The sequence below is a fragment of the Flavobacterium gelatinilyticum genome (assembly GCF_027111295.1).
GTDB classification, from domain to species: Bacteria; Bacteroidota; Bacteroidia; order Flavobacteriales; family Flavobacteriaceae; genus Flavobacterium; species Flavobacterium gelatinilyticum.
Window position 1 is genome coordinate 5,016,193 of record NZ_CP114287.1, and the last position, 57,671, is coordinate 5,073,863.

General features: G+C 35.9%; 56 protein-coding genes and 1 pseudogene (1 of these 57 running past the window's edge). 37 read left to right on the top strand and 20 right to left on the bottom strand.

Annotated elements, in window-relative coordinates:
- Positions 1-66 precede the first annotated feature (66 nt).
- Positions 67-561 carry a metallophosphoesterase family protein gene (locus tag OZP11_RS21760; RefSeq protein WP_281232590.1) on the top strand — a complete coding sequence of 165 codons (495 nt, stop codon included), beginning with the start codon at positions 67-69 and terminating at the stop codon, positions 559-561.
- 3 nt (positions 562-564) lie between these two features.
- Here OZP11_RS21760 and OZP11_RS21765 read toward each other — a convergent pair whose 3' ends face one another.
- From OZP11_RS21765 to OZP11_RS21775, 3 genes are all read right to left on the bottom strand, one after another.
- Entirely contained in the window at positions 565-1,479 is a 915-nt protein-coding gene (locus OZP11_RS21765) for a sensor histidine kinase (RefSeq protein ID WP_281232591.1), read from the bottom strand.
- A gap of 20 nt (positions 1,480-1,499) precedes the next feature.
- Positions 1,500-2,162, bottom strand: a complete 663-nt coding sequence (locus OZP11_RS21770) for a response regulator (RefSeq protein WP_281232592.1) — start codon at positions 2,160-2,162, stop codon at positions 1,500-1,502.
- 162 nt (positions 2,163-2,324) lie between these two features.
- Positions 2,325-2,741 (bottom strand): DUF4293 domain-containing protein, encoded by a 417-nt coding sequence (locus OZP11_RS21775; protein WP_281232593.1) that lies wholly within the window; start codon positions 2,739-2,741, stop codon positions 2,325-2,327.
- A 185-nt stretch (positions 2,742-2,926) separates the two neighbouring features.
- Between OZP11_RS21775 and rho the strand changes: the two genes are divergently transcribed.
- The gene (gene rho, locus OZP11_RS21780) at positions 2,927-4,741 is read left to right on the top strand and encodes a transcription termination factor Rho (protein ID WP_281232594.1); all 1,815 of its coding nucleotides are present in this window, start codon (positions 2,927-2,929) and stop codon (positions 4,739-4,741) included.
- A 140-nt stretch (positions 4,742-4,881) separates the two neighbouring features.
- On the opposite strand, the gene OZP11_RS21785 is transcribed toward rho, so the two are convergent.
- The 4 genes from OZP11_RS21785 to OZP11_RS21800 form a co-directional block, all read right to left on the bottom strand.
- Positions 4,882-5,898 (bottom strand): M28 family peptidase, encoded by a 1,017-nt coding sequence (locus OZP11_RS21785; protein WP_281232595.1) that lies wholly within the window; start codon positions 5,896-5,898, stop codon positions 4,882-4,884.
- A gap of 8 nt (positions 5,899-5,906) precedes the next feature.
- Positions 5,907-6,878 carry a DUF3667 domain-containing protein gene (locus OZP11_RS21790; RefSeq protein WP_281232596.1) on the bottom strand — a complete coding sequence of 324 codons (972 nt, stop codon included), beginning with the start codon at positions 6,876-6,878 and terminating at the stop codon, positions 5,907-5,909.
- A gap of 39 nt (positions 6,879-6,917) precedes the next feature.
- Entirely contained in the window at positions 6,918-7,691 is a 774-nt protein-coding gene (locus OZP11_RS21795; RefSeq protein WP_281232597.1) for a dienelactone hydrolase family protein, read from the bottom strand.
- A 107-nt stretch (positions 7,692-7,798) separates the two neighbouring features.
- Complete coding sequence (locus OZP11_RS21800; RefSeq protein WP_281232598.1) at positions 7,799-8,251, bottom strand: Lrp/AsnC family transcriptional regulator; 453 nt, start codon at positions 8,249-8,251, stop codon at positions 7,799-7,801.
- Between the two features lie 194 nt (positions 8,252-8,445).
- Between OZP11_RS21800 and rocD the strand changes: the two genes are divergently transcribed.
- The gene (gene rocD / locus OZP11_RS21805) at positions 8,446-9,696 is read left to right on the top strand and encodes an ornithine--oxo-acid transaminase (RefSeq protein ID WP_281232599.1); all 1,251 of its coding nucleotides are present in this window, start codon (positions 8,446-8,448) and stop codon (positions 9,694-9,696) included.
- A 237-nt stretch (positions 9,697-9,933) separates the two neighbouring features.
- Positions 9,934-10,386, top strand: coding sequence for a DUF1810 domain-containing protein (locus OZP11_RS21810; protein WP_281232600.1), 453 nt, complete (start codon positions 9,934-9,936; stop codon positions 10,384-10,386).
- Between the two features lie 123 nt (positions 10,387-10,509).
- On the opposite strand, the gene OZP11_RS21815 is transcribed toward OZP11_RS21810, so the two are convergent.
- From OZP11_RS21815 to nrfH, 8 genes are all read right to left on the bottom strand, one after another.
- Complete coding sequence (locus OZP11_RS21815; RefSeq protein WP_281232601.1) at positions 10,510-11,571, bottom strand: sterol desaturase family protein; 1,062 nt, start codon at positions 11,569-11,571, stop codon at positions 10,510-10,512.
- A 180-nt stretch (positions 11,572-11,751) separates the two neighbouring features.
- Entirely contained in the window at positions 11,752-13,668 is a 1,917-nt protein-coding gene (locus OZP11_RS21820; RefSeq protein WP_281232602.1) for an arylsulfatase, read from the bottom strand.
- A 24-nt stretch (positions 13,669-13,692) separates the two neighbouring features.
- Positions 13,693-15,165 (bottom strand): RagB/SusD family nutrient uptake outer membrane protein, encoded by a 1,473-nt coding sequence (locus OZP11_RS21825; protein ID WP_281232603.1) that lies wholly within the window; start codon positions 15,163-15,165, stop codon positions 13,693-13,695.
- Between the two features lie 16 nt (positions 15,166-15,181).
- Complete coding sequence (locus OZP11_RS21830; protein ID WP_281232604.1) at positions 15,182-18,307, bottom strand: SusC/RagA family TonB-linked outer membrane protein; 3,126 nt, start codon at positions 18,305-18,307, stop codon at positions 15,182-15,184.
- A gap of 900 nt (positions 18,308-19,207) precedes the next feature.
- Positions 19,208-20,011 (bottom strand): cytochrome c biogenesis protein, encoded by an 804-nt coding sequence (locus OZP11_RS21835; protein WP_281232605.1) that lies wholly within the window; start codon positions 20,009-20,011, stop codon positions 19,208-19,210.
- Between the two features lie 47 nt (positions 20,012-20,058).
- On the bottom strand, positions 20,059-21,300 hold the full coding sequence (locus OZP11_RS21840; RefSeq protein WP_281232606.1) for a cytochrome c biogenesis ResB family protein: 1,242 nt from the start codon (positions 21,298-21,300) through the stop codon (positions 20,059-20,061).
- 96 nt (positions 21,301-21,396) lie between these two features.
- A complete protein-coding gene (nrfA, locus tag OZP11_RS21845; RefSeq protein ID WP_432419646.1) occupies positions 21,397-22,884 on the bottom strand; it encodes an ammonia-forming cytochrome c nitrite reductase in 1,488 nt (495 codons plus the stop codon).
- Positions 22,885-22,923: 39 nt separating this feature from the next.
- The gene (gene nrfH / locus OZP11_RS21850; protein ID WP_281232607.1) at positions 22,924-23,544 is read right to left on the bottom strand and encodes a cytochrome c nitrite reductase small subunit; all 621 of its coding nucleotides are present in this window, start codon (positions 23,542-23,544) and stop codon (positions 22,924-22,926) included.
- A 348-nt stretch (positions 23,545-23,892) separates the two neighbouring features.
- Here nrfH and OZP11_RS21855 point away from each other — a divergent pair, with 348 nt between their 5' ends.
- From OZP11_RS21855 to OZP11_RS21955, 21 genes and pseudogenes are all read left to right on the top strand, one after another.
- The gene (locus OZP11_RS21855; protein ID WP_281232608.1) at positions 23,893-24,312 is read left to right on the top strand and encodes a hypothetical protein; all 420 of its coding nucleotides are present in this window, start codon (positions 23,893-23,895) and stop codon (positions 24,310-24,312) included.
- Positions 24,313-24,460: 148 nt separating this feature from the next.
- Positions 24,461-25,946, top strand: a pseudogene (locus tag OZP11_RS21860) (MFS transporter).
- An 11-nt stretch (positions 25,947-25,957) separates the two neighbouring features.
- Positions 25,958-27,550: a magnesium transporter MgtE N-terminal domain-containing protein gene (locus OZP11_RS21865; RefSeq protein WP_281232609.1), complete on the top strand. Its 1,593-nt coding sequence runs from the start codon at positions 25,958-25,960 to the stop codon at positions 27,548-27,550.
- A gap of 30 nt (positions 27,551-27,580) precedes the next feature.
- The gene (locus tag OZP11_RS21870) at positions 27,581-28,630 is read left to right on the top strand and encodes an MFS transporter (protein ID WP_281232610.1); all 1,050 of its coding nucleotides are present in this window, start codon (positions 27,581-27,583) and stop codon (positions 28,628-28,630) included.
- A 133-nt stretch (positions 28,631-28,763) separates the two neighbouring features.
- Positions 28,764-30,980: a molybdopterin oxidoreductase family protein gene (locus tag OZP11_RS21875; protein ID WP_281232611.1), complete on the top strand. Its 2,217-nt coding sequence runs from the start codon at positions 28,764-28,766 to the stop codon at positions 30,978-30,980.
- Positions 30,981-30,998: 18 nt separating this feature from the next.
- Positions 30,999-31,568, top strand: a complete 570-nt coding sequence (locus OZP11_RS21880; RefSeq protein ID WP_281232612.1) for a 4Fe-4S dicluster domain-containing protein — start codon at positions 30,999-31,001, stop codon at positions 31,566-31,568.
- A gap of 10 nt (positions 31,569-31,578) precedes the next feature.
- Positions 31,579-32,091 (top strand): Rieske (2Fe-2S) protein, encoded by a 513-nt coding sequence (locus OZP11_RS21885; protein ID WP_281232613.1) that lies wholly within the window; start codon positions 31,579-31,581, stop codon positions 32,089-32,091.
- 16 nt (positions 32,092-32,107) lie between these two features.
- Positions 32,108-32,356 carry a DUF6755 family protein gene (locus OZP11_RS21890; RefSeq protein ID WP_281232614.1) on the top strand — a complete coding sequence of 83 codons (249 nt, stop codon included), beginning with the start codon at positions 32,108-32,110 and terminating at the stop codon, positions 32,354-32,356.
- 162 nt (positions 32,357-32,518) lie between these two features.
- Positions 32,519-33,691, top strand: a complete 1,173-nt coding sequence (locus OZP11_RS21895) for a molybdopterin molybdotransferase MoeA (protein WP_281232615.1) — start codon at positions 32,519-32,521, stop codon at positions 33,689-33,691.
- A 195-nt stretch (positions 33,692-33,886) separates the two neighbouring features.
- Positions 33,887-34,456 carry a molybdenum cofactor guanylyltransferase gene (locus OZP11_RS21900; RefSeq protein ID WP_281232616.1) on the top strand — a complete coding sequence of 190 codons (570 nt, stop codon included), beginning with the start codon at positions 33,887-33,889 and terminating at the stop codon, positions 34,454-34,456.
- Positions 34,457-34,461: 5 nt separating this feature from the next.
- Positions 34,462-35,250 (top strand): uroporphyrinogen-III C-methyltransferase, encoded by a 789-nt coding sequence (gene cobA, locus OZP11_RS21905; protein WP_281232617.1) that lies wholly within the window; start codon positions 34,462-34,464, stop codon positions 35,248-35,250.
- A 2-nt stretch (positions 35,251-35,252) separates the two neighbouring features.
- Positions 35,253-35,492, top strand: a complete 240-nt coding sequence (locus OZP11_RS21910; RefSeq protein ID WP_281232618.1) for a MoaD/ThiS family protein — start codon at positions 35,253-35,255, stop codon at positions 35,490-35,492.
- A gap of 9 nt (positions 35,493-35,501) precedes the next feature.
- Positions 35,502-36,578 carry a HesA/MoeB/ThiF family protein gene (moeB, locus tag OZP11_RS21915; RefSeq protein WP_281232619.1) on the top strand — a complete coding sequence of 359 codons (1,077 nt, stop codon included), beginning with the start codon at positions 35,502-35,504 and terminating at the stop codon, positions 36,576-36,578.
- Between the two features lie 19 nt (positions 36,579-36,597).
- Positions 36,598-36,942 (top strand): lysozyme inhibitor LprI family protein, encoded by a 345-nt coding sequence (locus OZP11_RS21920; RefSeq protein WP_281232620.1) that lies wholly within the window; start codon positions 36,598-36,600, stop codon positions 36,940-36,942.
- An 86-nt stretch (positions 36,943-37,028) separates the two neighbouring features.
- Positions 37,029-37,658 carry a DUF3592 domain-containing protein gene (locus OZP11_RS21925; RefSeq protein WP_281232621.1) on the top strand — a complete coding sequence of 210 codons (630 nt, stop codon included), beginning with the start codon at positions 37,029-37,031 and terminating at the stop codon, positions 37,656-37,658.
- 25 nt (positions 37,659-37,683) lie between these two features.
- Positions 37,684-38,115, top strand: a complete 432-nt coding sequence (locus tag OZP11_RS21930; protein ID WP_066034044.1) for a molybdenum cofactor biosynthesis protein MoaE — start codon at positions 37,684-37,686, stop codon at positions 38,113-38,115.
- 9 nt (positions 38,116-38,124) lie between these two features.
- Positions 38,125-39,039, top strand: a complete 915-nt coding sequence (gene moaCB / locus OZP11_RS21935) for a bifunctional molybdenum cofactor biosynthesis protein MoaC/MoaB (protein ID WP_281232622.1) — start codon at positions 38,125-38,127, stop codon at positions 39,037-39,039.
- Positions 39,026-40,033: a GTP 3',8-cyclase MoaA gene (moaA, locus tag OZP11_RS21940; RefSeq protein WP_281232623.1), complete on the top strand. Its 1,008-nt coding sequence runs from the start codon at positions 39,026-39,028 to the stop codon at positions 40,031-40,033. The genes moaCB and moaA overlap by 14 nt, the downstream gene beginning before the upstream one ends.
- Before the next feature lie 55 nt (positions 40,034-40,088).
- Positions 40,089-40,892 (top strand): TlpA family protein disulfide reductase, encoded by an 804-nt coding sequence (locus OZP11_RS21945; RefSeq protein WP_281232624.1) that lies wholly within the window; start codon positions 40,089-40,091, stop codon positions 40,890-40,892.
- Between the two features lie 222 nt (positions 40,893-41,114).
- A complete protein-coding gene (locus tag OZP11_RS21950) occupies positions 41,115-42,734 on the top strand; it encodes an ABC-F family ATP-binding cassette domain-containing protein (RefSeq protein WP_281232625.1) in 1,620 nt (539 codons plus the stop codon).
- 108 nt (positions 42,735-42,842) lie between these two features.
- Complete coding sequence (locus tag OZP11_RS21955; protein ID WP_281232626.1) at positions 42,843-43,073, top strand: hypothetical protein; 231 nt, start codon at positions 42,843-42,845, stop codon at positions 43,071-43,073.
- 232 nt (positions 43,074-43,305) lie between these two features.
- Here the strand turns inward: OZP11_RS21955 and OZP11_RS21960 are convergent, their stop codons facing one another.
- On the bottom strand, positions 43,306-44,022 hold the full coding sequence (locus OZP11_RS21960) for a hypothetical protein (protein ID WP_281232627.1): 717 nt from the start codon (positions 44,020-44,022) through the stop codon (positions 43,306-43,308).
- 165 nt (positions 44,023-44,187) lie between these two features.
- On the opposite strand from OZP11_RS21960, the gene pyrR reads away from it, so the two are divergent.
- The 12 genes from pyrR to OZP11_RS22020 all read left to right on the top strand — a co-directional run bounded on the left by pyrR (position 44,188) and on the right by OZP11_RS22020 (position 54,790).
- The gene (gene pyrR, locus OZP11_RS21965; RefSeq protein ID WP_144219125.1) at positions 44,188-44,727 is read left to right on the top strand and encodes a bifunctional pyr operon transcriptional regulator/uracil phosphoribosyltransferase PyrR; all 540 of its coding nucleotides are present in this window, start codon (positions 44,188-44,190) and stop codon (positions 44,725-44,727) included.
- 82 nt (positions 44,728-44,809) lie between these two features.
- Positions 44,810-45,451: a DUF6891 domain-containing protein gene (locus tag OZP11_RS21970; RefSeq protein WP_281232628.1), complete on the top strand. Its 642-nt coding sequence runs from the start codon at positions 44,810-44,812 to the stop codon at positions 45,449-45,451.
- A gap of 80 nt (positions 45,452-45,531) precedes the next feature.
- On the top strand, positions 45,532-46,458 hold the full coding sequence (locus OZP11_RS21975; protein WP_029273654.1) for an aspartate carbamoyltransferase catalytic subunit: 927 nt from the start codon (positions 45,532-45,534) through the stop codon (positions 46,456-46,458).
- A gap of 270 nt (positions 46,459-46,728) precedes the next feature.
- Complete coding sequence (locus OZP11_RS21980) at positions 46,729-47,061, top strand: ribonuclease Z (RefSeq protein ID WP_281232629.1); 333 nt, start codon at positions 46,729-46,731, stop codon at positions 47,059-47,061.
- Between the two features lie 95 nt (positions 47,062-47,156).
- A complete protein-coding gene (locus OZP11_RS21985; RefSeq protein ID WP_281232630.1) occupies positions 47,157-48,065 on the top strand; it encodes a ribonuclease Z in 909 nt (302 codons plus the stop codon).
- Positions 48,066-48,134: 69 nt separating this feature from the next.
- Positions 48,135-48,779, top strand: coding sequence for a pyridoxamine 5'-phosphate oxidase (gene pdxH / locus OZP11_RS21990; RefSeq protein WP_281232631.1), 645 nt, complete (start codon positions 48,135-48,137; stop codon positions 48,777-48,779).
- Between the two features lie 167 nt (positions 48,780-48,946).
- Positions 48,947-49,462 (top strand): CAP domain-containing protein, encoded by a 516-nt coding sequence (locus OZP11_RS21995; protein ID WP_281232632.1) that lies wholly within the window; start codon positions 48,947-48,949, stop codon positions 49,460-49,462.
- Positions 49,463-49,956: 494 nt separating this feature from the next.
- Positions 49,957-50,442: a SixA phosphatase family protein gene (locus OZP11_RS22000; protein WP_281232633.1), complete on the top strand. Its 486-nt coding sequence runs from the start codon at positions 49,957-49,959 to the stop codon at positions 50,440-50,442.
- 5 nt (positions 50,443-50,447) lie between these two features.
- The gene (gene ppk1, locus OZP11_RS22005) at positions 50,448-52,526 is read left to right on the top strand and encodes a polyphosphate kinase 1 (protein ID WP_281232634.1); all 2,079 of its coding nucleotides are present in this window, start codon (positions 50,448-50,450) and stop codon (positions 52,524-52,526) included.
- Between the two features lie 36 nt (positions 52,527-52,562).
- Positions 52,563-53,453, top strand: a complete 891-nt coding sequence (locus tag OZP11_RS22010) for a Ppx/GppA phosphatase family protein (RefSeq protein ID WP_281232635.1) — start codon at positions 52,563-52,565, stop codon at positions 53,451-53,453.
- 62 nt (positions 53,454-53,515) lie between these two features.
- The gene (locus tag OZP11_RS22015) at positions 53,516-54,076 is read left to right on the top strand and encodes a Crp/Fnr family transcriptional regulator (protein ID WP_281232636.1); all 561 of its coding nucleotides are present in this window, start codon (positions 53,516-53,518) and stop codon (positions 54,074-54,076) included.
- A 135-nt stretch (positions 54,077-54,211) separates the two neighbouring features.
- Entirely contained in the window at positions 54,212-54,790 is a 579-nt protein-coding gene (locus tag OZP11_RS22020) for an NAD(P)H-dependent oxidoreductase (RefSeq protein WP_281232637.1), read from the top strand.
- 75 nt (positions 54,791-54,865) lie between these two features.
- Here the strand turns inward: OZP11_RS22020 and OZP11_RS22025 are convergent, their stop codons facing one another.
- The 4 genes from OZP11_RS22025 to OZP11_RS22040 form a co-directional block, all read right to left on the bottom strand.
- Positions 54,866-55,423, bottom strand: a complete 558-nt coding sequence (locus OZP11_RS22025; RefSeq protein WP_281232638.1) for an acetate uptake transporter — start codon at positions 55,421-55,423, stop codon at positions 54,866-54,868.
- Positions 55,424-55,544: 121 nt separating this feature from the next.
- Positions 55,545-55,961 carry a DNA polymerase III subunit gamma/tau gene (locus OZP11_RS22030; RefSeq protein WP_281232639.1) on the bottom strand — a complete coding sequence of 139 codons (417 nt, stop codon included), beginning with the start codon at positions 55,959-55,961 and terminating at the stop codon, positions 55,545-55,547.
- Positions 55,962-56,257: 296 nt separating this feature from the next.
- Positions 56,258-57,343, bottom strand: coding sequence for a DNA polymerase III subunit gamma/tau (gene dnaX, locus OZP11_RS22035; protein WP_281232640.1), 1,086 nt, complete (start codon positions 57,341-57,343; stop codon positions 56,258-56,260).
- 45 nt (positions 57,344-57,388) lie between these two features.
- Positions 57,389-57,671, bottom strand: partial view of a hypothetical protein gene (locus OZP11_RS22040; protein WP_281232641.1) — the 3' end only. 386 nt of this gene lie beyond the right edge of the window; only the last 283 of its 669 coding nucleotides appear in the window; its start codon lies off the right edge, out of view; it ends in the stop codon at positions 57,389-57,391.

A 57,671-nucleotide genomic window follows, 5' to 3' on the forward strand; every position in this document is an offset into this window, starting at 1 on the left:
GATGCGCGGCAGGGTGTTTCTACAAAGAAAACCTTAGCGCCTTAACCTTAGACCTTTAAAGAAAAAATGCTCAAAATCCTTCTTCTTTCCGATACCCATAGTCATATTGATGATACTATTTTAAAATACGTTAATCAGGCAGATGAAGTGTGGCATGCCGGTGATATTGGCGATTTACACGTCACTGATACGATTAAAAAACTCAAACCGCTGCGTTGTGTTTACGGGAATATAGACGATGCAAAAGCCAGATTAGAATTTCCGCTTCACAATCGCTTTATGTGCGAAGATGTCTCAGTTTGGATTACGCACATTGGAGGTTATCCCGGAAAATACAATCCGGCTCTAAGGGATGAAATGACTTTAAATCCGCCCAAATTATTTATCTGCGGACATTCACATATTTTGAAGGTGATGTTTGATAAGAAAAACAATCTGCTTCATATGAATCCCGGTGCGGCAGGAAAAAGCGGTTTTCATCAAATGCGTACAATGCTGCGTTTTGTAATTGATGGGGATAAAATAAAAGACCTTGAAATTATAGAAATAGGCAAGAAGTAACTTCTAAGCAATTGGGACTTTAATTTTTACCGAAGTTCCGGTGTTTTCATCAGGCCTTGAAATGATCGAAAAAGTACCTTTGAGTTTTTTTATTCTAACCCTGATCCTGTTAAGTCCGAAACCTTCGATTTCATCTATTTTTTCAGCATTAAAACCTTTTCCATTGTCATGAATAATGATAATAAGTCTGTTATGATGTTCGTGTATCGAAATTTGCGCCTTATGAGCTCTGCTGTGTTTAATGATATTGTTGAATAATTCTGAAACTATAAAATAAAGTTTCATTTCGAATTTTTCAGAATACCTTGTTTCTGTAGAAACAGAACTGGAAAACTTAAAATAAATATCTGAATTAGAATTTCTTTCGCATAAATCTTCGAGCGCATAAATTAGCCCAAAACGAACCAGAAGAGTAGGAACGAGTTCGTGAGATATATCACGTAAAAGATCGTGTGCTTCCTGAAGAATTGCTTTTGCTTTTTTAATTTCTTCTGACTGAATATCATGTTTGGCTGTAAATACATTTAAATGAAGTCCTGCCGAGGATAAAAGGGAATTTACATTGTCGTGTAAAAACGAAGCAATTTTTTTCTGTTCAATTTCCTGAGTGTCAATTCCGGCATCAATAGCATTGAGGAGTATTTTTTGCTTGGTATCTTTTCGCTTTATTTTTTGCTTTAACATACTGTTCTGATAGACATAGTAAAAGAGAAAAAACAGCATGATAACCAGTATGACAGATAAACTGACTATTTTTTTATTTTCTAATTGTACATTATTAGATTGCCTTAAATCTGTTTCTTTTCCTGCATTTTGCTGTACGGCATTGCTTGCAGAAGCTGTGTTCTGTGCAGCAAAGACTGAAGTGCTGCTTAAAACGATAAATAGAAAAGAAATAAAAAATCGGATAAAAGCCATAACTGAATTTTGATTTGTTTTTACGGATTAATCAAATTGTTTTTTAAAGCATATTTTACAAGCCCGATTGTGTTTTTGATATTGAGTTTTTTTAAGATGTTTTTGCGGTGTGTTTCAACCGTATTCGGACTAATGAATAATTGTTCGCTTATCTCTTTTCCGCTGTATTCCAGGGAGATTAAAGTGATGATTTCGATTTCCCGCGGACTCAAAATCGGATTTTCGATTAAAACATTTTTGTTTAGTTTGGGATTGTTTTGAGAAAATATATTGAAAATTTTTTCCCTTACAGCATCAGAAAAATATTCCTGTCCCTGATATACCGCTTTTATGGCTTCGATAATATTTTCGCCTGCACATTTTTTGGTTAAATAGCCTTTGGCACCCAGTTTCATGACTTCTTTAATGATTTTGAGATCATCATAACTGGACAGGATAATAACTTTGCAGGGAAATTGTTTCTGACTGAATTCTTTTAAAACTTCAATGCCGTCTTTCTCCGGCATACTGATATCTAAAACCAAAACATCAGCTTTATCTTCGATCACATCATCGTATATAGAGATGCCGTTCAATGAACTGCCTGCCACTTCAAATTCAGGAACAGTCTGCAGTAAATTGCTCAATCCATCAATAAGAACCTGATGATCATCAGCAAGATGTATTTTGATTTTATCTGTCATAACTATTTTAGAAGCAAAAAATGCAAATTTATGAAAAAATTATCTTACAAATGAAATTTAAGCTGATTATGTCAGTTTTAACCGGTCTGGCAGATTTATGGCCACAAAAAAACCCGAATAAAAATTCGGGTTTTCTTCGCACAAAAAATTAAGTTTATAGGTTTATCTCAAACGGTCTACAGATTTTACAAGATCTTCATCCTTTTTGATGGCCTTATTAGCTAAAACTAATAACACGATAGAAACAATCGGCATGAACATCCCAATACCTTTCTCAGAAACAGCATCTGCCGTTTCTCCAGATAAATTTAGAGAGCGATATACAAATAATCCTAACAAAATTAAGTTTAATATTATGTTCAGTCTGCCCATTACAAACTGATTTTGTCTTTTTTTGAATGATATGATACTGATTATAGTCAGCATAGTGCTTAATCCTAGTAATACCGTGTAAAGCTGGCTCTGCATAAAGTAGAACGGCTTGCCTGTATTTAATGTCCAAAGCGGTACAAAAAATAGTATAACCCCGCTTACAATGAAGGTAAGAATTAAATATACGGTTTGAATTCGTTGTAACATAACTTGAAATTGTTTTACAAAAATATATTTTCTTTTTTTAAAATACTATTGTATGATTAAATTTTATTCGTATTATTGCATCAAAATACCGTAAGCACTTCATACTGCGGTCAATTGAAAAAAAATATCTACCTATTCTTTTTACAGTATTTCCTTTTAAAAATAATTAAACTCATAGAACATTCATGTTTGATATTTCTGCATTAAAAGAAATGAAGCTTGCTGAGCTTCAAGAAATAGCTAAGTTAGCTAAAACTATAAAGATCAACGGCGTTAAAAAAGATACTCTGATTACTCAGATATTAGCCCATCAGGAGGCGGCTTCGGCACCCCCGGCAGAAACTATTGCAGAAAAGGAAACAAACAATGAAAAGCCAAAAAGAGCCCGAATTGCTCCGGCTAAAAAAGCAGTCAGCAAAAATGCACCTGTTCTTGAATTTGATACTGTAGAAGAAACGCCAAAGGAAACCGAAACTCCTGTGGCAGCAGAAGATAAACAAACCGAACAGCCCCTGGAAACTGCCGAAAATAAGCCTGCAGCAGAGAAAAAAGGAGCTAAAGCAGTAAAATTTAATAAGTCAGCTTACGAGAAAAAGGTGGCGCAGCAAAAGGAAAAAGAAGCTGTAAAAGACGTAGTTTCTAAAGAAGAAGTTACAACAGAGAATACCACTACAGAACCAGTCGCTGAAAAGACTGAAAATCCTGCTCCGGTTAAAAAGATTAATCCTAATCAGAATAAAAACCAAAATTCCAGCCAAAACCAGAATCAAAATCCAAATCAGAACCAGAATCAAAATGGTAATGGAAATAACGGAAATCAAAACCCGAACCAAAATCACAAAAACAAGAAAAACAACAATAATTTCAGGGATTCAGACTTTGAGTTTGACGGAATTATCGAAAGTGAGGGTGTTCTTGAAATGATGCCGGATGGTTACGGATTTTTACGTTCTTCAGATTATAATTATTTAGCTTCTCCTGACGATATTTATTTATCGACTTCTCAAATCAGGTTATTTGGTTTAAAAACCGGAGACACCGTAAAAGGAGTGGTTCGTCCGCCAAAAGAAGGTGAGAAGTTTTTTCCTCTTGTTCGCGTATTAAAAATCAACGGACATGATCCTCAGGTAGTTCGCGACAGAGTTTCGTTTGAACACTTAACACCGGTTTTCCCTTCAGAAAAATTTAAATTAGCCGAAAAAGGCAGTTCTATATCAACCCGTATTATCGATTTGTTTTCTCCTATAGGAAAAGGACAGAGAGGTATGATCGTTGCTCAGCCAAAAACGGGTAAAACCATGCTTTTAAAAGATATTGCAAATGCAATTGCGGCAAATCACCCAGAAGTTTATTTGATCGTTCTTTTGATCGATGAGCGTCCTGAAGAGGTTACCGATATGCAGCGAAGTGTAAGAGGCGAAGTTATCGCGTCAACTTTTGACAGAGAACCGCAGGAACACGTTAAAATTGCCAATATCGTTCTTGAAAAATCAAAACGTTTAGTAGAGTGCGGACACGATGTAGTCATTCTTTTAGATTCTATTACACGTTTGGCAAGAGCTTACAACACCGTTCAGCCGGCATCTGGTAAAGTATTAAGCGGTGGTGTAGATGCCAATGCGTTACAAAAACCAAAACGTTTCTTTGGAGCGGCAAGAAATGTTGAAAACGGAGGATCATTAAGTATCATTGCAACGGCATTGACAGAAACAGGTTCTAAAATGGATGAGGTGATCTTTGAAGAATTTAAAGGAACCGGTAACATGGAACTTCAGTTAGACCGTAAAATTGCCAATAAACGTATTTTCCCTGCTATCGATCTTACATCGTCAAGTACACGCCGCGACGATTTATTATTAGACGAAAAAACACTGCAAAGAATGTGGATCATGCGTAAATATCTTTCAGATATGAATCCGGTAGAATCTATGGATTTTGTAAACGATCGTTTCAAGAAAACCAAAAACAACGAAGAGTTTTTGATTTCTATGAATGACTAAAAGGGAGGTTCTGAGGAACTAAGGTTCAAAGGCTTTCTTTAATTAATATATAAATAAAAAAGGGATGAGTAAAACTCATCCCTTTTTTATTGTTTGCAGAGGAAAAACCTTTGCGCCTTTGCCTCTCAGAACCTTAGAACCTATTTCTTATCAACTACAGGTCTGTTTTCTCTGTTTGCTAAATCCCAGGCAAGTACAAAAGCCAGTTTTGTTCTTTGAGTTAAAGCATCATATTCAATTTTTTCTGCAGTATCATCTTTTCCGTGGTAATCTTCGTGAACTCCATTGAAGAAGAAAATTGACGGAATACCGTGTTTTGCAAAGTTATAGTGGTCAGAACGCTCATAAAAATGATTTGGATCTTTTGGGTCATTAAATTTAAAATCTAAGTCCATTTTGATGTATTTTTCATTTTGAGCAACCACAGCGTTATGAAGGTCAGATGATAACCTGTCGGCACCAATTACATAAACATAATTGTTTGTATTAGCATGTTCAGCATCACGGCGTCCGATCATGTCAATATTGATGTCAGCAATTGTATTGGCAATTGGAAACAGAGGGTTTTCAGAATAGTAGCGTGAACCATGTAAACCATGCTCTTCGCCTGTTACGTGCAGGAATAAAATAGAACGTTTTGGACCGTAACCTTGTTTTTTAGCTTTTGCAAAAGCTTTTGCCATTTCGATAACCGCTACAGTTCCTGAACCGTCATCGTCAGCTCCGTTGTACACTTCACCGCCTTTAACTCCAACGTGGTCATAATGAGCTGAAATTACCAGTACTTCATCCGGTTTTTCGGTACCTTCAATATAAGCCCAGATATTTTCTGAATCCGGTAAATTTTCGTTGCGTCTTGCGTTCAAAAACGCAGCAGGAACAGGCTGATAGAAATCTTTTGCACCTTTTGGAAAAGAAATACCGCTTTTTTTGTATTGCTCGATCATATAAAGACCTGCTTTTTTTTGTCCGGCAGAACCTGTTTCACGACCCTCCATTTCATCAGAAGCAATTACATAAAGCATTTCTTTAAGATCTTTTTCTGAAATCTGTTTCAGATATTTAGTTGGATCTGAGTTATCTTTTGATACCGTCGACTGTGTATTTTTGCACGAAAAGGCCGAGGCAATTAATAAAAGAATTACAATTTTTTTCATTTTTTGTATTAGTGTAAATTGATAAAGGTGTATAAAACGTATAAGATCAGTAAAAATAGGATAAAAAGTGCATTGATAATGAATAATAAAACACTTTTTAGAAAAGATACTATTCGGGACTCGCCGTAAAATCGATGATGGGCGGGGTAGAAATAATAACACATCCAGATTGTTCCTGCAATACTGATAAGCGACGACACATAGGTGAGGGGATTATCCTCGCCGAAAAGCCCGGCTATTTTGTTTATAATAAACATAATCAGGAAGATCAGGAGTAAAAAAGAGAAATAATGCAGGGTGAAAATCCCGTGGTCAAAATAATACCATTTCTTTTTGTTGTGAAACAGCCACAAGAAAAACGCAAAAAAAGGCATAATGATAAATAGAATTTTAGGGAGATTGTGAAAGAAAGCTTCTGCAAACTTTGTATAAATTTCTTTTTTTGTGTATTTCTCAGTAACGTGACTTGCTTTTTCAATAAACCAATAACTGCTGGCATTAAGCTTTTCTTCTTCTTTTCCATATTTCTGGATAGAATCAAATTTCTTCATATTTAAAAAAGTAAAGTACTTCTTGTCTTCCTTTTTGATATTCAGTTCTTTAGTGGTTTTAGCAATTGCTTCATCTAAGTCCTTTTCGCTTTTATTGCTGTTTTCGTTGACTTTTCCCGGAAACATTGCAATCAGTAAAAAAGTAATGAAACTGATAAAAATATACAATCGCACCGGAGCTAAATACGAGAGACGTTTTCCTGAAAGATATTCTTTCGTCAGCGTTGAAGGTTTAAAAAGAAGGTTTTTAATCGTTTTCCAGAAAGCATTTTCATAATGCGTTAAATCTTCAAAAAAGTGAACAAATAAATGATGAAAAGTCTTTCGGCTATCGCTGTTTTCCTGTCCGCAGTTAGGACAAAACTTTTGTTCTACGACATGGCGGCAGTTCAGACAGGTTTTGTCTTCTCTGATTTTGTTATGTGACATTGGTTTATTTGGTTGGTTTAGTTTTGGTCAGTTTTTAGGTTATTTCTTAAGCACTTCGTTCAGGAAAACTTGTAAATGTTCAAAAGATCTTTTGGCAGCCACGGCATTATAAGCGGCGCCTTTTGAGTTGTCATTTCCTGCTTCCGGATTTGTAAATGAATGTACTGAATTGGCATAGTAGATCATCTGCCAGTCTGCTTTTGTATCACGCATTTCCTGTTGGAATGAAGCAATTTCTTCTTTTGAAACAAATGGATCGTCAGCACCATGACAGATTAAAACTTTGGTGGTAATTGGTTCTGCAGGTCTCGAAGCCTCTTTACCCAAGCCGCCATGAAACGAAGCCACACCTTTTACATTCAAATGACCGCGTGCTGCTTCCAGAACTCCGGTTCCTCCAAAACAATATCCAATAATTACGATATTATCGGCATTTGCTCCGGATTTAATTAGTTCCTGCAAAGCGGCTTCAATGCGTTTTTGATAGGCCTGATAATTGGTTTTGTAAAAACCGGCTTGTTTTCCTGCTTCAGAAGTGTTTTTCGGATAATTCCCCTCACCATAAATATCAGCGATAAAGACATGATAGCCCAATTTTGATAAATCTTCTGCAATTCCTTTAGAAGCGTTGTCGATTCCAAGCCAGGCAGGAAGCATTAAAATTCCGGGATTCTGACTGCTTTTCTTAGCCGATTTTGCAAACAAACCATTTAAAGTCTGGTTTCCCTCAGAATATTTTACAGATTTTAGCTGCGCATTAATTGTAGTAGAAAACAATATAGTTGCGAAGATTAGTGTAGCTGAATTTTTCATTTTTTACAATTTTTAACAAATATCAGAAATAAAATGTTACAAAAAAACCTCAGTAAGTAATTCTTATGAGGTTGATATTGTTAAAATTGAATAAAAAAATAATCAGATTATAAAGACACATTGCGTTTAAAGGCGCAGCCCAATTCGACCATCGAATCGGTCTTGGCAATGCCGGGAATATTATCGATTTTTTCATATAAAATTTTACGCATGTGCTCGTGATTTCTGGCAGTAATTTTTAGATACAAAGTAAAAGAACCCGTTACAAAATAACATTCGGTGATTTCAGGAATTTCTTTTAAAGCTTCGATAATGCGTTCTGAATCTGAATCTTTATTGAGTGTGATTCCGGTAAAAGAAGCCCAGTCGTAGCCAATTTGTTTTTCGTTCAAAATGGGTTTTATACCTGTAATCACACCTTGTTCAAACATGCGGTTAATGCGCTGGTGAACCATAGTATTTGAAATTTTAAGATTAGATGCAATTGTCGAATAGGCAATGCGGCCATCTTTTTCTAATTCTTTGATGATCTTAATATCAAATTCATCTAAAATATCCATACTATATTTTTTAATTTCTGTAAAGATAAAAAAAGTCTGGATTGAATGTTGGAAATCAATTTTAAAAATGACTTTTATATTGGTGAAAATAAGTTAATTTGATTTTAATTTTGGTTTTTTTGAGTTAAATATATCTTTATTTAGTTGATAAATAAATAATTTTTATATTTTTGTTTTTATAAAAAGAAATTATCATGGCAAATACACAAGAGATACTTTCGTCAAAATCAGAGGTTTTGATTGAAAAAGAGAATAAATACGGAGCTCACAATTATCATCCGCTTCCTGTGGTTTTAGAAAAAGGAGAAGGTGTTTATGTATGGGATGTTGACGGTAAAAAGTATTTTGATTTTTTATCTGCTTATTCGGCAGTAAATCAAGGACACTGCCACCCAAAAATTGTTCAGGCAATGATCGATCAGGCGCAAAAACTTACGCTTACTTCGCGTGCTTTTTACAATGATAAATTAGGAAATTACGAAGAATACATCACAAAGTATTTTGGTTTTGATAAAGTACTGCCAATGAATACCGGAGCAGAAGCGGTTGAAACAGCGCTTAAAGTATGCAGAAAATGGGCGTATGAAGTAAAAGGAATTCCTGAAAATCAGGCGCAGATTATTGTGTGTGAAAACAATTTTCACGGAAGAACGACTACTATTATTTCTTTTTCTAATGATGAAACGGCGCGTAAAAACTTCGGACCGTTTACTGACGGATTTATAAAAATTGAATACGATAATCTTGAAGCTCTTGAAAAAGCTTTGGAATCATCCAGAACGATTGCCGGATTTTTAGTAGAACCTATTCAGGGTGAAGCAGGTGTTTATGTTCCGTCAGAAGGATATCTGGCGAAAGCAAAAGCACTTTGCGAAAAACATAATGTTTTATTTATTGCCGATGAAGTTCAGACAGGAATTGCACGTACCGGAAAATTATTAGCTGTTCATCATGAAAATGTACAGCCGGATATTTTGATTCTGGGTAAAGCTATTTCAGGAGGTGTTTATCCTGTTTCGGCGGTTTTGGCAAATGATGAAATTATGAATGTCATAAAACCGGGACAGCACGGATCTACTTTTGGAGGAAACCCTGTTGCGGCAGCTGTTGCAGTTGCAGCGCTTGAGGTAATTAAAGAAGAAAAACTGGCTGAAAATGCTGAGCGCCTTGGAATTATTTTAAGAAAAGGACTTAACGAAATTGCAGAACGAAACAATCTAATTACACTGGTTCGCGGAAAAGGACTTTTGAATGCGATTGTAATTAACAGTGATGAAGATTCGGATCTGGCCTGGGAAATCTGCCTGAAATTCAGGGACAACGGATTATTGGCGAAACCAACTCACGGTAATAAAATCAGACTGGCACCGCCTTTGGTAATGACTGAAGGACAAATACATGAATGTCTTGAAATCATCGAGAAATCACTGAACGATTTTAGATAATCGATCTTAGCATAAAGTTATGAAAACGCTGCCGGAATTTTTGGCAGCGTTTTTTTTGTGAGATAAGAATTGTATAACAACTGATGTAAATTATATAATTTTTAAAACGGGATCAGAACTAGTTTTGGATATCCATTTTAAGGATGGAATTTAAAATCTCATAAAAAGCTTTGGGGGGCTTTTTAGAGATTTTTAACCCAAAACAAATCAATGCTGTATAATTTAAAATAATTACAAATGGCCTACGGAACTACTGATTTAACTCGTTTTTTAGATGCGCAGAATAAACTTTATCTTACTGCTGTTTCAGAAATTAAAAGAGGAAAAAAAGAAACCCACTGGATGTGGTTTATTTTCCCGCAGATAAAAGGATTAGGGAAAAGTGACCTTGCAAGATATTATGCCATTGAAAACCTTGAAGAAGCCGCGGAATTTTTAAATCATCCTATACTGGCTAAACATTTAATTGAGGTTTGTGAACTTCTTTTAAACTTTAGAAAAAAATCTGCCGAAGCTATTTTGGGTGATTTAGGGGCGAGAAAATTACGTTCTTCCATGAGTCTTTTTTCTCAGGTCGAAAATGCGAATCCTATATTTCAGGAAATGCTCGACACCTTCTTTTCAGGACATTTAGATCCTGCTACTTTATCAATTGCTAATGCATCAAAAGAGGTTGTCCTTCAGGCATAATCTTCGATATATTAATTTCAATCCTAACTTAAAATAAAAAAGCGATAGTCGTAAAACTATCGCTTTTTGTTCATAATTACTAAAATATCAAAAAAAGTAATTATCTCTTAATGCAATTGACTGCTAATGAGCTTGTTCTAATACCGGAGCCGGAGCTGTTTCAACTAAAGCTTCTTTTGGTTTCAATGGTACAGATAAAACACCTTCTGCCAAAGCACTTCCTTCTTTTTTAGATTTAAATATCGGCCATAAAAATTGAGCATACCATTCTTCCTGTTTATATGATTTCATTCCATATGATTCAGGGAATTTACGAGTAATTAATCCTGTCCCGAAGATGACATCCCAGATAAAAAACATGTTTCCGAAATTTCCTTTGAAATGACCTACACCGTCTCCGCTTGTATCTGCGTGGTGCGCATGATGTGTTGCCGGGGTAGAAATTAATCTTTCTAAAACCCATGCAATTGGATGTAAAATTCTGTATTTGTAAAATGGTTTATCCCAGGCAATGCTTGAATGTGCTCCAAGAGTGATAAAACTTTTAATTACAAGAACAAACAAGGCGGGTAATCCTAATCCTAAATATGTTAAAGCAGCCGTTAAATAAATCTGAGAAAAGAAAATCGTATAGATAAAATTTTGTCTGGAAGCCATTGCCATCCCCATATACGGAGCTGAGTGATGTGTTCTGTGAAAACGCCATAAAAACGGAACCTGATGGTGTAATCTATGATACCAGTATTGCGTTAAATCATCGGCAATGGCAATTAGGAAAAAACCTCCCCAAAACGGAACCCACGATAAGGAGCCGGCCAAATTTGGGAATAAATACGGTAAAGCTGTTAAACTGAAAAAAGCAATAACCGGAGGTAAAATTAATTTTGGAGCAAGAAAAGACACAATATCAATTTTGCGTTCTTCACCTGTCCATTGATCGTCGTATAAACCTGCTCCAAATTCTATAAGTCCCAGTACAATCATAAATACGGTTAATCCCCATGTTCTGATGTTTGCAAAAACGGGCTGTACGAATTCTAAAAAGGAAGGCAGTGTAATGTGAGATTCGCTCACTGCGGCACCGCCCAGTTTAAAATAAAGATAGATTGCCGCGACTGGCAATGAATAGATAAAAAGACTTATGGTCAAGTCTCTTGTCAATTTTGAATTTTGAACTGCTGCCATGATTTCTTATTTTAAAAATTGATTAATAATGGTTAATCCTCCGGCTAAAATGGCCAGCGGTACTAAAAACAAGATTACCCCAACGACAATCTTTTTTCCTATAATTTCATAATCTACTCGTTTCATATTGTTCGTTTTATTACCTGCAAGGTTTTCAAAACCTTGCAGGTTGTGTAAAAGTTAATTAGAACTTTCTCCAGATTTTGTAACCTGTTTGATTAATTCAGAAACTGTTTTTCCTTTGTCGGCTCCTGTGTTGTGGATTCTTCTGTTGTAAACATCCTGCCAGTCAATCAACGGATATACATTGTTTTCTTTGGCCTGTTCGTCAAATAATTTTTTAAGTTCGGCCAGTTTTTCCGGATATTTTTTTGCCAGATTATTACGTTCGTTAAAGTCTTCGTTTAAGTTGTATAACTCCCAAACATCTGTATCAAAATTACTTGGAGCTGGTTTTTCATTATTTCCCAACGATTTTTTCACGGCAAATGAATCCGGTAAATGTGCAGCCGAAGCTTTCCATCCGTCTTTATAAATGGCTCGGTTTCCAAAAATATAGTAATACTGAACCGTATGCAGGGATGGCGCTTTTGGATTGTCTAAAGAAGCTTTGAATGTCGAGCCCTGAATAATGTCCTGTTTAATGTTTTTGATATATTCCGGTGCTTTGATTCCGGCGATATCCAGAGTTGTAGGCAAAAGATCGGTAACGTGGCTGTATTGGTTTCTGATACCGCCTTTGTCTTTAATTCCGTTTGGATAAAAAACAATCAGCGGATTACGCGTTCCGCCTTCAGAATGTGCGTCTTGTTTCCAGTTTTTGAAAGGAACGTTTGTTGCCTGAGCCCATCCTAAAGGATAATTAGTATTTAAACCTTTTGCAGTTCCAATTTCTCCAATATTATTTAAATTGCTTTGGAAGTTTTCTTCATCTGTTTTTCCCTGAGAAAACAAACTCTGGCTGATGGTTCCCTGTAAAGTTCCTTCTTTACTTGCTCCGTTATCACCAATGGCAACAAAAATCAGCGTATTATCAAGTTGTCCGCTTTCTTTTAAATAATTTACCACTCGTCCAATTTCATAATCGGTATACGTAAGGAATCCGGCGTAAACTTCCATGAATCTGGCGTATACTTTCTTTTGGTCCGGAGTTAGTTTTTTCCATTCGGTAATTAAAGCATTGCGTTCTGGTAAAACGGCATTGGCAGGAACAGTACCTAATTTCTTTTGGTTAGCCAATACTTTTTCTCGATATACATCCCAGCCTTCGTCAAATTTTCCTTTGTACGGTTCAACCCATTTTTCGGCAACCTGATGAGGTGCATGAACGGCTCCCGGTGCATAGTACAAAAAGAATGGTTTTCCCGGTGCTGCTTTTTGTTGTTTTTGGATATAGCTGATGGCTTTATCTGTAATTAATTCATTTAAATGGCGTCCGTCCGGTTTAATATGAGTCTGATCTTCTACTAAATCAGGATTGTACTGATCAGTTTGCGAACCTAAGAATCCGTAGAAATGATCGAAACCTTTTCCGGTAGGCCATCTGTCAAACGGACCCGCATCTGAGGCTTCTTCATCCGGAGTTACGCCATATTTTCCAACGGCAAAGGTGTTATAACCATTGTCACGAAGGATTTCTGCAATAGTTCCTTTGTCAGATGGGATTCGCCCATCCCAGCCTGGAAAGCCTGCTGACAAAATCGTGTGAGAGAAACCGCTAACATGAACCCTTCCCGAATTTCTTCCAGTTAATAAAGCTGCACGTGTAGGGGCACAGATTGCTGTTGTATGAAAGTTGGTATAGCGTAAGCCATTGTCTGCCAGATTGTCGAATGTAGGTGTGTTGATTAAACCTCCAAAAGTACTTGAAGCTCCAAAACCAACATCATCTAATAAAATCCAGACAATGTTTGGAGCGCCTTTTGGTGCTGTTACAGGATCCGGCCAGTATTCTTTTGAATCGGCGAGAGTTTTTCCAATAGTTCCTTTAAATTCTTGTTTTTCCTGTGCAAGTCCTAATTGAGCTATTAGGACAACTGTAATCAAAAGCCCTTTTTTAGGACCTTTGAATGCAGTATTGATTTTTAAATTTTTCATGTGTACTCGTTTTTTGGTTTTTAATTAATAGCCTGGGTTTTGCGGTAACCCGACAGGGTCAATATTTCTTTCGCTTTGTGGAATCGGATAAAGATTATTTTTTTCTGAAACCGAGTTTTTAGCGGTAACTTTTTTTACTTCGGTAACCAATGTTCCCCAGCGTACCAGATCGAACCAGCGTTGTCCTTCCTGAACAAACTCTTTTTTGCGTTCTTCCTGAATCGCTGCTCTAAAGCCTGCCTGATCAAGAGCGGTTAGATCTATCCCTGCATCGGGTGTTGCGATGGGTTTTCCGTACGCTCTTCTTCGTACCTGATTAAGCAGTTCAAAAGCTTCCGGTGTTGGCGTTCCCTGTTCGTTAATGGCTTCTGCCAAAGACAATAAAATGTCGGCATAACGAATAAGCGGAAAGTTGATCGCCACGTTCCCGGGAGTTGCCAGATTGGTTAAATCCAGATATTTTTTAAAAATTGGTTTTGGGAATGTATAAAGTGTTCCGGTCGCCGGATTAAGAAGCTGCTTGGCATAGCTGACATCTCTTCTTGTATCTCCGTCTTCGTAAATATCATAAAACAAAGCAACATCTGAGATAATATCAGCAGGCTCTGTTGCTGTAAATCCGGTAAATGATGTTGCCTGAAAGGTACTTCCGCTTGAACCGTTTCCTGCCTGATTCGGCTCAAACTGGACAGAGAAAATATGTTCTTTTCCGTTCTTTTTCGATTTGGTAAAGATATCCTGAAAGTTTTCGAACAAAGCATATCCGTAACCTCCGTTTATTACTTCTCTTGCTTTTAAAACAGCATTAGGCCAGTCTTTTCTGGTCAGGTATACTTTTGTCAGAATTGCTTTTGCCGCTCCGGATGTGGCACGACCTGCGTCGGCAGCAGTATACGCAGCCGGTAAAGCTTCAGCATCTGTCAGATCTTTTATGATCTGCGTATATACTTCGTCAACTGTTTTTCTTTGTGTTTTTAGTTTTTCCAGTTCGATTGTTGTAGGTTCGTGTAAAACAATCGGCACACCGCCCCAAAGGCGAACTGCCTGAAAATAAAGTAATCCTCTAATGAATTTTGCTTCGTTGATCAGCCTTGTTTTAACAACTTCAGAACCCGACACTTTTGGGATATTGTCAATAGAAACATTAGCTCTGTTGATGCCTGCATAAATTTGTCTCCACGCTACCTGAACACGGTCTGAAGTAGCATCGTGTGTTAAACTGCTTAAAGCTCTAACCTGCGGATTTGTAGCAGAAACTCCTGCTGCAGCATAATCTGAGGCCATATCTGTAAGGAAATACAAGTTTCTTCCAAATAAACTCTGCTCTCCTGGATCAAGGCTCAGTGAAGCATACACGGCAGTGACGCTGGCCACGGCATCATCCTGAGTTACAAAATAGTTATCTTCGGTGGTAAATGAGGTTGGTGTTACCTCAAGGTCGGTGCACGATACGAATAAACCGGCACTTAAAAGGAATATTACGATAATCTTTTTCATTTTATATTTTTTTTACTTAGAAAGTTACGTTCAGACCTGAAATGAAAGTTTTGGAGTTTGGATAAGAACCAAAGTCAATTCCCGGATATAAGTTGTTTTGTTCGTATGAACTTACTTCCGGATCATATCCGGTGTATTTTGTCCATGTAATTAAGTTTTCGGCAGAAACATAAAATTTTACGCTTTTGGTTCCCAGTTTTTTCGAAACGCTTTTTGGCAGCGTATAACCAAGAGTGATTAATTTTAATCGTAAGAAAGAAGCATCTTCTACATATCTTTCAGAAACAATTCCAAGCGGAGAACTTGTAGCTCTCGGAATTTCGTTACTAGGATTTGCAGGCGTCCAGCGGTCTTCGAGAGCAGCGGCGGCATTGGTTCCAAGAGTAGAAATTTCTAACTGCTGGTTTAAAGCATTGAAGATTTTTCCGCCGTATGATCCCTGAAAAGAGAAGTTCAGATCAAAATCTTTATACGAAACCGTGTTGCTGAAACTTCCTGTGAATTTTGGCTGTGATGAACCCAGATCACCTTTGTCAAGTGCTGTAATTACACCGTCACCGTTCGTATCGACATATCTTCTGTCGCCTACTTTTGTATTGGCTAAACTGTTGATTTTGGGCTGTGTATTAACTTCTTCCTGAGTCTGGAAAATTCCGTTTGTTCTATACCCCCAGAAAGTTCCCAAAGGCAGACCTACTTTTACAATAACCGGCTGCTGCTGTAATAACGAACCGTTTGGCACAACAGGAAAAAATTGATTAACGCCGTTTCCTATTGCAGTAACTTTGTTTCGGTTGGCAGCAAATACGAAATTAGAATTCCATGAAAAGTTTTCTGTTTTGAGGTTTTCGGTTGTCAGACCAATCTCGATACCTTTGTTTTCAACTCCTCCAATATTTTGAAGAACCGTTGCGTAACCGGAAGTTAAAGGTACAGGAACATTAATCAATAGATCTTTGGTTTGTTTGTAATACACATCAAAAACAAAATTGATTTTTCGGTCTAATAATGATAAGTCCAGTCCAACATTATACTGATTTGTTTTTTCCCATTTCAAATCTGGATTTGCCAGTCGGGTAGGAGCGAGACCTGTGTAAAGTGTTCCTCCAAAAGAATAATTTACAGAACCCATTGAAGCCAGCGAAAGATAATTTCCAATTTCCTGATTTCCTGTTGTTCCGGCTGTAAGTCTAAGTTTAGCTTCGGTTACGCCTTTGATGTTGTTGGCAAATTCTTCATCGGTAATGTTCCAAGAAAATCCGGCAGATGGGAAATATCCCCAAAGCGACTCGGCACCAAATCTTGAAGAACCATCGGCACGTCCGGAAAGAGTAAAGTTGTATTTGCCTTTATACGAATAGTTGACCCTTGCCAGCCATGATTTTAAGACACTTTCAAAAGCATCACTGTATGGTTTTGTAGGTACACCATCCTGAATAGAATTGTAAGTCGTATTGTCATTGATGAAAGTATTAGCTCCTGCTGTCACCACTTCTCCCTGCGTGTATTGAAGGGTGTATCCTGCTAAAGCTGAAAATTTATGGTTTTCACCAAAGCTGGTATTGTAATTAAGTGTGTTTTCATTTAATACAGAGCTAACCAATCGGTCGCCTACAGAAGCCAGACCCTTTGTTCCTGCTCCGGTTGTAGTGTGCGATGGTGCGTAATAGTTTTGCTTTGTATTTAAAACGTCACCGCTTACGGCAACTTTGGCAGTCAGCTTTTTAGTGATTTTGTATTCACCAAACAAACTGGTTAAGATTCGGTTGATTTTAGTTTCATTGATTGTATTTTCCAAATCGTTAATTGGATTTGGGACATAACCGTTTACAGAAGTTGCATACGGATTATTAGTTACATTGTAAGTTCCATCGTCATTTTTAATAGGAACTACTGGCGCAGTGAGTACAACACTTACTAAAGGATTTGGCGTTCTGCCACTGTTTCCGTTAGTTCCAACTCCGTTAGAAACGGAATTACTGTAATTGGCATTGACACCAAATTTAAAATTCTGAGAATAGTTTCTTTCATAGTTTGCGCGCAATGAAATACGTTTAAAATCAGATCCCAGTACAATTCCTTCCTGATCGAAATAGCCAGCTGAAATGGCATAACGGGATCTTTCATCTCCGCCTGAAAATGACAGCTGATGATTTTGAAGTGGTGCCGCTTTTACAAAAGCCGCCGACTGCCAGTCGTAATTTCCGGAAGTTTTAAAAGCTTCGATCTGGGCAGGAGTAAAAGAAGGCGCCTGACCAATACTTGCCTGAACATCATTTCGTAAACTGGCCCATTGGCTGGCATTCATTAAATCCAGCTTTTTGGATATGTTTTGAAATCCAAAATATCCCTGGTATGAAATATTGTCCTGACCCTTTGTTCCCTTTTTAGTGGTAATAATGACAACACCGTTGGCACCTCTGGAACCATAAATCGCTGTTGCAGAAGCATCTTTTAGAACTTCCATAGACTCAATATCGGCCGGATTTATGGTTGATAAAACGTTAAGGCTCGCTCCGGCATTGGCTACTCCGGCAGAACTGTTTCCGTTGTCGTTGTAAATCAGGATTCCATCTACTACATACAAAGGTTCATTTCCAGCTGTAATTGAATTTCCCCCGCGAATACGAACGCTTGAAGAAGCACCCGGACGTCCCGAACTTTGTGTAACTACCACCCCGGCAACAGCGCCTCGCAGTAAGTTATCTGCCGATGAGGTTACCTGAGATAAATTAGCTTTTGGCACCGATGCAACAGAACCTGTAATGTCTTTTCGTTTTTGAGTTCCGTAACCTACAACTACTAATTCATCCAGTTCTTGTCTTTCTTCTTTTAAGTGAATAATTACCGGATTTTTCTCTACAATAATCTCCAGTTTTTTATATCCTATGTAACTTACGATTAAGGTATAAGGAAATTTCTGACCGGTCTGAAAATAAAATTTTCCTTCAACATCTGTCACTACACCGTGCGTTGTGCCTTTAATATTAACGGATGCGCCTATAATAGGCTGATTTGTAATGTCATCGACTACAGTTCCGTCGAGTTTAGACTGGATAAGAGGTATGGTATTTTGTGCCTGAAATTGCAGGGATGCCAACAAAATTGTAACCCATAAAATGAGTTTTATATTTTTTTTCATTTCTTTGTAACGGTTTTAAGTAATTAACAAGGCGCCCTGGAAGCTGATTTTTCAGCACCCTCGATATGGTTTCCTTGATTTAGTTATGAATATTCTTTAAGCCTTGCCATTTCTGTTGCCGCAGAAATGGCTTTTTTTATTTACAGCAGCAGTTTTGCATTGTTTTCATTTTGGTTGTTTTTTAGTTGTTAATTATTTTCTTTTTTAAAATACGGGTACAATTCAATAATCCATTTAGTGCATAAAGTATGCATCAAAATGATATTTTGTATTGAATAATAAATTGGTGGTGAAATTGGAATTTCGTTTTCAGATTCAGATTGTAATCTTATAACGAACAGAGATGTTAGGAATTAACAACAGAAGCACATATAACAAAAAGTGTTATAAGTGTATTTTTTCGGAAGAATGTAATACGATATGCTTTCGGTTGTTTTCAAAATATAGTTTTTTATGGTTTCAAATAGTATACTAAACTCTACTAACTCTATAGACAAAGTTAATTTTTATATAATAAAAACCAAAAACTTATTAAATTTTTTTTTGAAAGGAGATTGAAAAAGAGGAAACAAATAAGTTTTTTTAAATATAAATATCTGATTATTAATAACTTGTTTGTTTTTTTAATTCTTTTAAAATACTTAAAATAATTTTTATAAAAACTAAAAAATGTAGTATTTATACCTGGTTTTTTTCTTTTTTAATTTCTTAACTTACTCGAATTGAGGTAGAAAAACGTCTTTAAAACATCATTTTTAGTTTTTGTTTACCGTTTTATTTTCAATTGAGAAATAAGATTGGTTTTATTTTAAATTAGATTTTTAAAATAAAAAGAGCTGTATCTTTTAGGACACAGCTCTTTTAAGTAAGCACTCATTTGTAACTAAGATTGAATAATTTTTATGTATTGGTATACGTGTGTACACTTTGTGCGGCAGATGGCATGTAATTGACACCAAACCAGCAGAGAAGCAATACAATAAACGACAACGCCAGTGTAATTAAAACCGGTTTTACTTTATTAGGATAACGGTAACGTAAGTGTATGTAAATTAAATAGGCCAGCCAGGTAAGCATAGCCCAGGTTTCTTTTGGATCCCAGGTCCAGTAATGTCCCCAGGCTTCTTTTGCCCATAAGGCTCCAAATAATAGCCCAAGGGAAAGAAAACCAAATCCAACATAAACGAGGTTATTGGCCAGCTGTAATATTTCATCTTTATAACTGCCTTTGTAGTATTTGTACAATCCAAAACATGCGACAATTGATGAAACAGCAAGTAATGCGTATGAAAAAATGTAAACCAGTACATGCGGTATAAACCAAATGCTTTGTAAGGCGGGCATAAGTGCCTTGTTGTAAGTATCAGGATTAAAATAGTTGATACATAAAAATACACATGCCATTACCAGACTGTAATTCAGCAGCCATTTGTATTTCCATCTTGCATAGGTTATAATGCCGATAACCGGAAGAAATACGGCATACCAAAGCCTTGTTTCACCCAATGTACGCATAGGCGGGCGTCCCAGATGCTGCCATAAATGATACGTAAACATCATCATGGTAAAGGCACCAAATGATGCAGAAAGGAGTATCCAAAATGCTTTGTTCTGTGTACTTTTTAATATTTGAAAGAGCATACAGAGCAGCCAGAAAAGGATAGCGGTAACAGCGTAATTAGAAAAATATATCCAGTAATTCATTAAAAAAACTTTTATGTGTACAAATTGGAACAGGTTTTAAGGTTTAGTTAAACAACAGTTCCTCTTCCTTTGAATATTAAATAAACGGCTCCAATAATCATCATGAATATTCCGGAATAAACCACTGGAAGCCACGGATCGCGAACTAATTCAATCACACTAAGCTTAGACCATTTCCCAAATTTTTCATCATAACTTAATTGATAAATTTTCCAGCCGTTTGTTTTAAAAGGTTTATTGACTTCAATTACGGCTTTTTCATTCTTGCCGTCTTTAACAAATACATTTACATGCGAACTGTATTTTTTAGCTTCGGGCTGTAACATGATTATGGCCTGTTTGTCATTTAGCTGCAAATAAGAATAGGCCGTTGCAAAACTGCCGCAGCTAATCCAGGCAGTTGTATCAATCGCTGCCGATTTTACCTCGATTAAAGCCGATGGTGCAGCACCTTCTTCATTTACAGGAAAATAACCATTACCGGTAAATTTGCTGTTTTCGGTATAATCCAGAATTTTAATTTTATAATTTTTGTACTCATACTGATCGCCTTTTTCAATCATTCTGAGAGCATTTACTCCTTTGGTTTCAATGCTGTTATTAGTAATATCGGCCAAGGCAAGTTTTGGAGCAAAAGTTTCCATATCAAAACTTTTAAGCTCAAAAGCAATGGGCATTGGGATCGTATTTCCTTTCTCTGTTTTAGCGCCCCACACCAATTGATCTTTGTACAAATCCATAGTATAGCGTTGTAAATTCCCACTTCCGAGAATTCCGGCAGTCATGGCAATAAAAAGTCCAAGATGGTTAAGGACAAATCCCCAGTTTTTCCATTGCCAGGGAGTCATTCTGTTAAGGGTTGCAAGTCCCAGTGTAATTAAGAAATACAATTGAGCAATGATGAATGGCCAGCTGTTTAAAACAAATGAAAAACCAAAGATGTCCGGTTTTACACCTTCAACAAAATTCTGCTGTGGAAGTGTTCCCATTATAACAGCCTGAATTAGAACCAAAACAATAGCGCTCACAGATGCAGGTACTGATCTGAGCCATTTTACCCACGGATGATTCCGGCTTGAAAAATGTAATAAAAGAAGCATTGCAACAAATACACCGCCCATAATATAATTTACGGGTGCACCAACAGCCTTAATACTGCTTCTGGTAGTTATCTGCAAAAAGTAGCCGACCAGCAGTAATCCCAAAGCAATTATAAAAGACTCTTTATAATCCCACGGATATTGCCACAATGCTTTCTTAGTTGATTGATGATTTTCAACAAATTTCATTATTTGATTCTTGGTTTTTAGCTTTTAATTTGAAGCAGGGAGTATTTAGTTTGATGAAAACCGGTAAACTCCCTGTATTTTTTATAAAATTTGTTTTTATTTTTTCTTTGCTTCTTCAAGCCATTTTGGAAGCAGGTTCTTTTTAAATTCGGCTTTATTTGCTTTTTCCTTACTCATATCAAGTCCAATGTATTTTTGAGCTTTTTCTTTGGTAGAAAGATCAGGATACTGAATTGGAGCTGTCTGTCCTAATGATGCCAGTACTTTACTAAGCGCAATTCTGGCTTCGGCAGCTTTATTGAGGCCGTTTGTGATCACTCTGGCTGTTTCTAAAGGAGCATGGAAAGATCCTCCGTGCGATGCAGCTGCAAAATCCCAGCGCCATTGCGACTGACGAATCAGTTTTAAAATATCTTTCATCTGAGCTTCAGTTGCCCCTTTATCCCAGGCTAATTTTGCTTCTAGATGCGCTTTTACCAACTGATCTTCCAGTTCAATACGGATATCATGAATTTTTTTCTGACGTTCGTTTACATTGGCAACAAGGGTTTTTTCTTCTTCTCTGTGACATACCTGACAAGAGTTGGCTACGTTATTAAGCGGTGACTGAATTTTGTGATCTGTAAATTTTTGTCCGCCTTCGCTCTTATAAGGCATATGGCAGTCTGCACACGAAACACCTCTTTGTCCGTGAATCCCCATTTGATGAATTTCGTAATCAGGATGCTGCGCTTTTAAGATTGGAGCTTTACTGAGAGCATGTGTAAAATCACTGAATTCAATATCATCATAATATTTCTCCATATCTTCTACAGTCATACCATTTTTCCATGGGAATTTTACTTTTGCAGCGCCTTCAACAGATTTCTTATCAAAATAGTATTCAACGTGACATTGCGCGCAGACTAAAGAGCGCATTTCATTATGAGTAGCTTTTGTAATATCTTTTCCTTGTTCCTTAAATGCTTCAATCAAACCTGGACGTGTGATTTTAAGGTTCATTGTTTTAGAATCATGACAATCAGCACACCCGATTGGGTTTACAATTTCGGTTCCTAATGCGGCCCAGGTTTGCTTGTAAAATTCATCAATCCCCAGTTTATCCATCATCCTTGGCACATCCGGAGATTTACAAACCCAGCAGCTCGAAGGCTGAGGTCCGTCCTGCGGTCCTTTTGGAGCTCCGGTTCTTAATGTATTGTAAATATCTTCTAAGGCATAAAAATGCCCTCTTCCCTGATTGTAATCTTTAGAGAATGCATAACCCGCCCAAAGTACAACCATACGAGGATCTTCGTGGAGCATATCTCTCATCTTTCCGCCTCCGTACATACTGGTAAAAGTAGTATCTGCGGTTTCATAATAAGTCTGGAATTCTCTTGGATAATTGGCACCCCAAACCTCATTTTTAGATTCAAATTCTCCTACCGGAGCCATAACTTTGTTAACAAATAATGCTTCTGTTCTGCGTTCCATTACGCTGTTAACCAATAAGCCGAGTATAAAAACGACCAGCATTGTAATGCCAAACATTACCCATCCTAACCAGGGTTTCTGCCTTATAATTTCTTTAAGAGGAGCCATAATAGTTTAGTGTTTAATTTTTTTTTTGATTTTGATTTTTTATTTAGTTTGTTCTGCTTTTTTCTTTTTTGCAATTTCGATGCTGTCAGTTTGTTTGTGAAGCCATTCCGGAACAGGCGATTCCAGCATTGGAACCCTTGCATTTGGTGCAGATGACAGACTGTTTATTTTTCCGTGAGGCACTTCACGATGGCAATCCCAGCACAATTTTCCTTCCCCGTGTTTTTTGTCGGCAAGGGTTACACCTGTTGTACTTACATTCGCATTAAGATCAGAATGACAGCGCTGGCAGTTTTTCTGTACCACATCTGTTCCGGCTTCTTTTATCTGAATAACCTGCGGTTCAGCCCGCCATGTAAATACTGTTGCGTGATAAAGGCCGTCTTTTGCTTTAAAGAAATATTTATTTAATGCATTATTGTGCGGCACATGACAATCGTTGCAGGTTGTAACACGAGCATGAGAGCTATGCTGCCAGGTTGCATAAAAAGGCGTCATAACATGGCAGTTTACACATGTTTTGGGTTCATCTGAAAGATATGAGACCGCATTTGATACATATAAGAGATAAGCGAATAACCCTGTTCCTACGCCTACAGCTACTATCACAAAGGGAACCCATTTACGCGGGGGCATCACATAATTTAAAATCTTCTTCATATATGAAATAGTATTAGATTGTCAATTTCAAATGTATGTGGTAAAATCTTACTTTTTCATGATAATTATCAGATTCTTATTTTAATGTTAAATTTTTGCGACATTATATGTATAAAGAGTGTTGAGTGTTTGTATTTTAACATATTTGTATTTTTTTGTAATTTGTATATGTTTTTAGATCAAATTTAAATAACATTCATTTTGTATGTTAATTGATTAATATTTAGTCTGTTAAATATTTTTTTATAATTTTAGAGTATTCTTTTTTACTCAAATAATTTAAATTATTTGGCTCGATATTGATTTTTCAAATAAATGCTGGACTACTAATTAGTAATACTATTTTTTATGGCAAAACTTTCTCGATCTCATTATATTTTTTCTCCCACAGCACTATTCTCTACAATTGGCTTGATCTGTCTGGTTTTGATCAATTTGTGTGTTTTATTTTTCTCTAATCAGGAATTTTATGCTAAAAAAGCAGTTGCTGCATTCTTAGAATATGAAACTATGAAGGGAGACAAAAGTGGCTTAATGGTTAAGGTTACGAAGGATTTAAAACACAAAGTGTTTTCTTTCTTAAATCTGAGATGGAAGAAAATGTCCATAAAGTACAAACAGCTGACAAGAAAAAATCAATTATCTGTCCTAGAGGACTACTACGCTGCTTTCAGCCCCGAATTGCGGGTGTGTTGTGCTCTTGACTTTTTATCTCACAAAAATGAATTTTCAGCACTTAAATACAGAAAATTAGTGCTTTATTTCTAGTTATTTAGGATGTTTTTAAATAAGACAAAAATATCTTTTTGTATGATATATTATGATATATGTCATGTTTGGTAAGAATTTTAGGCTCTAATTTTGCCAGTATAATTGAGAATAATCACTCGGTATGTTCAAATAATCCAGATAGTTTATGAGTAATTTATCCCAATCTCACAGAATTTTATTTCTTAACACACTTGCTTTTACAGTGTGTTTTGCCTGCTGGACATTAAATGGTGTTCTGGTTACTTTTTTGGCAGATAAAGGAATATTTAATTTTACGGTAATAGAAACAGGCTGGCTTCTGGGTATTCCTATCCTGTCAGGCTCTGTTTTCAGGCTTCCGGTAGGAATCTTAACGGATAAATACGGCGGAAAAGTTGTTTTTTCGACGCTGCTGTTACTTTGTTCAATACCGCTTTTTTTACTGCCTTTTGCAGGCTCTTTCTGGAGTTTTGCCATTTTAAGTTTTTTCTTCGGATTGGTAGGAACCAGCTTTGCTGTCGGAATAGGATATACATCAGTCTGGTATCCAAAAGAATGGCAGGGAAGGGCTTTGGGAATCTTTGGAATGGGGAATGCCGGTGCCGCAATTACCACTTTTATAGCGCCAACTTTATTAAATAGTTTATCAAAGGAAGATCCTGTTAACGGATGGAAAATGCTTCCTGTAATTTATGCTGCAACGCTTGTAATTATTGGAATTCTTTTTCTGGTTTTTACTAAAAATAAAACCAATCAGGGTGTTTCAAAATCAATGGGCGAATTATTATCACCGCTTAAAAAGACAAGGGTCTGGCGTTTTGGAACTTATTATTTCTTAGTATTTGGTTTTTTTGTAGCGTATTCCCAGTGGCTTCTTCCAAACTTTATGAATGTTTACGGTACTACTTTAGTAATGGGAGGTATGTTTGCTACAATGTTCAGCCTTCCGTCTGGAGTAATCAGGGCTTTTGGAGGATATCTTTCAGATAAGTTCGGAGCCAGAAAAGTGATGTACTGGGTTTTGGGTTCTTCTATAGTAATCAGTTTTTTATTGATGTTCCCAAAAATGGAAATCTTTACGGCAGGTCCGGGCGTTATGTCTTTAAGTAACGGAACTGTAACGGAAATCACAGCAGATAAAATAGTAGTGAATGGAAAAATACATGAGATAAATCCTAAAAAAAAAAGCTGAAGCTGATAATGAAACCGCAGTTTTCCCCGTTAAAAAATCATGGCAGGAAATAGTGGTTGAACAAAATCAGGAAGTTAAAAAGAAAGAATTATTAGCAAAAGGAATTACGCAAATCAGCTTTAGCGCTAATCTATGGGTCTATCTGGTTTTGGTAATACTGATAGGGATTTCATGGGGAATAGGAAAAGCAGCTGTATACAAACACATTCCGGAATATTTTCCAAATGAAGTAGGAGTTGTAGGCGGAATGGTAGGTTTAATAGGCGGTCTGGGAGGTTTTTTAGGTCCGATAATTTTTGGTTACCTCCTCAATTACACCGGACTATGGACAAGTTCGTGGATATTTATATTTATAGTTTCAGTACTCTGTATGCTTTGGATGCACAGAACAATTATAAATGCAATGCGAAGCAAATCACCTGATTTTACAAGAGAAATAGAAGATAATAATAAAAATTAAATTAAATAGAGATGAAAACCTGGTTAGACAAGTGGAACCCTGAAGATGAGGCATACTGGAATTCTGGAGGCAGTAAGATTGCATGGAGAACTTTAATTATAACAACAATTACATTAACGCTGTCATTTGCCTCATGGTTTATGATGAGTGTTATTGCAGTTAAGTTACCCGGATTAGGATTTAATTTTTCAAAAGACCAGCTTTTCTGGTTAACTGCTATACCGGGATTAGCAGCAGGATTTCTGCGAATTATTCATACTTTCCTGCTGCCAATATTTGGGACAAGACATATTGTATCTTTTGCAACGGCCATTAAATTGATTCCGGTAATTGGGATTGGCTTTGCTATTATGGATGTAAATACACCATTCTGGGTTTTTGCGGTCTTAGCATTTACAACAGGTTTTGGCGGTGGAGATTTTTCTTCTTACATGCCAAGTACAAGTTTGTTTTTCCCGCAGCGTTTAAAAGGAACAGCGCTTGGGATACAGGCGGGAATTGGAAATTTTGGTGTTTCGCTGGCACAATTCGTAACACCTATGGTGATTAGTATTGGAATTTTTGGTGCATCAACTGTATTTACCAGTATTGATCCGAAAGAAACCCTTGCCGTATTTCAAAATTCACCGATAGAGAGACAAAAAGAAGTTTTTTCAGCTCTTGATACTGAAGTACAGGTAAGAATATTATCTAATGTAAAGAAAAATGTAGTCGATTCTGTAAGCACAGCAGTAAACTCTCAGGATAATACGATTATATTTTCGTCACTTCCTGTGAAGGCAAAAGCAAAAGCAATTGCAAACGCGAATCCAAAATTAGCCGAAAAAATACTAAACAATATTAGTGCAGAAAATACGGCTGTTAAAAATAAACCAATCTACCTGCAGTCTGCTGCATTTTGGTTTGCACCATTTTTAATCATTATGGCACTTGTAAGCTGGTTTTATTTAAAAAGTATACCAATGAAAGCTTCTGTGAAAGAACAGCTGGACATCTTTTCAAACAAACATACTTGGTATTGTACCATAACCTACGTGATGACTTTTGGAACTTTTGCAGGCCTTTCTGCCGCATTCCCGCTTATGATTAAATTTTTATACGGAGATTTTCCAAATGCACCTGACCCGCTGGTATATGCATTTTATGGCCCGCTGATTGGTTCTGCAAGCCGAATTGCTTTTGGATTTGTGGCCGATAAAGTAGGAGGTGCTATCTTAACTACGATAACAGGATTAGGAATTTTAGCAGGATCAGTACTTTTAATAACAGAAGATCTGGTTGCACCAACAAGTATGGATCAGTTCCCGCTTTTTGTAACAGTAATTCTGGCAATGTTCTTTTTTACCGGAATTGGTAATGCAGGTACTTTTAGACAATATCCGGTCATCTTTAAAGAAAATCCGCGTCAGGCAGCAGGGGTTATTGGATGGACAGCTGCAATAGCTGCTTTCGGACCTTTTATCTTTTCTAAATTGATAGGAAATAACATTTCTGCCAACGGAACCGTAAATCAATTCTTTCTTGGTGTCGCTTTTTTTGCTATATTAGCTACAGGTATCAATTGGTGGTTCTATAATCGTAAGAATTGTGAAAAACCAAGTTAAATAAGTAATCATTAAACTAAAAAATTAAGGATGAAAAACAGAACATTTAATACCAAAGCTTTACTTGTTGCTTCGCTGGTCTCAATACTTACGATCGTATTTGTATTTTACGGCTCAAGAGAACTGCAAAATTTTGATGCAGCATTAATTACTTATTTATTCGGAACCGTATTTGCTTTCTTCGGAATTGTTTATCGATATACAGTCTGGTTACAGCGTCCGCCTACATGGATGTATTTTAAAAGAAGTATCAAATTTCTTTTTACCGGAAAAATATTTGCTCATTTATGGTTTTTAGGAAAAGAATCTGTGCAGAATATTGTGCTGCAGAAATTCATTTATCCCAGAAGTAAATACCGCTGGTTCGCGCATTTTTGTATTGCGTTAGGCTGTTTATCGGCTTTTGCCATTACAATTCCGCTTACATTTGGATGGATTCATTTTACACTAGCGCCTAATTCCATTTCGATTTATGAAGCACATTTCTTCGGATTTAAAATGATGGATTTTGAAATAGGATCATTTATGGCATTTCTTATTTTTCATGCTCTAAACTGGTCTTCATGGCTTGTAATTATTGGTTCTGCTTATTATTTAAGAAGAAGATTAACCAATCCCGGATTAATTGCAACACAGACTTTTGAAGGTGATTTACTGCCTCTGATTTTACTTATTGCTATTTCTGTAACCGGTTTGTGTTTGACCTATTCATATCAGTTTATGAAAGGTTTTGCCTATGATTTCCTTGCCGTAATTCACGCTGTAACTGTAATTATGTTTTTGATCTGGATTCCATTTGGAAAATTCTTCCACATCATCCAGCGTCCGGCACAAATTGGAGCACATATATATAAACAGGAAGGAATTAAGAAAGGAATGGCGGTTTGTCCTCATACAGGAGAAGAATTCGCAACAAAACTTCATATAGATGATCTAAAAATTGTAACAAACCAGTTAGGTTTTGATTTTAGCCACGAAGACGGAACTTCCCACCTTGATCTAAGTCCCGAAGGAAAAAGATCACGTTTAGCACAAGCACATTTAAAAGCCCGACTAGAAGGCGGTAATTTATTTGGATAATATTAAAAAGTTTCAGGTTTAATATGTTTCACGTCTCAGGTTCACATGACAACTTGAAACTTGAAACTTGAAACTTGGAACCTGACACGAGGCTTTAGCCGAATTGGTGAAGCAAACAAAAAAAAACAAAAAAATGGCAAAACTACCAGTATCAATAGAAAAAATAATAGAAGACTTTGGACCGCATTTGAATTACTCTCCCCTTGATGGTTATGAGGGAAGAGATGAACCGGATGATGTTGTAAAAACACACTGTTGTTTTTGCGGTATGCAGTGTGGTATCCAGTTAATGGTAAAAGAAAATAAAGTGGTAGGTTTTGAGCCCTGGATGGAATTTCCTTTTAATGAAGGGCGTTTATGTCCAAAAGGGGTTCAGCGTTATTTGCAAAACAACCACCCGGACCGTCTTTTACACCCAATACAAAGAGTAGAAGGAAAAGGTTTTGAAAAAGTGTCATGGGATGATGCCATGGATAAAACGGTTTCCGAAATAAAACGAATTCAGGAAAAATACGGAAAACATGCTTTTTCAATGTTATCAGGTGTTTCTCTTACCAACGAAAAAAGTTATTTAGTTGGAAAATTTGCCCGCGTTGCATTAAAAACAAGAAACCTGGATTACAATGGAAGACTTTGTATGGTGAGTGCCGGTGCAGGGAATAAAAAAGCATTTGGTTTAGACCGTGCATCAAACAATTATTCAGATTTAGAATATGCCGAAGTAATCATCGTTACAGGAGCAAACATCAGCGAAACTTTTCCAACCTTAACGCACTGGGTATGGAAAGCAAGGGATCGTGGCGCAAAATTAATTGTGATTGATCCAAGAATGATTCCGCTTGCCAGAACTGCAGATATTCATCTTGATGTAAGACCCGGAACAGATTCTGCTTTGTACGGTGCTATGCTGAAATATCTGGTAGATCACGATATGCTGGATCACGATTTTATCGATAATCATACATCCGGTTTTCAGGAAACAATCGATGCCGTAAAAGATTATACTTTAGAATGGGCAGAAGAAGTAACCGGAATTGATAAAGAAAAAATAAGAGCTGCCGCTGAGTTATGGGGAAAAGCCAAAACAAGCTTTTTACTGCATGCCCGCGGTATCGAACACCACTCAAAAGGAGTTGATAATGTTGTAGGCTGTATTAATCTTGTACTGGCCACAGGAAGAATAGGAAAACCCTATTGTGGTTACGGAACCATTACGGGGCAGGGAAATGGTCAGGGAGGAAGAGAGCACGGACATAAATGTGATCAGCTTCCCGGAAACAGAGATATTGAAAATCCGGAGCACCGTAAATATATTTCTGAAGTTTGGGGAATCGATGAGAAAGATATGCCTGGAAAAGGACTCACCGCTTATGAGATAATCGAAGCGATCCATAGAGATGAAATCAAAGGATTAATTTCGATTTGTTTTAATCCGCTGGTTTCACTTCCAAATAATAATTACGTACGATCTGCCCTTGAAAAATTAGAGTTTTATGTGTGTATCGATTTCTTTTTAAATGAAACAGCCAGACATGCCGATATTGTTCTGGCAGGATCTTTACAGGAAGAAGAAGAAGGCACGACAACCTCTGCAGAAGGTCGCGTTATCCGAATCAGGCAGGCAGTAACGCCTCCGGGAGAAGCCAGAACCGATACTTCAATATTACTGGAAATTGCGAAAAGACTGGGCGAAGAAGATAAATTCACGTACGACAGCAGCGAAGCGATTTTTAACGAACTGCGTGTAGCTTCAAAAGGAGGAACAGCAGATTACTTTGGAATTACGTATAAAAAAGTAGAAGATAATATGGGCGTTTTCTGGCCTTGTCCAACCGAGGATCATCCGGGAACACCAAGATTATGGGAAGACAGGAAATTTAAAACACCTGACGGAAAAGCACATTTTAATCCCGCTCCTTATAAACTGCCGGGCGAGGTTACAGATGAAGAATACCCGATAACTTTAACAACCGGACGTGTTGTTTCGCAGTATTTAAGTGGTACACAAACCCGAAGAATTGGAAAACTGGTAGATCAGTTTCCGGAACCAATGGTAGAAATTCACCCTGAAATGGCCGCTAAATACGGAATTAAACAACGTGAATTAGTGAGAGTAGTAACCAGAAGAGGTGAAGGAACTTTCCCTGCCAATATTGTAGAAACTATTAGAAAAGATACTGTTTTTATTCCCTATCACTGGCCGGGAACAAAATCGGCCAATCAGTTAACACCGGGAACTTTGGATCCAATTTCTAAAATTCCGGAATTTAAAGTATGTGCCTGTTTGTTAGAGCCGCAGGGAACAATTGCCCCGCCGGCAAAAGAATCAGGAGCTTATGCAAGTGTTTAATCTATAAAAAAAGAACTTATGAATTTGACGAATTTTAATACAAGCGAGGAGTTTTTTGTAGATATGCAGCGCTGTATAGGCTGTAAAGCCTGCGAAATGGCCTGCGCGGAATGTGAAACAAACGGCCAGCAGACATTAATCAGCGTGAATTATGTTGATCGTGCCTCTACCATTCAGACAACCGTACAGGTTTGTATGCATTGTGAAGATCCGGTTTGTGCCAATGTCTGTCCGGCAGACGCAATCTCTCAGGATGAATTTGGTGTGGTGCATACTGCTAATACAGAAAGATGCATTGGCTGCTCAAACTGTGTAATGGCCTGTCCTTTTGGAGTGCCGAAAAAAGTAGAAGAATACGATTTAATGATGAAATGTACCATGTGCTACGACAGAACAAGTGTAGGTAAAAAACCAATGTGTGCAACAGTATGTCCAAGCGGTGCTTTATTTTACGGTACAAGAGCACAAATCGAAGAAATGAGACCTAACAGTACACCAATTAATAATTTCATTTTTGGTAAAGAGAAAGTAAAAACCAAGGTCAACATCATGATGCCAAAAGGCAGTACAGAATTACGAATTTATTAAATGACGAGTCATGTCTAAAGAAGATAATTTAAATGAAAACTGGAAAAAAGATTTTCCGATAAAAAAACAAGAATCAACTCAGGTCAGCCGACGCGATTTTGCTAAATTCCTAACGTTTGTTTCCGGCGGTTTAATGGTTGGAAGCGGTTTTGTAACTGCAAAAGCATTTTTATTACCAAAAGAAGATGTTCAGGGCGAACACTTTATCTGCAATAAAGAAGATGTTCCTGTTGGAGGAACCAGAGGTTTTGTTTTAGAAGGAAGCACCATTCCGTATATCTTGATACATCTCGAAAGCGGTGAATTCAAGGCTTATGAACAAAAATGTACTCATCTTTCCTGTTCAGTTTTTTACAAACCCGGAACCGGAATTATACATTGCCCTTGCCACGAAGGCTCTTTTGATGCTGCGACAGGCGATGTAATTGCAGGACCTCCGCCAAGAGCTTTACCGCAGTTAGAAGTAGTTTTTAAAGATAATGCTGTTTTTGTAAAAGCATTAATTGAAAAGAAAGACAGTTAATTTAAATTTTTGAATTATGAGTACGTTTAGAAGAAGCCAGAACCGTTCGAATCCTAATAAACTGAACAACATACTTTCGACACTGATATTTATTTTGATATTAAATGTCAGCATTCAGATTTGGCTTTTATATGCCTCTTTGAATAATGCACTGGATAATAATAAAGAGATTTTAATTCCCGCATTTATTGCTTCGGTAATTCTGTTTCTTATTGGTTTTTCATGGCTGTACTATCTTCCAAAGGGAAATTTCAGAAGAAAATAAAGATTCTTTTAATTCCTGGAAGCTTTCTTATTTTTTCTGAAAGTATTTGAAGTAATTGCGCTAAATTTATATTTTGAAAAAAAATAGGTACCAGGAATTCTAACTAAGTAAAAATACTTATATTTGCAATAAGTATTTTTTGCTTTATAAAGAAACAGCATAATGATTAAAGTTGAAGAAGCCATTGCAATTATTGAAGCAAACAGTGTAAAGATGCCATCCAAACGTATTTCAGTCAATAAAGCTTTGGGATATGTTCTGGCAGAAAAAGTGATTTCACCCATTCATATGCCTCCGTTTCGACAGTCGGCTATGGATGGATATGCTTTTACGCACAGCATTCGTCATCAATATGATATTGTAGGGATTTCTCAGGCTGGAGATCATTCGAATATAAAACTAAAATCAACTGAAGCAATCAGAATATTTACAGGAGCTTTCGTTCCTGATAATGCTGATACAGTCGTAATGCAGGAGCATGTAATGGCAAATAAAAATTCGATTCTTATTGCTACAATGCCCGAAAAAAATGCAAATGTTCGTCTAAAAGGAGAACAAATTGGTAAAGATGATGTAGTTTTTGAAGCTAATACTTTACTAACTCCGGCAGCGATTGGGTTTTTAGCATGTTTAGGAATTACAGAAGTTGAGGTTTATAAAAAGCCCAAAGCAGCAATTTTGGTGACAGGTAATGAATTAGTACAGCCAGGTGAAAAACTGAAAAAGGGAAAAATATTCGAAAGTAATTCTGTTATGCTTGAAGCCGCGCTTCAAACTATCGGAATTCAAAAAACTAAAATTTACAGGGTCAAAGACAATCTTAAAGCAACAAAAAAAGCATTAAAAAGTCTTTTAAGTAAATATGATATCATTCTTATTTCAGGAGGTATTTCGGTTGGTGATTATGATTTTGTAAAAGAAGCATTATTGCAGAATGATGTGACGGAACTTTTCTATAAAATCAATCAGAAACCTGGAAAACCAATGTTCTTTGGGTCTAAGAATGAAACTTTAGTTTTTGCCCTTCCCGGAAATCCGGCTTCATCGCTGACAAATTTTTATGTTTATGCTGCGCCGGCTGTAAAGAAAAGAATGGGGTTTTCTGAAATTTACAGACCAAAAGTAGTCCGAAAGTTAAACTCAGATATTAAAAATAATAGTGGAAAAACGCTTTTTTTAAAAGCAAAATATGATGAAACGAGCGTAACAGTTTTAGAAGGACAAAGCTCTGCCATGCTTAACACTTTTGCTGTTGCCAACAGTTTATTAATTGTTCCAGAAAATGTAGAAAGTTATCAAAAGGATCAGTTAGTAACCTTACTGCCGATTGATTAGATTTCTTTTTAGGAAGATAGAATAAAGAGGAAAGAAAATAGATTTTGGAGCTGATGTTAAAAAGCACTATGTGTTTAAAAACATATAGGATAAATTTTGTGCTAACATAGTAAGTGTTTTTCAGCCGCTGGATGCAGAGTAAGAAAACCTGAAACCTGAAACAAAGATAACCTCAAACAATAAATAAAATAGCAAATGAAAACAACAGTATTTATTCTTTGCGGTGGAAAAAGCTCCAGAATGCAGTCAGAAAAAGGGCTGGTTTTGTTTCAGGAGAAACCATTTATTGAGCATATCATTAAGGCAATACTGCCTATTACCGACCAGATAAAATTAATTACGGCATCAAAAGAATACGATTATCTGCCGTATGAAAAAATACCGGATTTAATTGTAGACAAAGGTCCGCTAGGAGGAATTTACACGGCATTATCACATTCTGAAACCGAATTTAATCTAATATTGAGCTGTGATATTCCGTTAATTTCAACTGAACTGCTGCAGGAATTAATTTCAAAACATACAAAAGAAGCCAAAATAACAGTATTTGCTTCCGAAAGTAAAACACATCCTTTAATTGGGATTTATTCAAAAAACATAGTATCGGTTATAAAAGAAGCAATCGATTCCAACGAATTAAAAATGATGGATCTGCTGGCTAAATTGCCTCATCAGATTATAAATATAGACGAAAGTGAAAACTTTCATTTAACGAATATTAATTCGGCTGACGAATTAAACGATCTGAATATCAATTTAACTTAAAGACTATGCGAAATTTTAAAACACCAAAATTGACGATTGTAGGTGCAGGTCCGGGCGATGTTGAATTGATAACAATTAAAGCAGTTAAAGCTTTAGAAAGTGCCGATGTGGTTTTGTATGATGCTCTTGTAAACGAACAATTACTTGAATATGCATCAAAAGCAGAAATTGTTTTTGTTGGAAAACGTTTGGGCTGTCATGCTTACACGCAGGATCAGATTAACGAACTGATTGTTTCGATGGCCAATAACTACGGGCATGTTGTGCGTTTAAAAGGCGGCGATTCTTTTATATTTGGAAGAGGAAGTGAAGAAATCGATTATGCAATAAAATTTGGATTGGAAACAGCTGTTGTTCCCGGAATTTCATCGGCTTTGGGTGTTCCGGCTTCTGCGGGAATCAGTTTAACCCAACGCAAAACTGCCGAAAGTTTCTGGGTTATTACAGGCACAACTTCCAATCACGAATTGTCAAAAGATGTGCATCTGGCTTCAAAATCGGCTGCAACCGTGGTTATTTTGATGGGAATGCACAAGTTAGACGAAATCATTTCGATTTATAAGGAAAACAGAAATGACGATCTTCCAATTGCCATTATTCAGAACGGAACAAAAAAATCAGAACAAAAAGTAATAGGGACCATCAGTACAATTACTAAATTGGTATCCGAAAATAATATTTCATCGCCGGCTATTATTGTGATTGGCGAAGTAGTGAAAAATACATCAAAATTAACCGAGTATTTTCAGGAACATTTTGATGACGAATTTATTTTTCAGAATTTAAATTTATAAGAATGATCGAGGTTAAATATTTTGGAGCTGTAGCTGAAAAAACAAAATGTGAATTCGAAAAGTTATCTTTTTCAGAAGAGTTGTCACTGCAAAAATTATTGCAGGATTTAAACGAAAAATATGAATTTGAATCACTGACTTTTCGTGTTGCAGTAAATCAAAAAATAGTTTCAAAAACTTCAGAATTCACTTTACAGACAAGTGATATTGTGGCTTTACTGCCTCCTTTTGCCGGAGGTTAATTCAAGATTATGAAAGAATCAACAAGATACAACCGTCAAATCATACTTCCTGAAATAGGAGAGGAAGGGCAGCGAAAGTTATCAAAATCGAAAGTTTTGGTTATTGGTGCCGGAGGTTTAGGTGCTTCAATTCTGCCTTATTTAGCGGGAGCAGGAATTGGAGAAATTGGAATTGTGGATGATGATACTATCGAAATTTCAAATCTGCATCGTCAGGTTATTTTTAAATCTTCGGCTGTTGGTAAATCCAAGGCAGAAGAAGCAAAATTGATGATTTTGAACCTGAATCCGGAAATTAAAGTCAATGCTTTTTCTGAGAAATTATCCGGTAAAAATGCGGTTTCGTTATTCAGTAAATATGATTTTATCGTTGATGCAACAGATAATATTGCGATTAAATATTTAATTAATGATGCTTGTCTGGTTGCAAATAAACCAATGATTTACGGATCAATTTTTAGATTCCAGGGACAAGTTTCGGTTTTTAATTATCAAAACGGTCCAACATACAGATGTTTATATCCGGATGAAAACTTTGATGCTTTAAATTGTGAAGATGCCGGTGTAATTGGAATCACGGTTGGAATTATCGGAATGCTTCAGGCTAATGAAGTAATCAAAATGATTTTGGAAACGGGAGAAGTTCTCAGCGGAAAAATATTGGTTTATAATGTTTTAAACAACGAACAGCAGAAATATGATTTCGAAAAGAATTCAGATGTAGTCATTACAAATGAAGATTTTGAAAAGAAATACAATTCAGATCAAAATGAAATTGAAGAAATCAAATTTGAATTTCTTTTGAATGAAATAGAAAATGATGCGGTTTTGTTTTTGGATGTAAGAAATAATGATGAATCGCCGAGAATTAATCTCAAAAATCAAATCCAGATTCCGTTAATGGATTTAGAGAAAGAGATTGCAGGGATGGATAAAAACCAATCGATTTATATTTTCTGCCAATCCGGAATAAGAAGTAAAATCGCAGCAGAATTACTTCAAAAACATCAATTCAAAAACATCAAAAGTATTGCCGGCGGCGCTTTAGCAATGAAAAATGTATTAAAAGAAAAAATAACGATCTGATTTTTTAATAATTTAAATTATGAGAAAAATAATGTTTGGTTTGTTTCTCTTTTTATGTTTTACACAATTTTCTTTTTCTCAAGAACATGCAGTTGCTACAGAAATTTTTGATATTTACGAAAAAGCTGATAAAGAACTGAATAAAGTTTATAATCAGTTAAAGAAAAAACTGGGAACTAAAAATCAGGCAGCATTAATAACTTCTCAAAAAGACTGGATAAAGTTTAGAGATTCAAATTGTAACTTTAAAAGTTATCCTGAAGGTTATGGAGGCGTAATCGCTGATAAAATGTTTGCAGATTGTAGAACGCAGATAACTTTGGCAAGAACTAAAGAATTAAAAAGTTTATTGTCAGGTTTTTAATTGAGTTGAGTTTTTCAAAATAAAATAAATATATAATATCGAAAAATGAGAAAAGAATTTGGAAACATCTGTAAGATTAGCTTTGGATGGTAACAAACAATATTGACAAAGATAAACTGAAGGCTTACGGCTGTCTTGGTTTGTTTTTTCTGCCTTTTGTAGCAGTTGGGATCTGGACCTTGTATAAAAGTGTCTGTAATGTTTACAATTCACAAAAAACAGACGATTGGAAAAAAGTTACGGCTCTAGTTGATAAAATAGATATAGAATATCATTCTGACAGTGATGGAGGCGAAACTTCTGAAGTCATAATTCAATATAAATATGCAATTCACAACGTTAATTATACAGGAACTAAGATTGCTTACGGATATGGAAATAGCAACGTTGAAGAACATTCACAATTATTTTATAAATTAGAGAAAGCAAAGAAAATTGCAGTTTTTGTAAATCCAGATGATTATTCTGAAGCTGTCATAATTAGAGGAATGAACAGCTCAATTGTTTTTCTTCTAGTTTTTTCGATAATATGGAATTCGCTGATTTCTTTTTTCTTGCTTCCATTGTTGATGAAAAAGAATTCGAAATTTAATATAAAAAAGTATTTTTTAGTTGTAATAGTAATTTGGATAGTGGGTTTCACCATTTTATTGTCTAACAAATTCGATATTGGTTTTACTGAAAAAGTTGAAGTTATTGAACATAAAATAGAGTAACAAACTTCGAAAAAATATAAAAGAAATGAGTAAAAATGTATTTGTAGAAGGACCGATTTCTCCTGAATTTATTGCAGAATCAATCGCCAAACACCAATCCAAACATACAATTGGGGCGCATAATATTTTTCTGGGTCAGGTTCGTGCCGATGTTATTCACGACAATACAGTGGTAGCAATCGATTATTCGGCATATAAAGACATGGCGAATGAGGCGTTGTATGCGATTCGAGAAAAAGCTTTTGCCAAATTCGATTTGACTTGCATGCACATTTACCACAGTTTGGGCGTTGTAAAAGCAGGCGAAATCTGTTTATTCGTTTTTGTTTCGGCAACACGTCGCAAACAGGTTTATGAAGCGACAGAAGCAATCGTTAACTGGATTAAAACCGATGTGCCGATTTTTGGCAAAGAAATGTTTGAAAACGACACATTCACCTGGAAACAAAATACCTAAAAAAATAAAATGGTAGATATTACGCATAAAATAAACACTTTAAGAGCTGCAACTGCAACCGCAATTGTCAAAGTCAGCAGACAGGAAACAATTGATGCCGTTGTAAATAATTTAGTGCCCAAAGGAAACGTATTCGAAATGGCCAAAACGGCAGGACTATTTGCGGTAAAAAATACGCATTTGTCTATTCCGGACTGCCATCCGCTTCCCATCGAATTTACATCAGTAGAATACAATATAGAAGGTTTAGATATTCATATTATTTTCAAAGTAAAAACCGTGTATAAAACCGGAGTTGAGGTTGAGGCCATGCACGGCGCCTCGATTGTTGCATTGACGATGTATGATATGCTGAAACCAATTGATAAAGAAATCGAAATCTCGACTATCAGATTAATCAACAAAGAAGGCGGAAAATCGTCTTTTAAAAATAAGTTCCCGAATGTAATTAAATCGGCAGTTTTTGTTTGTTCTGATTCGATTTTTGCCGGAGATAAAGAAGACAGATCCGGAAAAGTGATTGTAGAGAAATTAGATTCATACGGCGTTGAAACTTCGCATTATGAAATTATTCCGGATGAACTGGATATAATTCAGGAAAAAACAAAAGCTTTTGCAAAAGAAAATCAGCTGATAATTTTTACAGGAGGAACGGGTCTGTCTCCACGAGATGTAACGCCTGAAGCTTTAACACCGTTGTTAGAGAGCAGAATTCCGGGAATCGAAGAAGCTATCCGCAATTACGGACAGCAGAGAATGCCATATGCAATGTTGTCCAGAACTGTTGCAGGAACTTTAGGAAAAACGCTTGTTTTGGCTCTGCCGGGATCAACAAACGGAGCAAGAGAATCTATGGATGCCGTTTTTCCGCATTTGCTGCACGTTTTTCATATTTTAAAAGGGAAAAATCATGACAGCCTCTAATACTATTTTGACAGATGGTTTTGGGCGCAAACACAATTATCTGCGCATTTCGCTGCTGGAAAAATGTAACCTGCGGTGCACGTACTGCATGCCGGCTGACGGAATCGCACTTTCTCCAAAAGCCAGTTTAATGACGGCCGAAGAGATTTTTGCAATTGCCCAAACTTTCGTGAAAAATGGTGTTGATAAAATCAGGCTGACAGGAGGAGAGCCTTTATTAAGAAAAGATTTTCCTGAAATAGTTTCTAAATTATCTCATTTAGATATTTCACTTTCCATGACGACAAACGGAATTTTAATTGACCGTCATATTGAAGTATTAAAGCGGTTTAAAGTCAAAAAAATCAATTTGAGTTTAGATACTTTAGTTTCTTCTAAATTCCATTCTGTGACACTCAGAAATCAGTTTGAAAAAGTAATTGATAATCTGCATTTACTTTTGAATAATGATTTTGAGGTAAAGGTAAATGTGGTTTTGATAAAAGGTTTTAATGATAATGAAATTGTTGATTTTGTAAAACTCACGCAGTTTCTGCCTATTTCGGTTCGTTTTATAGAATTTATGCCTTTTGCCGGAAACGAGTGGGACAGAACCAAAATGGTTTCTCAAAAAGAGATTTTATCTTTGGTCGAAAAGAATTTTTCTTCTGGAGAAATTCAGAAGCTGGAAGACGAGAAAAACTTCACGGCAAGAACGTATAGAATAAATGGTTTTCAGGGAAATTTCGGGATTATAAGTTCTATTACCAATCCGTTTTGCGACAGCTGCAACCGAATCCGCCTCACAGCCGACGGTAAAATAAAAAACTGTCTTTTTTCAAATTCTGAAACAGATTTATTAACGGCTTTTAGAAATGGAGAATCCATTACAAATTTAATCTCAAATTCTATTCAGAGTAAGAAGAAAGTGAGAGCTGGAATGGTCAGTGTTTCTGAAATGGATAATCCCGCCTTGCATTTTGATAATCGCAGTATGATTACGATTGGAGGATAAACTTCGGCTCAATCATGAAACCTTGTCTAAGCGATTCAATTAATTTTAATTACTTTTGAAATCAAATACAATTGTTTCAGAACTCATGCAGAAATTTATTGGCTTAATTGCACTTCTTTTCATTTTTAACTTAAGTACAGCCCAAAATAAATTCGGAAATCCGGAAGCCGATCCTCTTCAAGTTCAAAAAACGTACGAACAATGGTCAGCGTATCAAAGTAAAAATATAATGCTTTCGAGAGATTTTACGGCTTTAGATACTGCTTCAAAAGAAATTTCAAAAGAAGTTTTTTTAGATCAACTGGCAAACGGAAACTTCATTCCGGTTCGATTAAAATCAGAAGCAGATGTTTACGTTTATAAACTTTTTAAAATCCAGCCAAAAACTGATTCAAGCATAAAAGCCACAATCAACCAAATTGGTTTTGATGCTTACAAAAACTTTAAGATGGAAGGAACTGCTTTTCCACAGTTTTCATTTAAAGATTTAAACGGAAATTTAGTTACGAATGAATCCATGAAAGGAAAAATCATCGTTATAAAATGCTGGTATATTCACTGCACGCCTTGTATTAGAGAATTTCCCCAAGTCAATAAATTAGTTGAAGATTACAAAGACAGAAAAGACATTGTTTTCATGAGTTTAGCCGAAGATTCTCCGGAACAATTAAAAACGTTTCTGGCAAGAAAATCTTTGTCGTATTCTGTAATTCCGGATATGAAAGAGTATATGAATAATGCGTTACAGCTGAATTCTTTTCCAACACATTTTATCATCAACAAAGAAGGAATAATTTCAAAAGTGCTTCCTAATTTTGAAAGTTTAGAAGTCGCTTTAGCGAAAGAAAGTAAATTGTAATTTTTTTAAACCATATAAGTTCATATTAGAGATTATAAGTTTAGTCTTTGAAACTCTAAATTGCAATTTTGAGTATTTTTTTAGTTCATTTAAAATGTAAGTTTAGTTTTAAATGAACTTATATTACTTATATGGTTAAAATAAAAAACTTAGCACTTTAGCATCTTTGCAACTCTGAACCTTTTTCCGTACTTTTGCACCAAATTAATTAAAAAGACATTCATGTTAACAGTCAATAATTTATCAGTTCAATTTGGTAAAAGAGTTTTATTTGATGAAGTAAATACAACTTTCACTCATGGAAACATTTACGGAGTTATTGGAGCCAATGGTGCTGGAAAATCTACTTTCTTAAAAGTTATTTCGGGCGATATCGACCCAACTTCCGGCCACATCCATCTGGAGCCGGGCAAACGTATGTCGGTTTTAAACCAGAACCACAACATGTTCGATGAACATACCGTTTTGGAAACCGTTTTAATGGGAAATAAAGTTTTGTATGCTGTTAAAAAAGAAATGGATGAGCTTTATTTAGATTATAATGATGCCAATGCAGACCGAATAGGGGAGCTTCAGGTTCAGTTTGAAGAAATGAACGGATGGAACGCCGATTCTGATGCTGCAGCAATGTTATCTAACTTAGGAATCACAGAAGCAGATCATTATACTTTAATGAGCGATATGGAAGGGAAAATGAAAGTACGTGTGCTTTTGGCGCAGGCACTTTTTGGAAATCCTGACTTGCTGATTATGGATGAGCCTACCAACGATTTGGATTTCGAGACAATTGCCTGGTTAGAAAACTTCCTGGCAAACTACGAAAACACTGTAATCGTTGTATCTCACGACCGTCACTTTTTAGATGCGGTTTGTACGCATATTTCTGATATTGATTTCGGAAAAATCAATCACTACTCAGGAAACTATACGTTCTGGTACGAATCCAGCCAATTAGCAGCTAAGCAGCGTGCGCAGCAAAACAAAAAAGCAGAAGAGAAGAAACAAGAGCTTGAAGAATTTATTCGTCGTTTTAGTGCAAACGTAGCGAAATCGAAACAGGCTACTTCTCGTAAAAAAATGATTTCGAAATTGAATATTTCAGAAATCAAACCTTCAAGCCGTCGTTATCCTGCGATTATTTTCGATCAGGATCGTGAAGCTGGAGATCAAATCTTAAACGTAGAAAACTTATCAGCTTCTGTAGATGGTGAAGTTTTATTTAAAGATATTAACCTGAATATGGCAAAAGGCGATAAAATCGTTCTTTTCTCTAAAGATTCTCGTGCTACAACCGCTTTCTACGAAATCTTAAACAACGAACAAAAAGCTGATTCTGGAACTTTTGACTGGGGTATTACAACAAATCAGGCGTATTTACCGGCTGAAAACCACAAATACTTCGAAAATGATTTAACTTTAGTAGACTGGTTACGTCAGTACGCAAAAACAGAAGAAGAGCGTGATGAGGTTTTCATTAGAGGTTTCTTAGGAAAAATGATTTTCTCTGGAGAAGAAGCTTTAAAAACATCTAGAGTTTTATCTGGAGGAGAAAAAGTACGTTGTATGTTGTCTAGAATGATGATGGAGCGCGCTAACGTTTTAATGCTTGATGAGCCAACAAACCACTTAGATTTGGAGTCTATTACGGCTTTCAATAACTCATTGAAAAACTTTAAAGGTTCTGTAATTTTTACAACACATGACCACGAGTTTGCACAAACAGTTGGTAACCGAATTGTAGAATTAACACCAAACGGAGTGATCGACCGTTACATGACATTTGACGAATATCTTGATGATGAAAAGATTCAGGAGCAAAGAAAAAAGATGTACAATCTTTAATCTATAAAACACCAATATTAAAAATCCCAAATTCAGATTAGTAGAATTTGGGATTTTTTTATGTTTTACTTTTTGAAAACTCTGGCAAAAATCCAGATAATAATCGCAATGATAAAGATTACAATAAATATCCCGAATCCCATTCCGGCTTTAAAAATGTCTCCTATAACTTCACAGCTTGTAAATGAAAACAGTATTACAAATACCATTAACAATCTTAGTATTTTATTTTGCATGATTCTGATGTTTAAAATTTCATTATTAAAATTACTTCAAGAATCAAGAAAACATGTTATAGAATTTTTTGGAAATGTTTTAGGATTTGGAGTTGGTTTTTAGAAGAAAAGGATTGAAAAGAGCCTTCGGCTCGGCTAATATTGTAGAGCCGGATTTTAATCCGGTTTAGATGGAATCACAAGATAAAAAGAACCGTAGGTTCGATACATATTATGCGTTTATAACATGGAATCGTTCCGATGGAACTTTATATCTAATCGTACGATTCTACAACGGATTAAAATCCGTTGCTACAAAATGTTTCATTCCTACGGAATTAGATATTGTTAAAGTATCACTGATTTAAAAAATCTAAAGCCTCTTTTGTCAAGTTGCATTTTTTTTCCTGAAAGAATGCTAAACATTTTTTTAGTTCGAAATTATTGTTTGTATTTCCAACAAAAGTATATTTAGAATCTATTTTTGTAATTTCAATGTTAGTGGTCTTGTGCGCCAAATAGATGTCTATTTTTTCAATATTCTCATAGTAATCAGTTTTGCTTAAAAAACTGCCTCTATGTTCAAAAGATTCTTCTTTTAAAATTAATTTCGGATTGAAATTGTTGGTTGCCCAAACGAATGGGAGTTTCATATTTTTTAAACCTACGAAGCCAGCGATTAATTTTACATCAATATCTTTTCTATTGATATGTATAATAATAGGATTTCGGCCATCTAAGTCTCTTTTTGAACGACCAAATATGCCAATTTCACTTTCATTTAAAGTTGCAGCATTTGTTTCTGACGGGTGAACATAGGTATACATTCCGTAATAATGTCCTGATATCGACCATCCTTCGGCTTTTTTAAGTGTTGTAACTCCGAAATCACCAGCAGGAGATCCTATATAGACAGGGCCATATTCAGACATAATTTCAATAGCTTCTTTTCTTAGATCTTCAATCTTATCAGTATTGTTAAAAACGATGTAACTGCCATTTTGAAATAAAACCCAATCCTGAAATTTTGGATTAATAGCAAGTTTTACATTTTCAATTAAAGTTTGATTCATCTATTATTTTGTATTGAAACTTATGAAATAAAAATATTTAAAATACGAAAATATATTATAAAAGGACAAGTAAAATATAAAAGACAAAAAATATTTCCTTTCTCAACACCCCAACAAATAAAATCAGATTCCGTATATTTGCCCGATCAATCATTACAATTAATTATGAGCCAGAAAGTATTACTTAATTCAAAAGAAGTTACTATCATACTTCACCGTTTGGCTTGTCAGTTAATCGAAAAACATCTTGATTTTTCAAATACTATTTTAGTGGGAATTCAGCCAAGAGGCGTTTTTTTAGCTGAACGTTTAAAACAAATATTAGAAAACGAATACCAGGTTCCTGAAATTTCTTTGGGATATTTGGATATCACTTTTTTTAGAGATGATTTTCGTCGAACCGAAAAACCTCTTGAAGCCAATAAAACTCAAATCAATTTTATAGTCGAAGACAAAAAAGTCATTTTTATCGATGATGTTTTGTTTACCGGCCGAAGCATTCGTTCTGCCTTAACTGCCATTCAATCTTTCGGAAGACCTTCAGAAATCGAATTGTTAGTTTTAATCGACAGACGTTTCAGCCGTCATTTACCAATTCAGCCCGATTATCGTGGTCGTCAGGTAGATGCTATTAATGGCGAAAAAGTAATTGTAAGCTGGAAAGAAAATGATGGTGAAGATGTTGTTCACTTGGTGACAAATTAGTTTAATCGGTTAACCGGTTAATTGTTTAATCGGGAAAACGACAATTAAACAATTAAACAAAATAATGATTAAACAATAAAGAATGACAGAGAACGAAGAGTTTATTTACGAGTCAATTTTTAATCAGGTAAGAATGGGGTTTCTTTCTATTGATGATATCAAGGATAACATCATGGAAGAGATCGAAGACAACGAATTTGAAGATGAAATTTCTGAAGCCTGGGCTTTTGAAAAAATCGATGAAGAATACCAAAAGTTACTTGAAGAAAGTAAAAATTGGGAAAACCCGACAGATACTGAAAAGCTTATAAAAGCGTTTAATGAATTATGCGATCAGAACATCATTGCGCTTCATAATGCAGGATATACTACAAGTGATGGCGAATACGAAGTCGTTGAGGTTGAAAGAGAACTTCGGGATAACGGAGTTGAATCTGATGGTTACTGCTTTTATCACGAACAAGATTTGGCTAGAGCTGTACTTAAGGATGATCCGAGTTTGTATATCGCTTTTCAAAAAGTAGATAATTCAGATGAAGAAACTACAATAAGCATAGGAAACAAAGTAGCAGAAGTTCTTAAAAATAACGGATTTGAATTAAACTGGGACGGATCTGCAAGAAGGAAAATCGAAATTCCGGGTTTCAGATGGCAGCAGATTTATGATGAGAACGGAAGAGATCTGCAGGATTACGGCCAAGTGATAGACAGAATGATCCAATAGAGCCGCTGCTCTTTAAAGAAGCATTGAATGCCGACTATTTCGTCATTCAGAATTTGACCAATAATATTAAAGAAACAAAAATGAAAGAATTAAGCGTAAATCATTTATTAGGAATAAAATATATCAATGAAAATGATATTAACCTGATTTTTGAAACGGCAGATCATTTTAAAGAAGTCATTAACAGGCCGATTAAAAAAGTTCCTTCATTACGAGATATAACCATTGCCAATATTTTCTTCGAAAACAGTACCAGAACCAAACTCTCTTTCGAATTAGCGCAGAAACGTTTATCTGCTGATGTTATCAGTTTTTCTGCAGCTCAGTCATCGGTTAAAAAAGGAGAGACTCTTATTGATACTGTAAATAATATCCTTTCGATGAAAGTTGATATGGTTGTAATGCGCCACTCCAATCCCGGAGCGGCTTATTTTTTATCCAAAAATGTCAAAGCGAGTATCGTAAATGCGGGTGACGGAGCACACGAACATCCAACTCAGGCTTTATTAGACAGTTATTCCATCAGAGAAAAACTAGGCGATGTAGCCGGAAAAAAAGTGGTGATTGTAGGTGATATTCTGCATTCGAGAGTAGCTTTATCAAACATATATGCTTTACAGATGCAGGGCGCTGAGGTAAAAGTCTGCGGGCCAAAAACACTGATTCCAAGATATATCGAATCTTTGGGAGTTACGGTTGAACCAAATCTTCGTAAAGCTTTAGAATGGTGTGATGTTGCCAATATGCTTCGTGTACAAAACGAACGTATGGATGTGAATTTCTTCCCATCTACCCGTGAGTATGCACAGCAATACGGAGTTGATAAACCACTTTTGGATTCTTTAGGAAAAGAAATCGTAATCATGCACCCGGGACCAATCAACAGAGGAGTAGAAATTACTTCTGAAGTGGCTGATTCTGATCATTCTGTGATTTTAAACCAGGTGGAGAATGGTGTAGCGATCAGGATGGCGGTTATTTACCTTTTGGCTTCGAAAATACAGTAGGTTTTATTTTGTTTCAAGTTTAATGTTTCAAGTTGCTTTACGTTTGTCATTTCGACCGAAGGGAGAAATCACACTCGTAAATCGACAAAGATTGATTCTTACTTTGCTGAGTTTCTCCTTTCAGTCGAAATGACCAAATAGCTTCAAACAAATATTGAAGGCAAAGTAAAAACCTGAAACTTGAAACTTCAAACCTGAAACAAAAAGAAAAAAAACTTCGTACCTTAGCTTTGAGAAAATCAATTTTTATACAGCCCCACAAATTTAAAAATGAAAGTAGATCAAAAAGGACATACCGTTACAATAAAAGACACACAGGGTAATTTAAATGACTTTGCAGAAAAAGTAACACAGCAATTTAAAACCTTTGAAAAACATAATGTTATAATCGATTTGTTGTCAAACTCTGAAGTATCGGAAAATGATTTGAAAATTTTTTTACCGCTTGTTAAGCTTCAGAAAAAAGCAAAAAAATCGTTTGTAATTGCAGCTTCAGATCTTGATTTTAACGCTGTTTCTGATAAATTAGTTGTTGTGCCTTCTCTTTTAGAAGCCCACGATATTATCGAAATGGAAGAGATTGAAAGAGACCTCGGATTCTAATTTTAGATTTCTGGATTTTAGATTTTAGATTTTTAATACTAAATCTAAAATGCGTGTTGATCTAAAATCTGAATTCTAAAATCTAAAATTAGTAAATGAAATTAACAATACTCGGCTGTTACGCCGCAACTCCCAGAACACTTACCAACCCGACTGCACAGGTTTTAGAGATTAAAAACCAGTTATTTTTGATTGACTGCGGCGAAGGAACGCAGGTGCAGCTTCGAAAAAATAAGATTAAATTCTCAAAAATCAATCACATTTTTATATCCCATCTTCATGGAGATCATTTGTATGGATTGATAGGAACTATTTCGACTTTTTCTCTTTTAGGAAGAACCACCGATCTGCATATCTACGGACCAAAAGGAATCAAAGAATTGATTCTGCTTCAATTAAAACTTACAGAATCGTGGACGACTTACGATTTGTTTTTTCATGAATTGGAATCGAAAGAAAGTGAAGTAATTTTTGAAGATAAAAAAGTTATTGTAAAGACGATTCCGCTAAAACATCGTGTGTATACAAACGGGTATCATTTTCAGGAAAAACCGGATACTCGAAAATTAAATATCGAGGCCGTTCAGCAATATGGTGTTCACGTAGCCTATTATCAAAAAATAAAAAACGGAAGCGATATCAAACTGGACGACGGCACTGTTGTCGAAAATAAAAAGCTTACTTTCGACCCCATACCGCCAAAAAGTTATGCCTTTTGCTCAGACACGGTTTACAACGAAGAAATAATCCCTGTTATTGAGAATACAGATGTTTTGTATCATGAATCTACCTTTTTGGAATCAGAAGCAAAACTGGCTGAAAAAACACTGCATTCTACAGCAAAAGAAGCTGCAAGGATTGCCTTAAAAGCCAATGTAAAAGAATTAATTTTAGGGCATTATTCGACAAGATATGATGGTTTGGAACGCTTTAAAGAAGAAGCAGAGGAAATTTTTCCAAAAGTGCTTTTAGCAGATGACGGAGTTTCTTTTGAATGGCAGTAGTTATAAATTATGAGTTCACGATCGCAGGATAATCTAAAATCTGAATTCTAAAATCTAAAATAAAAAAAGATGAACGATTTAAGTAATTATAGAAAATCTTACGAAAAAAGTGAGTTATTAGAAACCAATCTTCCCGAAGATCCAATTAACCTTTTTAAAAGATGGTTTCATGAAGCAGAAGATTTTGGCGGAAGCGGCGAAGTAAATGCCATGACAATTTCGACAATTGGTCTGGATGGTTTCCCAAAATCCCGAGTGGTACTGCTTAAGAAATTTTATGAGGAAGGCTTTATATTTTATACCAATTACGATTCTGAAAAAGGAAAAGCGATAGAAGCCAATCCAAACGTCTGTTTGTCATTCTTCTGGCAGGAAATGGAACGTCAGGTAATCATAAAAGGAATTGCTCAAAAAACATCCGAAAATATTTCTGATGGTTATTTTGACACCCGCCCGGATGGAAGCAAATTAGGAGCAATCGCATCAAACCAAAGCGAAGTGATTCCGTCGAGAGAATTTCTTGAAGAAAAATTAAAAAAGGCAGAATCAGAATATCAGGGAAAAGATATTCCGCGTCCGGAAAATTGGGGCGGTTATATTGTAACGCCTCTGCAGGTTGAATTCTGGCAGGGAAGACCTAACAGGCTTCATGACAGAATTCGCTACACAGGCGAATCTGATTTTTCATGGAAGATAGAACGACTTTCTTCTTAATTGTAAGATTTTTATATTTGTTAACAATTAAAAAGTGCATTTCATCGATTATTTTTGTAGTTTACCGGTAAAATAAATATGTTTGACATAAGAAATAAAGAGCAAGTGTCACATATAATTTAAAGAATTTGCCCCAACATCTACTTTAGACTTTTACAAAAATGATTATGAAAAAGATTATGTGCGCTGTGGTGTTCATTGCGATGCTTGTCGCAATGAACTCCTGCTCTTCCGATAACGCGGAGGAAAAAGAAACAATTGTAAATAACAATCCGCCTGCTGATGGCGTTGTTACAACATATACCTACAACACTTCTGAGTTGGAAACCATGAAGTTAATAAACGAATACCGCGTTAGTATTGGTTTAAAAGGATTACAAACCGTTAATCATCTCTCTTATAAAAGCGAAGAACATAACAAATACTTGATTGCCAATAATAAAGGGATTAATCATGATAATTTTGATGCACGTTCAAAAAATATCATGACGCTTCTTGGCGCTCAAAAAGTAGGCGAGAATGTAGCTTATAATTACAAAACCCCTCAGGCCGTTGTAAAAGGATGGCTGGAAAGTGAAGGGCATAGAGAAAATATTGAGGGCGATTATACTCACTTTGGCTTAGCAGTTACTACTGATGCGGCCGGAAATAAATATTACACAAATATATTTGCGAAAATTTAAAGATAGTACATTTGAACTGGTTGGTTAGTTTTGTCGCTGCATCTTCCTGAATTGCAGTGGCTTTTTGAAAAAAGCTGTCTTTAACGAGACAGCTTTTTTTATTGCTGTTTTTTTGAGGTTATTCTTAACCTGTAGGATCCCTTTCGGGTTTAAATTCCTGTCATTATACATCCTGAAGCGCTCCGTCTGTATGAGACTCCCATTACGAATTTATCCGGTTTATCAGCATCAAAATACAAAATATACCAGGTTTGTAATCATGTCTTTGTACAGGTGCTGTATTGTACATCAAATTATGTAAAACCCGTTGCAGAGGTAAATACAACCGCAAAAAAGCAGAAACAGCGCTGATGTAAAGCTGTGTTTTTTATTAGTCAAAATTCCGATTAATTGTTAAGAGAAGTAAAAAATAGATAGGGATTAAAATAACTTTTGTAAATTAGAAACTTAATAAAATTCGCAGCCTCAATTGTGAGGTGTCAAACTTTCTGCTTATGAAAAATTTAATATTGATACGTCATGCAAAATCAAGTTGGGAAGCGCCTCTAAAAGATTTCGACAGGCCATTAATGAAAAGAGGGATTTTGGATGCACATTCAGTTTCTGCTGTTATTTCAAAATACCTTCCTAAAACATATATCATTTGGAGCAGTACTGCGGCAAGGGCTGCAGAAACGGCTTTAATCTTTGCCCAGAATATTTCATATCCTTTAGAGAGTATTATTTTTAAAGATGAGCTGTATACTTTTGATGACAGACAACTTGAAAAGGTTATTAAATCATGTGATAATAGTTTAGAAAGCGTTATTCTTTTTGGACATAACGAGGCTATTACAAATTTTGTTAATAAATTTGGAGATGTTTTTATCGATAATGTCCCAACCTCAGGCTTTGTTTCACTGCAATTTGAGTCAGACAGCTGGGACTCAATTCATAACGGTAAAACACATAAAACAATATTCCCCAAAGACTTAAAATAAATAAAGTGTACGAACAGAAATATATCGATAGAGAAAAAAGCTGGTTAGCGTTTAACGCAAGGGTTCTTCAGGAAGCGGCAGATAACACGGTTCCTCTTTTAGACAGACTGCGTTTTGTTGGAATTTTTTCAAACAATATGGATGAGTTTTTTAGAGTTCGGTATGCAGCCATTCGAAGACTGAGCCTTTCTGGTATTTCCGGAGAAAAATATTTAGGAGGTATCTCTGCCCATCAATTAATTAAAGATATTACCGAAATCGTAATTCAGCAGCAATCTGAAAGTTTACGTATTCTTGGTAATATAGAATCTGAACTGGAAGCCGAAAATATCTTTATTATTACCGAAGATCAAATTACGCCAAAACAGGAATGTTTCCTTAAGGATTTCTATATGCAGAAGCTGAGTCCTGAACTGGTAACTATCATTTTGAATGATCTTGCTGTTTTTCCAATTTTAAAAGATACATTAGGATATCTGGCCGTTCGTCTGGAATTAGCCAATGATGAAGTTCGTTACGCTTTAATAGAAATCCCTAAAAACATCAACAGATTTGTTGTTCTTCCTTCTGAAGATGATAAACAATACGTAATTTTAATTGATGATGTTATCCGTTATAAACTGAAAAACATCTTTAATATCTTTGACTTTAAAAGTGTTTCGGCACATATGATCAAAATTACGAGAGATGCCCAGCTGGATATCGACAGCGATTTGAGTAAAAGCATGCTCGAAAAAATTGCGTCATCTGTAAAAGACCGCCGAATTGGAGAGCCGGTTCGTTTTATTTACGATAGTCAGATAGAAGATGATACACTGCATTTCTTTCTGGAAAAAATGAAAATCGTAGAAACTGATAGTATAATTCCGGGCGGAAGATACCACAACCGCCGCGATTATATGGGATTTCCTAATTTAGGACGTTATGATTTATTATATAAGCCAAATGAACCGCTGCCGGTTCCGGGTTTAAGCCTGGAAGGAAGTCTTTTAGAGAAAATCTCTAAAAAAGATTATCTGGTTCATGCACCATATCAGTCTTTCTCGTATCTGACTAAATTTTTGCGTGAAGCCGCTTTAGACCCAAAAGTAATCAGCATCAAAATAACATTATACCGTCTGGCGAAAAATTCACAAATTATCAGCTCGCTGATCAATGCTGCAAAAAATGGTAAAAAAGTAGTCGTACAAATCGAACTTCAGGCGCGTTTTGATGAAGCTTCGAATATTTCGTATGCGGAACAGATGCAGACCGAAGGAATCGAACTTATTTTTGGAATAAAAGGTCTTAAAGTGCACAGTAAAATTTGTGTTATCGAAAGAATCGAAGATGGTAAAAACCGTCGTTACGGATTTATTTCTACCGGAAATTTCAACGAGTCAACTGCTAAAATTTATACAGATGTTACTCTTTTAACCTGTCATCAGGGAATTTTAAAAGACACATCGAAAATATTTGAATTCTTTGATATCAATTACCGTGTTCACAGATACAAACATTTAATAGTATCGCCGCATTATACAAGAACCAAGTTTATAAAATTAATCGACCGTGAAATTCTTCATGCATTAGCAGGCAGGAAAACACACATAAAGTTGAAAATGAATAGTTTGTCTGATTTTAAAATGATAGACAAATTATACGAAGCAAGCAATGCCGGAGTAAAAATTCAGCTGCAGGTTAGAGGAATCTGCTCTTTGATTCCGGGAATTCCGGGAATGAGCGAAAACATTGAAGCCATCAGTATCGTTGATAATTATTTAGAACATTCAAGAGTTTATATTTTTGGAAATGCCGGATTGACCGAAGTATATATTTCATCTGCCGATTTTATGACGCGTAATCTTGACGGAAGGGTAGAAGTAACCTGTCCGATTTATGATCTCGAAATTAAAAAAGAATTAATCGATAACTTTAATATTGCCTGGAAAGGAAACGTAAAAGTGCGATACCACTCTTATAAATTAGATAATAAATACAAGCCGAAAAACCATCATGCCCCGTTTAGAGCCCAATTTGAAACCTATAAATATTATCAGAATAAAGTCGCGATATTAGAAGAGGTCCCTCAAAAAATAAATTAATAGTATATACCAATTTTGAAAAATCATAAAGTGAGCATGATTAATATTAGGAAGTTTGCAGCAATAGATATAGGTTCAAATGCCATGAGGCTTCTTATAGCAAACGTTGTAGAGCAAGAAGGTAAAGAACCGCAGTTTAATAAAAGTTCCCTTGTTCGTGTACCAATTCGTTTAGGGCAGGACGCCTTTACTGTAGGGGAAATTTCACCTGAAAATATAGACCGAATGGTTGATGCAATGAAAGCATTTAACCTTTTAATGAAAGTGCATAAAGTAGAACGCTATATGGCATTTGCAACTTCTGCAATGCGTGAAGCCTATAATGCCAAAGAAGTGGTGGCTTTGATTAAGAAAAAAGCCGACATTAAAATCGAAATTATTGATGGTAAAAAAGAAGCAGCCATTATCGCCTCTACAGATTTACATCATTTAATTAAATCTGATGAAACTTATTTATTTGTAGACGTTGGAGGCGGCAGCACCGAATTTACTTTATTCTCTAACGGGAAATTAGTAAATTCCAGATCATTCAAAGCCGGAACAGTTCGTCTGCTGAACAATATGGTTCATGATGTAGTATGGGACGAAATCGAAAAATGGATTAAAACCAATACAGCTGAGTACGACGAGGTAACCCTGATTGGGTCTGGAGGAAACATCAATAAATTGTTTAAAATGTCCGGAAAACAGCAGGAAAAACCGCTTTCGTATATTTATATTAATTCGCAGTACGCATTTTTAAATTCACTGACATACGAACAAAGAATCTCTGAATTAGGTTTGAACTCTGACCGTGCCGACGTTATCATTCATGCGACACGTATTTATTTAAATGCAATGAAATGGAGTGGCGCACGCCAGATTTTTGTTCCAAAAATTGGACTTTCAGATGGTATCGTAAAAGCAATGTACTACGGTAAAATTTAATTTTTTGCTGTCCCGAATTATATTAATTTCAATTAGTGTAATTCGGGGCAAAAACTATACAAATGAAATCAGTTTTTCAAAGCATTCAGGATTTTTCGAAAGAAGAATTAAATCTTTTAGATGATTTAATTACATTTCGAACTTTGAAAAAAGGAGAATTGCTGTTAACTGAAAACCAGGTTTGCAATGAAATTTTTTTTATAAAAAAAGGAATTCTCCGTTCCTATTTTGTGAATCATAAAGGCGACGAAATCACCAATTGTTTTGCTTTTGAAAATGAGTTTATGGCGTCCTTTGCCAGTTTTATAACAGAAGAAAAAGCCGAAGAAAATATTCAGGCTTTAGCCGATACCGAATTAGAGATCCTGAACAGAAAAGCATTGGAAAAACTCTATCAGTCCGGTTTTAACTGGCAGGAAACAGGGCGAAAATTAACTGAAATAGAATTTGTCAATCTGCATAAAAGGATGGTTTCTTTTCAGAAATTATCAGGTGCTGAACGTTACGAAGAACTCTATAAAAACCACCAAAAATACCTCCAGCTGATTCCGCTGCAATATTTAGCATCTTACTTAGGAGTCACACCAAGACATTTAAGCCGGATTAGAAAAGCGGTTATTTAAGTTTGTTTCACGCTCTCGACTATCCGCTCAATCTGCAAAATCTGCGAGAGAAAAAATTATCGGAGTAAAAAAGCTTTTTAGACATTTGTCCGATAAAAGAAAATCCGTACTCAGTATTTTTGAAAAAACATTGATATGAAAAAAATACTAATTATAAATGGACACCCGAATCCGGAAAGTTTCAATTTCGGACTTGCCGAATCGTATAAAAATGGCGCCATTGCTTCGGGAGTACAAGTAGAAACCATTACCATCGCCAATTTAAATTTTAATTCCAATCTTAAATTCGGCTATCAAAAAAGAACAGAATTAGAACCGGATCTACTGGAATCATGGGAGAAAATTAAAAGAGCCGATCATTTGGTTTGGATTCATCCTGTTTGGTGGGGCGGGCTTCCTGCAATTACAAAAGGTTTTATTGACCGGTTGTTTCTTCCGGGAATGGCGTTTCAGTACAAAGAAAATTCAGTATGGTGGGATAAACTTCTAAAAGGTAAAACGGCACATATCATTACAACCTTGGATCAGCCCGGCTGGTACTACAGATTGTTTTTTGGAAGACCAAGTGTAAACCAGTTAAAGAAATCAACTTTGGAATTCTGCGGTGTAAAACCGGTAAAAGTAAGTTATATCGGAATTATCAAAACAGCTCATGAAGCGCAAAGAAAAAAGTGGCTTGAAAAAGTCTATGATTTTGGATTCAGAAACAAGTAAATAAATGCCGCGAATTTGATGATTAACAGAAATAAAAAATTAACGTTAATTAATGAAATTCGCGGCAAGAAAATATTAATAAGGTAAAACTTTTTTTCCTTTTACCTCTTCAAGTAATTCAGCCATTGCCAGATAGAAAGCACTGCTTCCGCAGATTATTCCAATTGCTCCTGCAAAAACTGCTATTACTTCGATTCCGGTCCATTTTTCTACAGCCAGCAGAAAGAATAAAACGGTTAAAGAAAGAAAAACAAATTGCTGTACTTTGCTTCCTCCCCATGTTCCGTACCACATAAAAGCAGTAAATAATCCCCAAATAGCCAGATAAAAGCCCAAAAATGAGTTAGGAGAACTGCCTGCTATAACAATACCAGTGCCCGGAAGCATCCATATTCCAACCAAAGTAATCCAGAAAAAGCCATACGAAGTAAATGCGGTTGCAGCAAAAACACTTCCTCTTTTAAAAGCAATAATACCGGCAATTACCTGAGCAATACCTCCGTAAAAGATTCCCATTGACACAATAATGGCACTGACAGGAAAAAATCCCATGTTGTGAATGTTTAATAAAATAGTGGTCATTCCAAAACCTAAAAGACCTAATGGAGCAGAATTTGCCAGTTGTTTTTCCAATTTTTTGATATTTAATTAGTTAGTAATCTGCCAAAAATATTGCAGAAAATACTACTAAAACATGACGAAACTCATTAAATATGTTTGGAATTGTTTTAAGTAAGAAGATTTTAAAATAAGTTTAGTCTTTTAAATCCAGTCCAAATGTGGTCCGCAGAAGTTCAATATTTGGATTGATTTCTAAGAAACGGTTGTAGCGATCCTGATTGTTATAAGTTCGTTTGGTTTCGGCCTGTTCGTTTACAATTACTTCGATTGTAATGTCGTGATTATGCAAATGGCCTTTTAAATGACCTAATAAACCGTTCATCTGACTTTCAAATTCAAGTTTAGAGCCTTCGTTTGGCAGTTCATACGTGATGGTGGTTCCGTTAAGAACTGGATCATTAATCAACAAGATAGATTCCATGATCTTAAAACCTTTCTGCCCTAAACGTTCAGCATATTTATTCCAATGAAGCAGCATATCTGTTTCGTTAAAATCTTCAGTTGGTAAAACAGAAGAAGGTTTTACATATGATTTACTGCTTTGTTCCATTTCTTTTTTCTTGCGGATACTGGCAAGAGAAAAAGCAGAAACCTTAGGTGTGTTATCTGTCTCCGTTTTTGGTGATTCCGGTGTTACTGTTTTTGGAGTTTCCGGAGCAGTACTGTTTTCGTTTTTAGGGTTTACGTCAGTATTGGCATTTTGATTGACTTGGTCACTGCTTTTTTCTTCTCCTGAAATCTGTGGTTTTGAATCTGAATTCTCGTTTCCTGTGGCTGGAATTTGAGCTTTGGAATTTTGAACTTCGACAATAGAATATCCTCCGTTTTTAAAATAAACGGGTGGAATTATGAATTGCTCAGCTTTTTTTTTTCTCCATCAAAGTTGATAGAGGCCAGCTGCATCAAACATAACTCAGCTAAAAGACGCTGGTTCTGACTTAGTTTGTATTTTAAATCACAGTCGTTGGCTATGTCAATTCCTTTTAATAAAAATTCCTGCGAACATTTTTGCGATTGTACGCCGTACATTTGCTGTGCCTGCTCTCCAACTTCAAGCAAAGCAATAGTCGAAGGTGTTTTGCTGACTAATAAATCTCTAAAATGAGAAGCCAGTCCGGCAATAAAATGATGTCCGTCGAAACCTTTAGCAAGAATATCGTTGTATGCAAGTAAAAGATCCGGGATTTTATTTTCCAGAATTAAATCGGTAACAGAGATGTAGGTTTCGTAATCTAAAACGTTTAGGTTTTCGGTTACAGCCTGACGTGTAAGGTTTGTACCGCAGTATGAAACCACACGGTCAAAAATAGACAAAGCATCACGCATGGCACCATCTGCCTTTTGAGCAATGATGTGCAGTGCATCGTCTTCGAAATTGATTCCCTGACTTTCAGCAACATCTGCCAAATGTTCTTTAGCATCTTTTACCGTAATTCTTTTGAAATCAAATATCTGACAACGAGATAAAATCGTAGGAAGGATTTTGTGTTTTTCTGTTGTCGCTAAAATAAAAATAGCATGTTTTGGCGGTTCTTCTAATGTTTTAAGGAAAGCATTAAAAGCAGCCGAAGACAACATATGAACCTCGTCAATAATATATACTTTATATTGTCCGGTTTGAGGCGGGATTCGAACCTGATCAATAAGGTTACGAATATCATCAACCGAGTTGTTTGAAGCAGCATCTAACTCAAAAACGTTAAAAGCAAAATCTTCAGTTGGATCATCATATCCGGGTTGATTAATTTTTCGGGCCAGAATACGGGCGCAGGTTGTTTTACCCACTCCACGAGGTCCGGTGAATAAAAGAGCCGAAGCCAAATGATTGGTTTCAATAGCATTCAGCAGCGTATTTGTAATGGCTTTCTGCCCCACAACATCCTTAAAGGTCTGCGGGCGGTATTTACGTGCCGATACTACAAATTGTTCCATACTCTTTTTTATTCGGTAGCAAAGATATGATTTTTGTTCCGTTGTTTAAAGCTGATTTTGCTTATTTGGCGAAATCTTTTTGTTAAAAATTACAAAGATTAAAATTGAAAATAATACGATGTTGACTATCAAAGATATGATAATATATCTGCTGTAGGTTTCCAGTTTTGTTTCTGTTTTTTCCTCAGAAATTTTATTTTGGGATGCTTTGTATATTCTCAGTTTTTCTAACTGATAAATCCAGTCGCTTAAATTATTTTTCTCAATTTGCAGTTCAAATACCTGTTCAAACAAAGTCTGCAGTTGTTTGTTAGTTGTATTATGTGTT

Bases quoted from the DNA above. Each gene is read 5' to 3' on its own strand.
- OZP11_RS21800 (WP_281232598.1), bottom strand. From the start codon at position 8,251: ATGGATATTTTAGATGAATTTGATATTAAGATCATCAAAGAATTAGAA.
- OZP11_RS21820 (WP_281232602.1), bottom strand. From the start codon at position 13,668: ATGAAAAATTTAAAAATCAATACTGCATTCAAAGGTCCTAAAAAAGGG.
- nrfA (WP_432419646.1), bottom strand. From the start codon at position 22,884: ATGGCTCCTCTTAAAGAAATTATAAGGCAGAAACCCTGGTTAGGATGG.
- OZP11_RS21910 (WP_281232618.1), top strand. From the start codon at position 35,253: ATGATCGAGGTTAAATATTTTGGAGCTGTAGCTGAAAAAACAAAATGT.
- OZP11_RS21900 (WP_281232616.1), top strand. From the start codon at position 33,887: ATGAAAACAACAGTATTTATTCTTTGCGGTGGAAAAAGCTCCAGAATG.
- rho (WP_281232594.1), top strand. From the start codon at position 2,927: ATGTTTGATATTTCTGCATTAAAAGAAATGAAGCTTGCTGAGCTTCAA.
- moaCB (WP_281232622.1), top strand. From the start codon at position 38,125: ATGGTAGATATTACGCATAAAATAAACACTTTAAGAGCTGCAACTGCA.
- OZP11_RS21870 (WP_281232610.1), top strand. From the start codon at position 27,581: ATGAAAAACAGAACATTTAATACCAAAGCTTTACTTGTTGCTTCGCTG.
- OZP11_RS21775 (WP_281232593.1), bottom strand. From the start codon at position 2,741: ATGTTACAACGAATTCAAACCGTATATTTAATTCTTACCTTCATTGTA.
- OZP11_RS21785 (WP_281232595.1), bottom strand. From the start codon at position 5,898: ATGAAAAAAATTGTAATTCTTTTATTAATTGCCTCGGCCTTTTCGTGC.
- OZP11_RS21795 (WP_281232597.1), bottom strand. From the start codon at position 7,691: ATGAAAAATTCAGCTACACTAATCTTCGCAACTATATTGTTTTCTACT.
- OZP11_RS21985 (WP_281232630.1), top strand. From the start codon at position 47,157: ATGAAATTAACAATACTCGGCTGTTACGCCGCAACTCCCAGAACACTT.
- OZP11_RS21980 (WP_281232629.1), top strand. From the start codon at position 46,729: ATGAAAGTAGATCAAAAAGGACATACCGTTACAATAAAAGACACACAG.
- OZP11_RS21975 (WP_029273654.1), top strand. From the start codon at position 45,532: ATGAAAGAATTAAGCGTAAATCATTTATTAGGAATAAAATATATCAAT.
- OZP11_RS21960 (WP_281232627.1), bottom strand. From the start codon at position 44,022: ATGAATCAAACTTTAATTGAAAATGTAAAACTTGCTATTAATCCAAAA.
- nrfH (WP_281232607.1), bottom strand. From the start codon at position 23,544: ATGAAGAAGATTTTAAATTATGTGATGCCCCCGCGTAAATGGGTTCCC.
- OZP11_RS21970 (WP_281232628.1), top strand. From the start codon at position 44,810: ATGACAGAGAACGAAGAGTTTATTTACGAGTCAATTTTTAATCAGGTA.
- OZP11_RS21815 (WP_281232601.1), bottom strand. From the start codon at position 11,571: ATGGCAGCAGTTCAAAATTCAAAATTGACAAGAGACTTGACCATAAGT.
- OZP11_RS21955 (WP_281232626.1), top strand. From the start codon at position 42,843: ATGATAAAGATTACAATAAATATCCCGAATCCCATTCCGGCTTTAAAA.
- moaA (WP_281232623.1), top strand. From the start codon at position 39,026: ATGACAGCCTCTAATACTATTTTGACAGATGGTTTTGGGCGCAAACAC.
- OZP11_RS21810 (WP_281232600.1), top strand. From the start codon at position 9,934: ATGGCCTACGGAACTACTGATTTAACTCGTTTTTTAGATGCGCAGAAT.
- OZP11_RS21825 (WP_281232603.1), bottom strand. From the start codon at position 15,165: ATGAAAAAGATTATCGTAATATTCCTTTTAAGTGCCGGTTTATTCGTA.
- dnaX (WP_281232640.1), bottom strand. From the start codon at position 57,343: ATGGAACAATTTGTAGTATCGGCACGTAAATACCGCCCGCAGACCTTT.
- OZP11_RS22015 (WP_281232636.1), top strand. From the start codon at position 53,516: ATGAAATCAGTTTTTCAAAGCATTCAGGATTTTTCGAAAGAAGAATTA.
- moeB (WP_281232619.1), top strand. From the start codon at position 35,502: ATGAAAGAATCAACAAGATACAACCGTCAAATCATACTTCCTGAAATA.
- OZP11_RS22020 (WP_281232637.1), top strand. From the start codon at position 54,212: ATGAAAAAAATACTAATTATAAATGGACACCCGAATCCGGAAAGTTTC.
- OZP11_RS21830 (WP_281232604.1), bottom strand. From the start codon at position 18,307: ATGAAAAAAAATATAAAACTCATTTTATGGGTTACAATTTTGTTGGCA.
- OZP11_RS21765 (WP_281232591.1), bottom strand. From the start codon at position 1,479: ATGGCTTTTATCCGATTTTTTATTTCTTTTCTATTTATCGTTTTAAGC.
- OZP11_RS21930 (WP_066034044.1), top strand. From the start codon at position 37,684: ATGAGTAAAAATGTATTTGTAGAAGGACCGATTTCTCCTGAATTTATT.
- OZP11_RS21925 (WP_281232621.1), top strand. From the start codon at position 37,029: ATGGTAACAAACAATATTGACAAAGATAAACTGAAGGCTTACGGCTGT.
- OZP11_RS21855 (WP_281232608.1), top strand. From the start codon at position 23,893: ATGGCAAAACTTTCTCGATCTCATTATATTTTTTCTCCCACAGCACTA.
- OZP11_RS21760 (WP_281232590.1), top strand. From the start codon at position 67: ATGCTCAAAATCCTTCTTCTTTCCGATACCCATAGTCATATTGATGAT.
- OZP11_RS21895 (WP_281232615.1), top strand. From the start codon at position 32,519: ATGATTAAAGTTGAAGAAGCCATTGCAATTATTGAAGCAAACAGTGTA.
- OZP11_RS21840 (WP_281232606.1), bottom strand. From the start codon at position 21,300: ATGAAATTTGTTGAAAATCATCAATCAACTAAGAAAGCATTGTGGCAA.
- OZP11_RS21770 (WP_281232592.1), bottom strand. From the start codon at position 2,162: ATGACAGATAAAATCAAAATACATCTTGCTGATGATCATCAGGTTCTT.
- OZP11_RS21790 (WP_281232596.1), bottom strand. From the start codon at position 6,878: ATGTCACATAACAAAATCAGAGAAGACAAAACCTGTCTGAACTGCCGC.
- OZP11_RS21885 (WP_281232613.1), top strand. From the start codon at position 31,579: ATGTCTAAAGAAGATAATTTAAATGAAAACTGGAAAAAAGATTTTCCG.
- OZP11_RS22030 (WP_281232639.1), bottom strand. From the start codon at position 55,961: ATGGAACAAAGCAGTAAATCATATGTAAAACCTTCTTCTGTTTTACCA.
- rocD (WP_281232599.1), top strand. From the start codon at position 8,446: ATGGCAAATACACAAGAGATACTTTCGTCAAAATCAGAGGTTTTGATT.
- OZP11_RS21920 (WP_281232620.1), top strand. From the start codon at position 36,598: ATGAGAAAAATAATGTTTGGTTTGTTTCTCTTTTTATGTTTTACACAA.
- OZP11_RS21995 (WP_281232632.1), top strand. From the start codon at position 48,947: ATGAAAAAGATTATGTGCGCTGTGGTGTTCATTGCGATGCTTGTCGCA.
- OZP11_RS22010 (WP_281232635.1), top strand. From the start codon at position 52,563: ATGATTAATATTAGGAAGTTTGCAGCAATAGATATAGGTTCAAATGCC.
- OZP11_RS22000 (WP_281232633.1), top strand. From the start codon at position 49,957: ATGAAAAATTTAATATTGATACGTCATGCAAAATCAAGTTGGGAAGCG.
- cobA (WP_281232617.1), top strand. From the start codon at position 34,462: ATGCGAAATTTTAAAACACCAAAATTGACGATTGTAGGTGCAGGTCCG.
- OZP11_RS21880 (WP_281232612.1), top strand. From the start codon at position 30,999: ATGAATTTGACGAATTTTAATACAAGCGAGGAGTTTTTTGTAGATATG.
- OZP11_RS21835 (WP_281232605.1), bottom strand. From the start codon at position 20,011: ATGAATTACTGGATATATTTTTCTAATTACGCTGTTACCGCTATCCTT.
- OZP11_RS21950 (WP_281232625.1), top strand. From the start codon at position 41,115: ATGTTAACAGTCAATAATTTATCAGTTCAATTTGGTAAAAGAGTTTTA.
- OZP11_RS21875 (WP_281232611.1), top strand. From the start codon at position 28,764: ATGGCAAAACTACCAGTATCAATAGAAAAAATAATAGAAGACTTTGGA.
- OZP11_RS21865 (WP_281232609.1), top strand. From the start codon at position 25,958: ATGAAAACCTGGTTAGACAAGTGGAACCCTGAAGATGAGGCATACTGG.
- pyrR (WP_144219125.1), top strand. From the start codon at position 44,188: ATGAGCCAGAAAGTATTACTTAATTCAAAAGAAGTTACTATCATACTT.
- pdxH (WP_281232631.1), top strand. From the start codon at position 48,135: ATGAACGATTTAAGTAATTATAGAAAATCTTACGAAAAAAGTGAGTTA.
- OZP11_RS21890 (WP_281232614.1), top strand. From the start codon at position 32,108: ATGAGTACGTTTAGAAGAAGCCAGAACCGTTCGAATCCTAATAAACTG.